This window comes from Rhodococcus sp. P4_F5 (genome assembly GCF_056401315.1).
On record NZ_JBFUJP010000008.1, the window covers coordinates 57,672 to 108,758 of the forward strand.

Sequence of the window (51,087 nt, forward strand, 5' to 3'; positions counted from 1 at the left end):
AGATCGGCCGGGCCATCGTCAACTTCGACGGTCCGATCGTGTTCGTGGTGATCTCGCGCTACCACGGCGGCGCATTCGTGGTGTTCTCCGGAGCCCTGAACGAGAACATGGAGGTGCTCGCGGTCGAGGGCTCGTTCGCCTCGGTGCTCGGCGGCGCGCCCGCCGCGGCCGTGGTGTTCACCCGCGACGTCAACGCCCGCACCGCCGCGGATCCCGGCATCCGCGACCTCGAGGCGCAGCTGGCCGCGGCCAACGAGGACGCCGAGCGCGCCCGCATCCGGGTAGCCCTCGGGGCCGAGCGGTCGGCCGTCCGGTCCGCGAAGCTGGGCGAGGTGGCCGCCGAGTTCGAGGCGATCCACAACATCGACCGCGCCCGCGAGGTCGGCTCGGTGCACGCGATCGTCCCGTCCGCGGACCTGCGGCCGCGCCTGGTCGACGCCGTCGAGCGTGGCATGGCACGGACGCTGGCGCAGTCCGCGGAGTGATCTGCAGGACGGACTGACCCGTTGGACCAACTGAGGCCCGGCACCTTCACAGGTGTCGGGCCTCAGTGCTTTTGAAACCCGAGCTTTCGGAACCCGAGCTTTCGGAACCCGATGATCGAGGACAGCACCTGTCCGCGATCGGTGGCAGGGTGAACCCATGCGCGAGACCTCGGCGAGACTGCTCCGACTGCTGTCACTGCTGCAGATGCGCCAGGAGTGGGCCGGCGCGGACCTCGCCGAGCGGCTGGCCGTCACCACCCGTACCGTCCGCCGCGACGTGGACAAGCTGCGTGACCTCGGCTACCCCGTCGACGCCCACGTCGGGGTCGGCGGCGGCTACCGACTGGGTGCGGGCGCGCAGATGCCGCCGCTGCTGCTCGACGACGAGGAGGCCGTGGCCGTCGCCTTCGCGTTGCAGTCCGGCGCGGTCGGGCCGGTGGAGGGCATCGGCGACGCCGCGCTGCAGGCGCTGACCAAGCTGCGGCAGGTGATGCCGTCGAGGCTCCGGCACCGCCTCGACGCCCTGCGGATCGAGGTGGTGCCGCACGGCCCGGCGCCCTCGGCCGTCGACGCGAAGGTGCTCACCGCCCTGGCCACCGCCTGCCACGCCCACGAACGGCTGCGCTTCGACTACCTCGCCCACGACGGCACGCCGACCCGACGGGAGGTCGAGCCGCACCGGCTGGTGCGCTCGGGCGCCCGCTGGTACCTCGTCGCGTGGGACCTGCGCCGCGCCGACTGGCGCTCGTTCCGGGTGGACCGGATGACGCCGAAGACGCCCACCGGCCCCCGCTTCACGCCCCGCGAACTGCCCGCCGGTGACGCCGCGGAGTTCGTCTCCCGCGGCATCGGCCGGGCGCTGGCCCAGGCCCGCGCCCGGGTGCTGCTGGACGCGCCGATCGAACAGATCGCGCCGATGGTCGACGAGTTCTGGGGTGCGGTCGAATCGGTCGACGGGCACAGCTGCGTGGTGGAACTTCGCGGCGAGTCACTGGCGGGYATCGCCGGCTGGCTCACCGCGTTCGGTGTCGGCTTCACCGTGCTCGGCCCGCCGGAGCTGCGCGAGCAGTGCCTCCGGCTGGCCGAGCGGCACGCCGCCTTCAGCGAGCAGTACCGCCGGGCCGCGGACGCACCCTCGCCTGCAATGCCGCCAGCGCGCACCCCGCGGCGCACCGCAGCACGGCCCTGAGCCTGGGGTCGTCCAGCCGCGCGGTCACCTTCGTGCGGGCCATCAGAGCGTCACCGACTCGGTCTCGGGCTCGGGGACCCGCGAGCCGCGCAGGGTGAGCGCAGCGAGCGCGGCCCCGACGAGCGCGATCACCGCGGCGACCACGAATGCCGCCGAGAAACCGTCGGTCAGCGCGCCCAGGTCCCCCAGCTCACCCGCGCCCGCTGCCGCCGCGACGGCCGTCGCCGCCGCCAGCCCGAGCGCCGACCCCAGCTGGTAGCTGGTGTTGACGATGCCCGACGCCAGTCCGCCCTCCTCCGGTCGCGCACTGGAGATCGCGGTCCCCAGTGAGGGGATGAAGGCCAGCGCCATGCCCAGCGCCGAGACCAGCGACGCGGGCAGCACGTCCACCCAGAAGTTGCCGTCCGGACGGACCAGCGACAGCCAGCCCAGCCCCGCCGCCAACAGCACCAGGCCGGCCACCACCATCGCCCTCGGCCCGAACCGCGCGATCAGCCGGGGCGCGAGCACGATCATGACGATCATGACCAGCGCGGTCATCGGGATGAGGGCGGCTCCGCTGGGGAACGCCGAGTAGCCGAGCACCTGCTGCAGGTAAAGGTTCAGGAAGAACCACATCGGGATCCAGGCGGCGCCGAGCAGGAACTGTGCGAGGTTGGCGGCGCCCAGGTTGGGAGTGCGGAAGATCGCGAGCCGGACCAACGGTTCGCGCCGCCGGGCCTGGATCACCACGAACCCGGCGAGCAGCACCGCGGAGGCGGCGAGGATCCCCCACGTCTGCGCCGCACCCCAGCCGACCTCGGGCGCGCGGACGATGCCGAAGACCGCCGCGCCGATGCCGACCGTGGCGGTGAGCGCGCCGAGCAGGTCGACGCCGCCCGTTGCCGTGCCGCGCCCGCCGGGCAGCAGCGCGGGCGCCGCAATCAGGGCGAGTATCGCGATCGGGATGTTGACGAAGAACACCCACGGCCACGACGCGTACTCGGTGAGTAGTCCGCCGAGGAACACCCCCGCCGTGCCACCCGCGGGGGCCGCGGCGCCGTAGACGGCGAGCGCCCTGGTCAGCTCCCGGGGACTCGACCCGAACAGCATCATCAACAGGGTGAGTGCGGCCGGCGCGATCAGTGCGGCACCGACACCCTGCACGGCGCGGCCGACCAGCTCCACCGGCACGTTTGCGGCGAACCCCGCGATCGCCGAGCCGACCAGCAGGATCAGCCAGCCCAGGCCGAACATCCGCCGGGCGCCGTAGAGGTCCGACAGCCGCCCGCCGAGCAACAGCATCCCGCCGAACACGACGACGTAAGCATTGAACACCCAGGTCAGGTTCTCCTGGGTGAAGCCGAGGTCCGCGCCCATCGCCGGCAACGCCACCCCGATGATCGAGGTGTCCATGATGACCATGAACTGGGCAAGCGCAATCAGACTGAGCGCCAACCACTTCCGCGTCGGTCTGGGGATCTGGTCCTGGTTCATTTCGATCACTCCTCCATGTGTACGAGCAACGGTCCCGGCGCAATCGCCGTGTTCGGTTTATACCCCCCAGGGGTATAAACACGCAAGATCATTCTCGAGGTTGCGCTAGATACCCCCCATGGGTATGTTCGTCTCTCGTAAGCCCTACCCCCCATCGGTATGGGATACTGAACCCGAGGAGATTGACATGGAGATCGCCAACTACACCGTCACCGGCATGACCTGCGGACACTGCGCCGGATCCGTGCGCGACGAGGTCGCCAAGCTCGACGGGGTCACCGACATCGCCGTCGACGTCCCCACCGGCCGCCTCACCGTCACCAGCTCCGCGCCCCTCGCGCCCGCCGCAGTACTCGGCGCGGTCGAAGAGGCCGGATACGCCGCCAGCCCCGCCTAGGAGCGGTCATGAAAACCTCCACCACACTCGCCGCCTACACCGGGGGCCTCGCCGTGATCTTCGCGGCGGCCCTCGGGGTGGGCGCCGCCACCGGGAGCCCGATCGACATGTCGAACGACCACACCGGCCACACCACCGTCGACGCCGGCCACGCCGGCCACGCCGACCATGCCGCCGGCCCGGCCACCCCCGCCGGCCTGCAGGCCTCGGAGCAGGGTTACACCCTCTCGGAGGTCGCCGCCCCGGCCGAGGCGAACCGCCCCGGCACCCTCGCCTTCCGGATCCTCGGTCCGGCCGGGGAGCCCGCCACCGCGTTCGACGACCAGCACGAGAAGAAGCTGCACCTGATCGTGGTCCGCACCGACACCAGCGGATTCCGGCACGTGCACCCGACGCTCGCCGCCGACGGCACCTGGTCCATCGACTGGGCCTGGGACCGCGCCGGCAGCTACCGGGTGTTCGCCGACTTCCAGCCGACCGGCGGACCGGCCCTCACCCTCGGCCGGGGCGTCGACGTCGCGGGCGAGTTCGCCCCCGAGTCCCTGCCGGCGCAGTCCCGGGTTGCCGAGGTCGACGGCTACCGGGTCACCCTCGACGGCGACGTGAGCACCGCCGGCGGTCCGCTGACGCTGAGCGTCACGCGCGACGGCGCACCGGTGACCGACCTGCAGCCCTACCTCGGCGCCTACGGGCACCTGGTAGCGCTGCGCGCCGGYGACCTCGCCTACCTGCACGTGCACCCTCAGGGCGAACCGGGCGACGGCGTCACCCCCGCGGGGCCCGACGTCACCTTCCACGCCCAGGCACCGAGCGCCGGAACCTACCGGCTGTTCCTCGACTTCCAGCACGAGAACGTGGTCCGCACAGCGGAATTCACGGTCGCCACCCACGAAGGCCACTGACATGAGCGCCGAGTACCTCGTCCCCACCGCACCCGCGGCCACCGACAGCATCGAACTCGCCATCGGCGGCATGACCTGCGCGTCCTGTGCCGCCCGCATCGAGAAGCGGCTCAACAAGCTCGACGGCGTCACCGCGACGGTGAACTACGCCACCGAGAAGGCCAAGGTCGTGCTCGACGACACTGCCGGCGCGCTGTCCCCCGCCGACCTCGTCGCCGAGGTCGAGAAGGCCGGGTACTCGGCGACCGTGCCCACCCCGCCCGCGCAGCAGTCGGACGCCTCGGCCGGCGAACCCGAGGACGAGTCGTCCCGGGCGCTGGCCGCGCTGCGCACCCGCCTGATCGTCTCCGTCGTGCTCTCGGTACCGGTGATCGCGATGGCGATGGTGCCTGCGCTGCAGTTCACCAACTGGCAGTGGCTCTCGCTGACCCTGGCCGCGCCGGTCATCGTGTGGGCGGGCCTGCCGTTCCACCGCGCCACCTGGACGAATCTGCGGCACGGCGCCGCCACCATGGACACCCTGATCACGGTCGGCACATCCGCCGCGTTCCTGTGGTCGCTGTATGCACTGTTCTTCGGCACCGCCGGCACCCCCGGCATGACCCACGCCTTCGAGCTGACCATCGGCCGCTCCGACGGCGCGGCCAACATCTACCTCGAGGTGGCCGCCGGCGTCATCACCTTCGTGCTGGCCGGACGCTACTTCGAGCAGCGGTCCAAGCGGCAGGCCGGAGCGGCACTGCGGGCGCTGCTGGAACTGGGCGCCAAGGAGGTCTCGGTCCTGCGCGACGGCCGTGAGACCCGCATCCCCGCAAGCGAACTCGCGGTCGGCGAGGAGTTCGTGGTCCGTCCGGGCGAGAAGATCGCCACCGACGGCGTCGTCACCTCGGGCCGTTCCGCCGTGGACCTGAGCATGCTCACCGGCGAGTCGGTGCCGGTCGAGGTCGAGGCCGGCGACGCCGTCGTCGGCGCCACCGTCAACGCCGGTGGCCGGCTGGTGGTCCGGGCGACCCGCGTCGGCTCCGACACCCAGCTCGCCCAGATGGCGGCGCTGGTCGAGGACGCGCAGAACGGCAAGGCCGACGTGCAGCGCCTGGCGGACAAGATCGCCGGTGTGTTCGTGCCGATCGCCATCGCGATCGCCGTTGCCGCACTGGGCTACTGGATCGGCACCGGGAACCCGCTCGAGATGGCCTTCACCGCCGCCGTCGCGGTGCTGATCATCGCCTGCCCCTGCGCCCTCGGGCTGGCGACGCCGACCGCGCTGCTGGTCGGCACCGGGCGCGGCGCGCAGCTCGGCATCCTGATCAAGGGACCCGAGGTGCTCGAATCGACCCGCCGGGTGGACACCGTCGTGCTGGACAAGACCGGCACCGTCACCACCGGCACGATGACGCTGGTCGACGTGGTCACGGCCGCGGGCACCGACCGAGCGGAGGCGCTGCGGCTGGCGGGCGCGCTCGAACACGCCTCCGAGCACCCCATCGCCCGGGCCATCGCCCAGGCCGCCACCGAGGCCGGGGAACTGCCGGCCGTCGAGGGTTTCGAGAACGTCGAGGGCCGCGGTGTCCAGGGCGTCGTCGACGGGCACGCCGTCGTCGCCGGCCGCGAGTCGCTGCTCGAGGACTGGTCCCTGCACCTGCCCGCTGACCTGCGGGCCGCCAAGTCGGAGGCCGAGAACGCCGGGCAGACCGTGATCGCGGTCGGCTGGGACGGCAGCGCGCGCGCCCTGATGGTGGTCGCCGACGCCGTCAAACCCACCAGCGCGCAGGCGATCTCGGAACTCAAGGCACTGGGGCTGACGCCGATCCTGCTGACCGGCGACAACGAGGACGTGGCCCGGACCGTCGCCCGGCAGGTGGGCATCGACGAGGTCGTCGCCGAGGTGATGCCTGCCGACAAGGTGGACGTGATCGCCCGCCTGCAGGCCGAGGGAAAGGTCGTCGCGATGGTCGGCGACGGTGTCAACGACGCGGCCGCCCTGGCCCAGGCCGACCTGGGACTGGCGATGGGCACCGGCACCGACGTGGCCATCGAGGCCAGCGACATCACCCTGGTCCGGGGCGACCTGCGCTCGGCCGCCGACGCCATCCGACTCTCCCGCCGGACGCTCGGCACCATCAAGGGCAACCTGTTCTGGGCCTTCGCCTACAACGCCGCGGCGATCCCGCTGGCCGCGGCCGGCCTCCTCAACCCGATGCTGGCCGGCGCCGCGATGGCGTTCTCGAGCGTGTTCGTGGTGAGCAACAGCCTGCGGTTGCGCCGGTTCAAGTAAAGGCAGCTTCGCTGCCCGTGCGCGCTGTGCACCCTGGTTGGGGTGCACAGCGCGCACAGTCGCGTGAGCATGCGGCGACCGCGCGCGTTGCACTTGACGACGGCGAAGTCGGGATCCAAAGGCAGTCGCCAATTCTCGCCGGCGAAGAAACCGTCAAGGCCGCCGCGCAGGGTACGCAGCAACCAGGCGGTGCTGATGCCCCACCGCGGCCCGGACGGATCGTCATCGAGGGTGTTGTAGTGAGCAACAGCCTGCAGCTTCGGCCGTTCCGGAAGTCGCAACTTCGCAGCCCGTGCGACGACTGGTTGCAGGCCTCACCAGATCGGTGCCTAGCGCATCACCCGAGCAGATTGCACGGACCCAATCCGTGCCACTTACTGGTTATTGCAGATTTCCCCCCATACCCCGACCGGGGTCTCCAAGCCCCAAAGCCACCATGACGTAGTACCAGATCAAGCCTTCGGCAGAACCCATGACAAAGCCCCCTTCAACAGTGGTACCCGACGATGCCTCCCACGGCACCTGCCAGGCGCGCCGACTCGGCGCTAGGCGGCAGCCTACACAGACCGCGCGGCCCGGTCCCTGATTCGAATTACCTGCAGCATTTGACTATTCGTCAAACACAAACGAACCGGCAGGAGTGGGCCGGACGTCACCAAACGCACAACGCGGCGACGCTTCTCACATACCTGCCAGCAACGTCGTCCGATGCTGCGCAGGATCATGGCGACGCCGAGTCGATCCGAATACTGTTGCTTCGCAGAGCTGATCGTCAGACAGGACGGGCGCCCGGGAGATCCCCGGACACCCGTCGTCGTGCGACTGCCGTCAGTCACCGAGGCCGGGTTCAGAGGAATGGACTCACCCCAAACAGTTGGCGCCTGTCCGTACGGGCATGCCCACTTGCCGAACGACTGATACTGCTGACCCCCACCAGCAAGGGCCAATCACTGGCACCAGCGCCATACGCGATAACTATTCGAATGCTGTTGCCACACTCGACAATTAGTTGAACGCTACCGGCCCCGGGCGGAACCTGAGCAGGATCACAGCGACGTCGAGAGCCTCGCCGAGAGTGGGCTCGGCAGCCACCCTCACTACCCCTGCGCCGGGCAGGGACCCTGGCACCCGGGGGGCATCATCCCGGTGGATTCCAGGATGATCCGCAAGGGAAGAAACGCAATTATGATCCCGTCCGCGATGATCGCTTGGGCGACATGGATCGGATCCGGGTCGACTAATACGGCGTCCACGACGAGCGAACCCGTTTCGGGGAACGACTCGGTGGATGCGGCGGCGGCAGCGCCAGCTCCAGCGGCAAAACCACCGACCAGCATCCCGGACGCGACAACGAGGGATGCGATACGACGCTTGTTGGGACCGAACATTCAAAGGCTCCAATCATCTGAAGAGTTCGCACATGCAGCGATGCTCCTGTGGACGCGCCGACACCATGCGGCTCACCCGGCGCCGCGCAAACATACATCGCAGGATTGAGACCAGTGCAGGATTTCGAATATGACTGCCATACTTGATAATTGGTCGAACACTACGCATCGCGAGCGGAAGCGGAGACAGCTCCCGTGGCGGCGAGCGACCCATGCCCGCCAGACCGTGCCGGCGAGCCGCGCAAAGGCCGCAACGTCGAGTGTCTCGCCGCGGCCCGACGGGCCGATGCCCGCCGTGACCAGCACCTCACCAAAGAAGCAGGCCTTGACGTTGGGAATCCCGCAGATCTTGGTGCCCGGGCGGCGGCGATCCCGCTGGCCGCGGCCGGCCTGCTCAACCCGATGCTGGCCGGCGCGGCGATGGCGTCCTCGAGCGTCTTCGTGGTGAGCAACAGCCTGCGGCTGCGCAGATTCAAGTAGCAGCGGCTGCTCGGGCTTGTGCGCGTTTTGTACCCCGACTGGGGTACAAAACGCGCACAAGCGCGTCAACGAATACCGGCGCCATCCCAAGGTTCATGACTTGCGGTTCCCAGCAAGATGATCGGAGCGGCGATCAAAATACCGAGAGATTGGATGGGATTCTCCATGAAATCCATTGATCCGGTGGCCATGAACAGCCTGGCCACCTCCATTGATCCGGTGGCGACGGACCCGGCCGGCAGGAGGGATCCGGCGGGTGCCGCGGACGCAACGCCTGACCCGGCGGCGAGGCCACCGCTCAGGACTGCCGATACAAGAATCGTGGCTGCGAGACGACGCATGTACAAACTCCATTCGGTGACGACGATTTGGTCGCGCGTATCGTCGGCGCCGAGAAGGCACCGTCGACCAGAACGCTTTGCGTCACCGGACAGATGAAGGATCCGCCCGGTGCAGAAATCTACATACTGTTGCTACACTGGATAATTCGTTAGACGGAACAGAATCCCGACCGTGATCGCGGTCGGCTGGGACGGCAGCGCACGGGCCCCTGATGGTGGTCCCTGACGCCGTCAAACCCATCCTCGACGAGGCTTCCAAGTCCAAGGGTCCGATGAGGAAGACCTCACCGGCCGGGACGGCGGCGGTGTGTTCCAGCTCCCTGATCGCGCGGTCCAGGATCACCTGACCCGACCGCGCGTGGACAACCTCCGCACCCACAGAAACCTTGTCCGCGTTGGACTCTCACGTCAAGGTGCGCGACCTCACCGGACCGGATCGACGTCTGCCGCGGCTGGGCACTGCTGACGCCCTCACCAGGCCGGACGTCACTACTGCCCTGGGCAGATACCCCTGCAGCCGTTGTCATATATCCCGGTGGATCCCAGGACGATCCACAAGGGAATATTGATCGCGTAGAAGATGACCGCTTTGGCGACATGGACCGGATTCGGGTCACTGAAGATGACCTCAACGGAGGATGCATTGTCCTCGGTGGATGCGGCAGCGATGCCAGATCCAGCGGTGAGGCCGCCGGCCAACACGGCCGACGCGACAACAAGTGATGCGATACGACGCCCCACGAATCTCGACATGACGAAGCCCCCTTCGAAATCGATGACCCGACCATCACAGCGTGCGTGGTCGGCAGCGCCGACCCGGGCGCCGTTCAGGAGCATAGACACAAATGCCCCAACGCGTACCGGCATTCGAGTATCCGTGCAGCCCTTGTCGATGCGTTTAATGCAACGAATCAACAAGGGCTGCTTCACATTCACGGGGCGGGAACCGCGAGGCCCGTAAATGCGACGATCTATCGGACGCACCGGACTACGCATCATTGACTACTGATTGCACTCGAAGTGGCCGCAGGGGCTGGCACTCCCGGTTGCCACCAGAAGCTTGTAACCCACAGTGCTCACAAGAAGGTCCAGGCGGGAAGCGATGTCCCCGCCATCCACGAATCCAGCGGGGCCGGCGGCGACGGATTCGGCCGACAGGAGCTGGTTTGCGGGTGCCGCAGACGCGGTGCCGGAACCGGCGGCGATGCCACCGGTCAGCGCCGCCGAGACGAGGACCGCAGCCGCAAGACGACGCATCGTGGGACGAGGCATGTACGAACTCCATTCCGAGACGACGATTGGATCGCGCATCGGCCGCGTCGAACTACGCCGGCGCCGAGCGCGCTTCGCGTCACCGTACAGAGGACGAGCAGGCCCGGTGCGGAAATTCGTATACTGTTGCCGCACTTGGCAATTCGTTAACGCAACTGAACGCCGGGGGTGCCCGTCCCCGGCGTCAGAGCTGGTCAACCGATTGGATCGGACGGCTCGACCGCGGCCAGGCGCACGAAGGCAGCCGCGTCGAGCGTCTCGCCGCGCGCGGACGGTGCGATGCCCGCCGCGACCAGCCGGCGCTCGGCCTCCACCGGCGAGCCGGCCCACCCGGCCAGCGCGGCGCGCAGGGTCTTGCGGCGCTGCGCGAAGGCCGCGTCCACGACCGCGAAGACCCGTTTGCGGTTCTCCTCGTCGATCGGCCACGGCGCGGTGGCGTAGCGGTCCACCCGGACCAGGCCGGAGTCCACCTTCGGCACCGGCCAGAACACATGCGGCCCGACGGACCCCGTGCGGCGCACCTCACCGAAGAAGCAGGCCTTGACACTGGGGATGCCGTAGATCTTGCTGCCCGGGGCGGCTGCGAGGCGGTCCGCGACCTCGGCCTGCACCATCACCAGCGCCGTGCGCAGGCTCGGGAACTCGCAGAACAGGTGCAGCAGCACCGGCACCGCGACGTTGTACGGCAGGTTCGCCACCAGCGCCGTCGGTGCGGCGGGCAGGTCCGCGGGCATCACCCTCATGGCGTCCGCGCCCACCACGGTGAGCCGGTCCGCGAGTTCCGGGGCCCGCTCGGCCGCCGTCTTCGGGAGCCGGGCGGCGAGCACCGGGTCGATCTCCACCGCGATCACCGAGTCGACCACGTCCATCAGCGCAAGTGTCAGCGAGCCCAGACCGGGGCCCACCTCGAGCACCACGTCGTCGCGGCCGACCCCGGCCGTGTTCACGATGCGGCGCACGGTGTTGGCGTCGTGCACGAAGTTCTGGCCTAGCTGTTTGGTGGGGCGTACCCCGAGCTCGGCGGCGAGCGCGCGCACCTCGACGGGTCCCAGCAGGCCGGCCTGACCACGCGGTGCGTTCACGTCGGGGGTTGTCACAGGGGGTTCACCTCGGCGTTTGTCACAGCAGTGAACCTATCGCCTCGCGTGAGCTGGCGGGAAATCCGGCGGTTCAGCGCACACCGAGTCGGGACGAGCAGGACGGCCAGGCGCCCCAGCCCTGGGTCCGCTGGGTCTTGGTGGCGATGGCGATCTGCTCCTCGCGGGTGGCCAGGTCGGCGCGGGGCGCGTACTTCAGTCCGCCCTGACGCTCCCAGGTGTTCTGGTCGAACTGCACGCCGCCGTAGTAGCCGTTGCCGGTGTTGATGGCCCAGTTGCCCGTCGCCTCGCACTTCGCCAGTGCATCCCAGGTGGACCCGTTGGTGACCTCGGGCACCTCGGTGCCCGGCTTGGCGCCGACCCGGACGACCTTGGCCTGGCCGGGGGTGGTGACAACCTTGCCGACCTCGGTGCGGGAGGTCTCGACGCCGTTGACCAGGGTCACCGCGAAGGTCACGTCGTGCACGCCCGGGGCGCCCGGGTTCTCCACGACGGTGCGGCTCATGTTCATCGTCGGGTCCTCGATCCGCTGCGGCTCCGGCTCGAACGGCAGCGTCTCGGTGCGGTTCTCGGTGCGGGTACGAGTGACCGTCACCTGCATGCCCTCGGTGACCGGGGCGTCGGCGGCGGGTTCGACGGTGTCGGCCGCCCCGAGCGGCGCGCCCTGCGCGTCGAGCAACTCGCCGACGGTGGGGGCCGCCAGCCTCACCTCGGCCGGGGCCGCGCCGCCGTCGACCAGGCGCACCAGCTTCGGGCTGACCACGTCGACGTTCGCGCCGTCGAGCGGCAGGCGCTGCGACCGCGACGCCGAGACGTGGACGTCGCCGCCCAGCCGCTCCTGCGAGAGCGCCTCGTCGACGGTCAACGCCGTGGTCCACACGGTCCGCGGCTGCCCGTCGACGTTCAGGGTCAGTTCGCGGGCCCGGCGCAGCACCACCGTCTGGCCGTCGGTCACCTTGGCGCCGATCGAGGGGGCCACCACGTCCTTGTCGCCGACCGAGTACCCGGCGTCCGCGAGCACCCCGGTCACGTCGCGGGACATGGTGCTCAGCGCGATGGTCTCGCCGTCCACGTCCAGGGTGACCGTCTTGTGCGAGAGCACCGCGAGCCCACCACCCGCCAGCAGCGTCAGCAGCAGTGCGCCGACGACGAGCCGAAGGGCCGGCGAGTTGGACTTGTTGATCCGATCGAGACGCGACACACGAATTCCTGAGGCTGTTCGGTAACTGGATGACAACATCCAGCCTTATTCGGTCACAGTACGGTAACGAGAGAACGACGGTCCGGCAACCAGTCGGCATCCTCGGGCCGCCCGATCATGGACACACGCGCCGTCGTGACCTGTACAAACCGGCCGTCAGGGTTAATCTCGAATCCCTCGTCACACCCCCGCGAACGGCACCTCGGAAAGCTGGTTCGGATGCACACACGTTCACGCCGGAGCCTCACGCGCCTGCCCGCCCTGCTGGGGGTCCTCGCGCTCCTGGCCCTGATGTTCGGCACCGGCGCCGCGGCCGCACAGACCGACTCCGACAAGACCTACGTCATCGCCACCGACGTCACGTTCGCGCCGTTCGAGTTCCAGAACGAGCAGGGCGACTTCGTCGGCATCGACATGGACCTGCTGAAGGCGATCGCCGCGGACCAGGGCTTCAAGTACACGGTCAAACCGCTGGGGTTCAACGCCGCCGTGCAGGCCCTGCAGTCACGCCAGGTCGACGGCGTCATCGCCGGCATGTCGATCACCGACGAGCGCAAGCTCGTCTTCGACTTCTCCGACCCCTACTTCGACTCCGGCGTGCAGATGGCGGTGGCGAAGTCGAACGACGACATCGAGTCCTACGAGGACCTGCGCGGCAAACGGGTCGCGGTCAAGACCGGCACCGAGGGCGCGATGTTCGCCGACTCCATCAAGGGCAAGTACGGCTTCACCACCGTCACCTTCGACGACTCCGCCAGCATGTACGACGACGTCAAGACCGGTAACTCCGTCGCCGTCTTCGACGACTACCCGGTACTGCTGTACGGCATCGCGCAGGGCAACGGGCTCAAGGCGGTGGGTGAGAAGGAGGCCGGCAACTCCTACGGGTTCGCGGTCTCGAAGGGCCAGAACGCCGAGCTGCTCGCCAAGTTCAACGCCGGGCTGGCGAACACGCGGGCCAGCGGGCAGTACGACGAGATCCTGGACACCTACCTCGGCGAGGGGGCGCAGCAGGCCCAGGGCGGCAACACCTTCTTCTCCCTGTTCAAGGACAGCTTCCCGCTGCTGATGGAGGGCCTGTGGCTGACGATCGTCCTCACGGTCGTGTCGTTGGCGATCGCGCTGGTGCTCGGCCTGGTCTTCGGCTTCTTCCGGGTCTCGACCAGCCGGATCCTGCGTGGCATCGGCGTCACCTACGTCGACATCTTCCGCGGTACCCCGCTGCTGGTGCAGGCCTTCTTCATCTACTTCGGCATCCCCGCCGCGCTGGACTTCCAGATGCCGGCGATGACCGCGGGCATCATCACGCTGAGCCTCAACGCCGGCGCCTACATCACCGAGATCATCCGCGGCGGCATCCAGTCCGTCGACAAGGGACAGATGGAGGCCGCGCGCAGCCTCGGCATGGGCTACCTGCCCGCGATGCGCAAGGTGGTGCTGCCGCAGGCGGTGCGCACGATGATGCCGTCGTTCGTCAACCAGGCGGTGATCACGCTCAAGGACACCTCGATCCTGTCGGTGATCGGCATCGCCGAGCTCACCCAGACCGGCAAGATCATCATCGCGAGGAACTTCGAGTCCTTCAACATGTGGCTGATCGTGGGCATCTTCTACTTCGTCATCATCATGGCCCTGACCAAGCTGTCCGACCGGCTCGAGAGAAGGATCAACGCGTGAGCGATTCCGTCACCACCGACATCAAGATCCGGGTCACCGACCTGCGCAAGTCCTTCGGCGACAACGAGGTGCTCAAGGGCATCGACGTCGACATCGAGAGCGGCGAGGTGGTCTGTGTGATCGGGCCGTCCGGCTCCGGCAAGAGCACCTTCCTGCGCTGCCTCAACAAGCTCGAGGACATCACCGGCGGCACGGTGGTAGTGGACGGCTACGACCTGACCGACCAGAAGGTCGACATCGACAAGGTCCGCCAGCACATCGGCATGGTGTTCCAGCACTTCAACCTGTTCCCGCACATGACCGCGCTGGAGAACGTGATGCTGGCGCCGGTGCAGACCAAGCGGGCCACCAAGGCGGAGGCCCGCGAGACCGGGCAGCGCCTGCTGGCGCAGGTGGGGCTGGCGGAGAAGGCGGACGCCAAGCCGGCGAACCTGTCCGGCGGCCAGAAGCAGCGGGTCGCGATCGCCCGGGCGCTGGCCATGAGCCCGGACATCATGCTCTTCGACGAGGCCACCAGCGCTCTGGACCCGGAGATGGTCGGCGAGGTGCTGCAGGTGCTGCGCGACCTCGCCGCGCAGGGCATGACCATGGTGGTGGTGACCCACGAGATGGGCTTCGCCCGCGAGGTCGCCGACCGGGTGATCTTCATGGCCGACGGCGTCATCGTCGAGCAGGGCCCGCCGGCCGACCTGTTCGGCAGCCCCCGGCACCCGCGCACCCAGGACTTCCTCGCGAAGGTGCTGTAGGCCGAGCGCGCGCCGCGTCAGCCCCGGACCGCCAGCTCCACCACCACACCGGTCTGCTTGCGGCAGTCCATGCCGGACACGAAGGTCCCACTGCCGCCGAACCAGCTGGGGCTCTTCGACACCGGGGACCGCACCGCGGTCCCCGGGAGAGGGCACCAAGCGCCGATCTCGTTCTCGCGATAGAGCTCGTCCAGCAGGTACACGCCCAGGACCGAGCCGGTGGTGCTGTCGAATCCATCCGGGACATCCGCGCCGTGCACCGTCCCCCACAGCCGCCCGCGTAGCCCGGTGGGGTGGTCGGACAGGTCGTCGGGCGCGTCTCGCCAGTAGGCGCTGACGCCCCCGACGCTGAGCTTGCGGCTGCTCCGATCCCAGCGAACCGGTCGGCGGAAGATCTCCGGCTCGGTGTCGTCTGCGGTGTACGCGAGCACCCACGTCGCCTCGCGGCCCACCTCGGGCGGTGGGGCACAGCATTCGATCTCCCACGCCGCGACGTACACGTCGATGGCGTCGACGCCGCGGTCGACGGGAGTCGAATTCGTGAACCCGTGCATCGTCGCTTACCTTTGCGGCCCAATTTACTCCCGGGCTAGATGCGGTAGACCCGCCGGGCCGTCGCCGTCGACGCGGCCGCCAGGTCGAACGGGTCCTGACCGCGGGTCTCCGCGAGCGAACGGACCGTGTACGGCAGGCAGTACGGCTCGTTCGGCGCGCCGCGGAACGGGTGTGGGGTGAGGTACGGCGCGTCGGTCTCGACCAGCAACTGGTCGTCCGGCACCAGCTTCGCGGCCTCGTGCAGCTCGCGGGCGTTGCGGAAGCTGACCGTGCCGGAGAAGCTCAGCACGTACCCGGCCTCCACGCAGGCCAGCGCCATCGTCGCGTCGGACGAGAAGCAGTGGAAGATCACGGTGTCCGGCGCGCCCTCGTCGAGCAGGACGGCCAGCAGGTCGTGGTCGGCCTCCCGGTTGTGGATCATCAGCGGCTTGCGCAGCCGCTTGGCCAGGTCGATGTGCCAGCGGAACCCCTCGACCTGTTCCTCCACCGTGGCGCAGCCGTCGAGCTTGCCGGGCCAGTAGTAGTCCAGGCCGGTCTCCCCCACCGCGACGGTCCGCGGGTCCGCCGCGAGCCGCTCGATCTCCGCCTTCGTCGCGTCGTCGAGCACGTTGGCCCGGGTGGGATGGATCGAGACCGCGGCGTACACGCGGGGGTCCCAGTGCGCGGCGTCCACCGCGAACCGGGCCGCCGCCAGGTCGTCGGCGACGGTGACGACCTGGCCGACGCCGACCTTCTCGGCCCGGTCCACGATCGCCGCGACGGACGCCGCGTCGACGGCGCCGCAGGCGTCGAGGTGGGTGTGCGAGTCGATCAACGGCGCGAGCGGGGTGGGCAGATCCGGCGCCGGACGGTCTTTGCTCATGCGGCCATTGTCGTACGGCGGTCCGGTTGCCACGACACCCAGGCAGATCGGTGCGCCGGGTGGCCGCGAAGACCTCCCTGACCGGGGCCGGGATCTGTCACGATGCAGAGGTCACTTCGTGACGACGGACAGCCGCACCGCGACGGGACCCGAGAGCGAGACCCACGTGAAGAAGAGAACACTCGTCGGACGAGTCATCGCAGTGACCGGCGGCGCCCGTGGCATCGGGCGCGAGATCGCCGCCCAACTCGCCGAGGCCGGCGCGAAGGTGGCCATCGGCGACAAGGACGGCGACGCCGCCCGCGCCACCGCGGGCGAGCTGACCGGCACCACACTCGGCCTCGACCTCGACGTCGCGGACCGTGGCTCGTTCGCCGCCTTCCTCACCGAGGTCGAGGAACGGTGGGGTCCGCTCGACGTACTGGTCAACAACGCCGGGGTGATGTGGGTCGGCCCGTTCGACGAGGAGCCCGAGACGGCCCGGCGCCGCCAGTTCGACGTCAACGTGCACGGCGTCGTCAACGGCGTCACGCTCGCCGCGCCCGGTATGCGCGCCCGCGGCGCCGGCCACATCGTCACCGTCGCGTCGGCGGCCTCGAAGCTGGCGCCGCCCGGCGAGTCCAGCTACGCGGCGACCAAGCACGCGGTGTTCGGGTACCTGAGCGGCGTCCGCGCGGAACTGTCCGGCGGCCGGGTCGAACTCTCGGTGGTGATGCCCACCGTGGTGAACACCGAACTCGCCGTCGGCACGGCCACCGGCGCCGCCGCGATGCTCCAGCCCGCCGACGTGGCCCGGGCGGTGGTCCAGGTGATCGAACGCCCGCGCTTCGAGGTGACGGTGCCCGGCTACCTCGGCCCCCTGGTCCGCGCGGTGAACGTGCTGCCTCGACCGGTCCGCGACCTGATCACCCGTTCGATGGTGCCGGACCAGGTGAGGGCCGTGCGGGGCTCGTCCACCCGGACCGGCTACGAACGGCGCGTCCTCGGCTCCGACCCGACACCCCGCAGCTGAGTGCGGACAGGTCTGCTCGTCACGTTTGCGCGCGACGCAGTTAGAGTAGGCCCACCATGACTTCGCCCGCCTCCGCTTCCCGGCCCCCGTTCTACGTCACCACCGCCATCGCGTACCCGAACGGTGTCCCGCACGTCGGTCACGCCTACGAGTACATCTCCTCCGATGCGATCGCGCGGTTCAAGCGACTCGACGGGTTCGACGTGTTCTTCATGACCGGCACCGACGAGCACGGCCTGAAGATGCAGCAGACGGCGGCGAAGGAAGGCATCGACGTCCGCGACCTTGCCGCGCGGAACTCCGACCAGTTCGAGGCGCTGGACAAGGTCCTCGAGGTCTCGTTCGACCGCTTCATCCGGACCACCGACGCCGATCACGAGGCCGCCTGCCAGGTGCTCTGGCAGAAGATGGTCGAGTCCGGCGACATCTACCTCGACACCTACTCGGGCTGGTACTCGGTGCGCGACGAGGCGTTCTACACCGAGGCCGAGACCACTGTCGAGGAGGACGGCACCCGCCTCGCGACCGAGACGCGGACCCCGGTGGAGTGGACCGAGGAGTCCACCTACTTCTTCCGGCTGTCGAACTACCAGGACCGGTTGCTGGACCTGTACGAGTCCCGGCCCGAGTTCCTCGAGCCCGCGACCCGGCGCAACGAGATCGTCAGCTTCGTCAAGGGCGGCCTCAAGGACCTGTCGATCTCGCGGACCACCTTCGACTGGGGCATCCCGGTCCCCGGCCACCCGGGCCACGTCATGTACGTCTGGGTGGACGCGCTGGCGAACTACCTGACCGGCGCCGGCTACCCGGACGTCGACTCGGAGTCCTTCCGCAAGTTCTGGCCCGCCGACCTGCACATCATCGGCAAGGACATCTCCCGCTTCCACACCGTCTACTGGCCGGCATTCCTGATGTCGGCCGGGCTGGAGCTGCCCAAGCGCGTCTTCGTGCACGGGTTCCTCTACAACAAGGGCGAGAAGATGTCGAAGTCGGTCGGCAACGTCGTCGACCCGCTCGAGATGGTCGAGCAGTACGGCCTCGACGCACTGCGGTTCTTCCTGCTGCGGGAGATCTCCTACGGCCAGGACGGCAGCTACAGCCACGAGGCGATCGTCACCCGGATGAACGCCGACCTGTCCAACGAGCTCGGCAACCTGGCGCAGCGCTCGCTGACCATGGTCGCGAAGAACTGCGACGCCCAGGTGCCCACCCCCGGCGAGCTGTCCGAGGACGACCGGGCGCTGCTCGCGAAGGCCGACGCGTTGCTCGAGACGGTGCGCGCCGACTTCGACAAGCAGGCGCTGCACCAGGCGCTCGAGGCGATCTGGCACGTGCTGGGCGAGACCAACCGGTACTTCTCGCAGCAGGAGCCGTGGGTGCTGCGCAAGACGGACCCGGCACGGATGGCCACCGTCCTGTACACGACCCTCGAGGTGGTGCGCATCGTCGGCATCCTGGTGCAGCCGGTGATGCCGGGTTCCGCCGCGAAGATCCTGGACCTGCTGGGGCAGGCGTCCGAGGCCCGCGACTTCGCGGCCATCGGCACCCGGATCGTGGCCGGGCACCCGCTGCCCGCGCCGTCGCCGGTGTTCCCGCGGTACGTGGAGCCCGACGCCGGCTGACGCTCGGCGTGACGTTGCGGGTGACGACGCTGTGAACGACGACGACGCACCGGGCGCCGAGGCACTGGCCCTCGTCGCGGCGGTGGCGGCGGCCTACGAACGCGGTTGGCAGCCCGCCGACCTGCTGCACGTGACCCGCCGCGGCGACGAGTCGCCGCCGGAACTCGCGGCCGCCGCCACGCTGTACGAGGCGCGGTGCTCCCGCGCCGCGGAGCGGGCCCCGTCGGACTGGACCGGTCAGCTCGACGCCGTCGCCGAGCAGTACCCGGCGCAGGCCCGGCTCGTCGGGCAACTGCCCGCCGACGACCCGACCGGCCGGCACCTCGCCACAGCCCTCACCGCAGGCCGGTCCGGCTTCTTCGGCTACCAGCTCGCCGAACTCGCCGCCGAGTGGAACCGGCTGCCGCCGTGGACGTTCCTCACCGACCCGCCGTCGCAGTGGCCGGCCGAAGGCTCGGCGCCGTCTGCTCAGTCACCGGGCGAAGACGCGGCCGCGCCGGCAGCCGCGGCCGACCCCAAGATGCTGAACCGGATCCGGGGTCTGCTCACCAAGGCCGAGCGCACCGAGTTCACGCAGGAGGCCGAGACCTTCACGGCCAAGGCGCAGGAGCTGATGACGCGGTACGCGATCGACGCCGCCCTGCTGCGCACTCGCGCCCACACCGGCCCGGCGAACGTCCGCAGCCGCCGCGTGCACCTCGACAATCCGTACGTCACGGAGAAGGTGCACCTGCTGACCGCGATCGGCGAGGCCAACCGGGTCCGCACCGTGTGGTTCGGCGACCTCTCCATCGCCGTCGCCGTCGGCACCCCGGCCGACCTGCAGCAGGTGGACCTGCTGTTCACCTCCCTGCTGGTGCAGGCCAACCGCACCCTGCAGTCGACCGCCGCGCAGGGTCGCAGCGGCGCGCGCACCACGGCGTTCCGCAAGGCGTTCCTGGCCGGGTTCGCCAGCCGGGTCGGGCAACGACTGCGTGAGGCCGACGCCCGGGCCACCGAGGCCGCGGCCGCCGACGAGTCCATGCCGGTGAGCGACCTGCTGCCGATCCTCGCGACCACGTCGGCGGCGGTGGAGGCGGAGTTCAACCGGCTCTTCCCCGGCACCCGGCGGTCCCGGGCCCGTTCGGTGGACGCGGGCGGATGGCACGCCGGCCGGGCCGCCGCGGACGACGCGTCCCTGACGCCGGGCGCCGGCCGGATCAATCGGAAGTAGCACTGCCGACCTGCGACGACCGGACTTGTCGGTGCCCTGGTGCACACTGCCGGCATGACGAATCATCGAACGGACATTCGAGACCCTTGGGGTAGCGCGTACCCGGCCGACGTCGAGGACGACTGGGGTCCGGACGACTGGAACGACGACGACCGGCCGGCCCGGGACGGCCACGCCACCCGTCGCGAGGGCCCGCCGACCGCGCTCGACGCGCCGGCCGCGCTGGCCGCGGCATACGAGCGTGGCTGGCAGCCCGCGGACGTCCTGCACGTCACGAAGCGGTCGCTCGAGGCGGCCTTCGGCGACCCGGCCGCCGCACTGATCCTGCGCGAGTCGCACTGCAGCGGCGCGTGGTCTCGCGCACCGCGGCAGTGGCTCGACCAGCTGCGTGCGATCGCGGACGCGCACCCCGGCGCGGACACCGATCCCACCGCCGACCGGGACCCCGGGATCGACCCGTCACACGGATGGCCACTGGCCCGGTTCTGGCAGACACTGGGCCCCTGGACCGCCCTGTGCCCGCCACCCTCGGCCTGGCCCCGGCAGCGCACGGACCCCGCCCCGGAACGGGACACCGACCCGGCGGTCGCGGACACCAAGGTGCTGAACAAGATTCGCGGGCTCCTCGCGAAGGCGGAGAGCACGGAGTTCACGGAGGAGGCCGAGACCCTCACCGCCAAGGCGCAGGAACTGATGACGCGGTACGCGATCGACTCGGCACTTCTCGAGGCGGCCGCACCCGGGTCGTCGATCACGGTGCACAGCAAGCGAATTCACCTCGACAACCCGTACGTCAAGCAGAAGGCGCTGCTGCTGACGGCGATCGGTGAGGCAAACCAGGTGCAGACCGTGTTCAACCTGCGGCTGGCCATCGCCACCACGATCGGGTCGCCGGTGGACCTGGCGCAGGTGGAGATGCTGTTCACCTCGCTGCTCGTCCAGGCCACCCGCGCGATGCACACCGCGGGCGAGAAGGGCTCTCGGTCCGTGTCTTTCCGCAAGGCGTTCCTCTTCGGTTTCGCCGTGCGGATCGGCCAACGACTGACGGAGGCCGGCAAGGCCGCCACCGCACAGGCCGTGTCCGAGTCGCAGGTGCGGTTCGCCGACCTGCTCCCGATCCTGGCCGATCGGGCCGATGCGGTGCACGCCGAGGTGACGCGCCTCTTCGGACCCGTGAAGACCATGCGGAACTCGGCGGTCGACCCGCGAGGGCTGCGTGCGGGACGGTCTGCCGCGGACGCGGCGAACCTCGGCGACGGCGGACGGGCGATCGCCGGTTGACGACCCACCCGCCCGGCCCGGGCCACGCCGATCGTGGACGGCGCCCTGCCTGCGCGATTCGGGCGGGCGGGCGCCCCCGTGACAGGCTGGACGGATGCGGATCGACAAGCTGGGCGAGGGCGGCAACCCGGCCGAGGTGCTACGCGCCCTCGCCGCCCTGGCCGCCGACCGCGGCACACCGCCGCCCGCCGCCCTGATCGGCGACTGGTTCGGCCGCCGGGCCGTGCTGGCGCCGAGCGTGGACGCGGTGCGGGTGGACCCGAGCCGGGCCTTCAAGGCCCCCGGGCACCGGGCGGACGCTACCGGTCGGACGCCCATCGGCGGCGGCTGGATCGGCTACCGCGCCTACCCGGACCTGCCGACCTCGGGAGCCGTACCGGCACTGCCCGAGTCGGCGGGCGGCTGGACGGACAGCGTCCTGTGCCAGGACACCGAGGGCTGCTGGTGGTACGAGTCCCTCACCGACAGTCCGTGCCCCGCGGAGTGGGCCGCGGCGGCGACCGCGCCGTGGGCGGCCCGCCGGCCGTGGCGGCTCGACTGGACCGCGCCCGACCGCGACGCCCACCGGTACGGCGTCGAGGAGTGCCTCGAGGCCATCCGCGCCGGCGAGGTCTACCAGGCCTGCGTGTGCACCCAGTTCCGCGGGCGCGCACACGGCGAGCCGCTGGACTTCTTCGCCGACGCCGTCGAGTCCACGCGGCCCGCCCGCGCCGCCTTCGTGCAGGGCGGTTGGGGCGCGATCGCGTCCCTCTCCCCCGAGTTGTACCTGGCCCGTCACGGCGACCGGGTCACCTCCAGCCCGATCAAGGGGACGTTGCCCATCGCGGCGGACCCCGACCGACTCCGCGCCTCCGTCAAGGACGTGGCCGAGAACGTGATGATCGTCGACCTGGTCCGCAACGACCTCGGCCACCTCGCCGTCCCCGGTTCGGTGACCGTGACCGACCTGCTCGGTGTGTATCCCGCACCGGGCGTGTGGCATCTGGTGTCCACGGTCGAGGCGACGGTGCCTCCCGACACCGGCACGGGCGAGCTCCTCGACGCCACCTTCCCGCCGGCCTCCGTCACCGGTTGTCCCAAACACCGCGCCCGGCAACTGCTCTCGCAGTGGGAGCCGGATGCGCGCGGAATCTACTGCGGCACTGTCGGGTTCGCGTCGCCCCTGGCCGGCGTCGAGCTGAACGTGGCCATCCGCACCGTCGAGTTCGATCCGCACGGCGGCGCCGTCCTCGGCGTCGGCGGCGGCATCACCATCGACTCCGACCCCGACGCCGAGTGGCAGGAGTGCCTGGACAAGGCGTCGAGCATTCTCGCCCTCGGCTAACTCTCCCCGCCCTCGGCCTCACAGGCCCCCCGCGTCGGCGCGGAAAGCTCGAAACTCGCCGCCCGGTCCGGCGACAGTTCCTCGGTCGCCGCGCAGATCCGGGCGATGATCGCCGCCGCGTCCAACCCCCAGGCACGCAGCACACCGTCCCCGCCCGCGGCGACGACGGTGTGGGCCCCCGGCAGGAATCCGACCTGCCATCGGCCGGTGCCGGTGGTGGCGATCGGGCCGCCCACCTCCCGGGCCCGTCCGGCGTCGGAGACGTCCCACAGTCGCACCGTGCCGTCGTCGCTCCCGCTCACCAGTCGCCGCCCGTCGGGACTGAACGACACCGAGTAGACGGTGCCGCTGTGCCCGAGCAGAGCCGGCTGGCGGGCCGAGAGCGATCCGTCCGCCGCCCGGTCCCACACCACCACCGCCTGATCGTCGTCACCGGTCGCCATCCTGGTGCCGTCCGGGCTGAACGAGAGCGCATTGATCCCGCCCTCCCCGGCATGGGACACGCCGTGCGACTCGGGACGCGCGGGGTCCCGCACGTCCCACGAGTGCACCCCGCCGTCGGCGTCGGTGGCCACCAGGGTGTTGCCGTCCGGGCTGAAGGCCGCGACCCGGACGAGATTGCTCGGGCCGTCCAAGGGCTCACCCCACGGCACCGGGTGCCCCGGGTCGGCCAGGTTCCACAGCCGCACGCTGAAGTCGTCGTCACCCAGCGCCAGTGTGGTGCCGTCCGGGCTGAACGCCATCTCCCAGGTGAATCGTGTCTGCGTCACGATCGGCGCGCCCAGCGCGGTCGGGTGCGCCGGATCGCGCACGTCCCACAACTGGACATGTCCGCCGGTGGTGGGCGTCGTCGCCATCATCTTTCCGTCGGGCGAGAGTGCCACCACGTGCGCGCCGCCGAGGGGCCGCGGCATCGGGGTCGCGCTCGCCGCGGCCAACCGCCCGTCGTTGCCGACCCGCCACAGCCGGATCACCGAGTCGTACCCGCCCGTGGCCATGAGCGAACCGTCCCGGCTCGTCGACGGCAGCGACAGCGCGGACTCGGAGACGGGCAGGTTGGTCCGCGGCAGGGCCCACACCCGCACCATCGAGTCCTGCCCACCGGTGACCACCGTCTCGCCGTCCGGCGAGAGGGCCATCGCGGGCACCCCGCCCCCGTTCCCGGTCAGCGCCGGCCGCAGCGGCCGCAGGGTCCGGCGTTCCGGGTCCACGGACCACCGCTTCACCGTGCCGTCCCAGGAGGCGCTGGTGAGGGTCGCACCGTCCGCCGCGAAGGCGATCGTCCAGATCCCGCCGGTGTGTGCCTGTACCGGCGCCCCGACCTCTCGGACCGCGGCCACCTCCGTGGCGTCGAAGACCCGGAGGAATCCGTCGTCGCTGCTCGCCGCGAGGGTCCGTCCGTCCGGCGCGAAGGCCACCGAGTGCACCACGTCGCCGAACCCGCTGAGCACCGACGGCAGCGGCACGGGCCGGGTCGGGACAGCGATGTCCCACAACCGGACGCTGCGGTCGTCGCTGGCCGTCGCCAGCACCGCCGAGTCGGGCCGGAACGAGACCGTCCGGACCGCGCCGCCGTGTGCCGCGAGCACCGTGGCCGGGAACTGGCCCGACCACGGATCCGAGGTGCCGAAAAGCGTCACGGTGCCGTTGTCGTTCGGCGCGGCCAACGTCCGCCCGTCCGGGCTGAACCGGACGTTGTGCACCGTTCGGGCACCCGTCGGGGCCGCCTCGAGCAGCGGCCTGGGCGCGCCCCGGTCGGTGACGTCCCAGATGAACACGGTGCCGTCGCCACTGCCGGCCGCCAGGATCCGGCCGTCCGGACTGAACGACACCGATGCCATGTACTGGTCGGAGCCGGTCAGTGGCTCGCCGACCGGCCTCGGATCGGACCGATCGCTCAGGTCCCACAGCCGGACCGTGCGGTCGTCGCTGGCCGACGCCATCGTCTTGCCGTCGGGCGAGAGGGCCACTCCGTAGACCGGGCCCCGGTGCCCGCTCAGCGGCCGGCCGATCGGGGTCGACTCGGACGCGATCAGGCTCGAGTACGCCGCGTCGCTGCTCGGGTCCATCTGCCACGCGGCCAGTGACAACTGGGCGGCGGTCGTGGGGTCGGACTCACGCAGCGAATCCGACAGCGCGACGACCTGGCGGAACTGCGCGGCGCTGCGCTCCGATTCCGCGCGACTCTTCGCCGTCCATGCCATCACGCCCGCCACCAGCGCGAGGACCGTGGACAGCGCCAGTGCCGCCATGACGCCCCGCTGGATCCAGGTGTTGCGCTGCACCTGCTGAGTCGACGCCGCCAGGAACTCCGCTGCCGTCGGGTCCAGCGGAGCGGCCACCGGACCCGACGGGTTCTGCTCGGCGACCATGTCCAGCCGGCCACGCTGGTAGAGCAGGCTGTGGTTGCGGTCCGCGTCGGCCCAGTGCGCGGCGTCCGCCTCGATCTGCTGGCGCAGCGCCGAGTAGGACCGGTCCTCCTGGATCCAGTTCTTCAGCCGCGGCCAGGCGTCGATCACCGCGTCGTGGATGAGTTCGACACTCTCGGTGTCGGCGACCAGTACCCGGGCCGCGATGAACTGGTCGACCACCCGCTGCGCGGCCTCGGTGTCCTCCCCGCCGAACGCCAGCAACTGTGGCAGGGTCCGCCGGATCTTCACGTCGGTGCCGGCGTCGGTGACGTACACCAGGTGCACCATCATCGACCGCGCCAGCACCTGCCCCCGCGGGTCCAGCGCCTCCCAGGTGCGTTCGGCGGTCGCCGCGACGGAACCGCGCACGCCACCGGTCGCCCGGTAGCTCGACATCGTGAGCGTGCCGCCACGCCTGCGCTCCCACATGGTGTCGAGCAGGTGCGAGAGCAGCGGCAGGACGGTGTTGCTGCCTTCCTCGGAGGTCAGCGCACCGAGATCGTGCAGGATCAACTCCACCAGCCCGGCCTCGAGCTTGAGCCCGATCAGCCGGGCGGGACCGGTGATCACGTCCACCATGTCCGAACGGGTCAGCGGCGCGACCGTCTTGCTGTGCCGTTCGAGGGCGTGGGCCAGCACCGGATAGGCGAGCGCCGGCTCGTAGAAGTCCGAGCGCATGGTCGCCACGACCGAGGGCGCCGAATCGGGGGTCTCGTCGTCGGACAGCGTCGAGGCCGCGTAGTCGAGGACCAGGAGGAATCGTGCCCGCTCGTCGGGATCGCCGCACTGGGTGAACAGCTCCTCGGTCTGGTCGACGACGACGAGCAACGTCGCGGCACCGAGCCGGCCGGCCGCGCCGCGCAGGGCACGTCGCACCGACTCCGGGTCGGGGCTGTCGACGACGCCCGTCAGCTCCGGGATCGCGTCGCACAGCGCCTGCAGCGGCGCCTGTCCCGGGGTGACCACGACCGGCACGCAGGCTGTGTCGCCCGCGCCCGGCGCCACCCGGGCCAGCTCCGGGACGAGTCCCGCCTGCACCAGTGACGACTTCCCGACGCCGGACGCGCCGGTGACGATCACCATGCCGTGCCCCTGCGCGGAGACCACCGCGTCGACCAGCCCCCGCAGGCTCTCCACCCGGCCGAAGAACAGTCGGGCGTCCTCTGCCCGGTACGGCTCGAGACCGCGGTACGGCCGCACCCCGGTGACCGGTACGGCAACGACCGGTGCCGTCGCCTCGCTGCGCGCCCGGGGGGCGCTCACGTCGCGGGCGTTCTTCCACCAGGCTTGCCACTGCTGGGTGGAGTAGAGGCCGGGCGCAGGCGGCTGTCCGTGCACCGCGGAGGCGGCCCGGATCAGGACGACGAGAACGGGTCGCACCGATTCGAAGGTGGCGGGCACCCGCTTGCCCGACCGCCAGTCGCTGATCCGCTGGACCGAGATCTGCTTGTCGACGCCGATCGCGCGGCCGACCACCGAGGCCTCGGACACCACCTTCTTCAGGGCGGGCCCACCCGCCGTCGCGAACAGCAGCCGCAGCTGGTCGGCGAAGAATCGACGGGCCTGCTCCGACTGGTCCTGCTCACCCTGGTCGTCCTGGGCGTGCGGATTCCGCTCATCAGTCGCGCGGTCGTCGTCAACCATCGTTCATCCCTCTCCACCACCGGGCGAAATTCCGCTGCGGAAAAGTTCCTCACCCGCTGCGAACTGGGACGATACCTGGAATCTCAGAGTCAACATTGCTCGGCTCCCCTCGACCGTCCAGTGTTGTCCTCGGCGCACGGGGGGCCCGGCGCCAACCACGTGGCACCGGCGGGGACTGACAATTTCGAGGGGTAGTTCCCGCCGGATCCGCGACCCGCGACGAGAAATGGGACACCGAGAACGATGACCAGAATCGCGACCCAGATCGCCTCTCGAGTTCCGCCTACGCTGTCCGCCTTCCTGGTGATCGCGGCAGCCGTCGGACTGATCCTCCTGATGTCCCCCGGGTTCTGATCCCACCGACCTGTACCCGGCGCGGCGGCCTCAGTCCTTGCGCGCGGCGAGCACCGTCTCGTAGAGCTCCCGCTTGGACACCCCCGCGGTGGCGACCATCGCGCACGCGTCCTTGAGCCGCTCGCCCGCGGCCACCAGCCGCTCCACCTCGTCGACGAGGTCCGCCGGCTCGGCGGCCACCGCCGTCGCTCCCTCGAGCACCACGGTGATCTCTCCGCGAACCCCGTCGGCCGCCCACTCGGCGAGCTCGGCCAGAGTGCCGCGTCGCACCTCCTCGTAGGTCTTCGTCAGCTCCCGGCACACCGCCGCGCGGCGCTCCCCACCCAACACCGCGGCCGCGTCGGCCAGGCAGTCCGCGATTCGGTGCGGCGCCTCGAAGAACACGCACGCACGCGGCTCGGTCCGCAGCGCCTCGAACCACGTCCGGCGCTGCCCCTGTTTGCGCGGCGGGAAGCCGTCGAAACAGAACCGCTCGACCGGCAGCCCCGACAACGCCAGCGCCGTGGTGACCGCGGACGGGCCCGGCAGGCAGGTGACGGGCAGGTCCCGCGCGACACACGCCGCAACCAGCCGGTACCCGGGGTCGCTCACCGACGGCATCCCGGCGTCGGTCACCAGCAGCACCGTCCGGCCCTCCGCGACGTCGGCGACCAGCGCGGGCAGTCGCGTGGTCTCGACCTGGTCGTAGAAGCTGACCACCTTGCCGGTGATGGTGACGCCGAGCGCGGACGCGAGGTGCTTGGTGCGCCGGGTGTCCTCCGCCGCGACCACATCCGCGGTCGCGAGCGCGACTTTCAGTCGTTCCGAGGCGTCGCGGACGTCCCCCATCGGCGTCGCGGCAAGGACCAGGGAACCATTCATGCACGACAGCCTACGATCGTCGGGTGACCCTGTTGACCGACGAGCGCCCGACGCCCCACGTCGACCCCCGCGGTCACCTCTCCCCGGCGCCCCTGGCGCCCGAACCCGAGACCGGCCCGACCGACCGCTTCCGCGGCTGGGTGGTCACCGTGTTCCTCACCCTCGTCGCCGCCATCACCCGGTTCACCATGCTCGGCTACCCCACCGACGCGGGCACCCCGGTGTTCGACGAGAAGCACTACGCGCCGCAGGGCTGGCAGGTGCTCACCAACGGCTGGATCGAGAACAACCCGGGTTACGGACTCGTCGTGCACCCGCCGGTCGGCAAGCAACTGATCGCCGTCGGCGAGGCGCTGTTCGGGTACAACGGCTGGGGTTGGCGCTTCTCCGCCGCCGTCGCGGGCACCCTGCTGGTGCTGCTGGTGATCCGGATCGTGCGGCGGATGGCGCGGTCGACACTGGTCGGAGCGATCGCGGGGCTGCTGCTGATCGCGGACGGGGTCACCTTCGTCTCGTCCCGGATCGGGATGCTCGACATCTTCATGGCCCTGTTCGTGGTCGCCGCGTTCGGCTGCCTGATCGTCGACCGCGACGAGGTTCGGGCCCGGATGGCTCGCGTCTACGCAGAGGGCCGGATCGGGGTCACTGACTACGGCCCCCGGCTGGGGGTGCGCTGGTGGCGGTTCGGCGCCGGCGTGATGCTGGGCCTCGCCTGCGGGACCAAGTGGTCGGGCCTGTACTTCATCGCGTTCTTCGGCCTGATGAGCGTGGCCTTCGACGTCGCCGCCCGCCGCCGCTACGGGGTGCGCCGGCCGTGGCTCGGCGCGGGCCTGCGCGACGTCGGACCCGCGCTGTACGCGCTGGTGGTCGTCCCCGTCCTGGTCTACCTGGCCACCTACTGGGCGTGGTTCGCCTCGGAGACCGGCGTCGACCGGCACGCCGTCGGAAACCAGCTCGGCTTCGACGGCAGCTTCTCGTTCGTCCCCGCCGCGCTGCGCTCGCTCTGGTACTACAGCGGAAACGTGCTCGAGTTCCACGGCGGTCTGACCAACTCCGCGGGCAACCACCATCCGTGGGAGTCCAAGCCGTGGACGTGGCCGATGGGTCTGCGGCCGATGCTCTACTACTTCGCCGAGGGCGACGAGGTGTCCGGCTGCGGCGCCGCGAGCTGCGTCAAGGCCGTGATGCTGATCGGCACCCCGGCGATGTGGTGGCTGGCGCTGCCGATGCTCGGCTGGGCGTTGTGGCGCACCGTCGTGGGCCGCGACTGGCGCTACGCCGCGGTGCTCACCGGGTACGCCGCCGGGCTGCTGCCCTGGTTCGTCACCATGGACCGGCAGATGTACTTCTTCTACGCCGTCGCGCTTGCACCGTTCCTGGCCATGGGCCTGGCCCTGGTGTGCGGGGAGGTGATCGGCCGCGCCCGGGCGAGCTACGAGCGCCGCCGCACCGGCCTGCTCGCGGTCGCGTTGTACCTGGGCCTGGTAATCGCGAACTTCGCCTGGCTGTGGCCGATCCTGACGGCCGTCCCGATCACCCCGGAGATGTGGCAGCAGCAGCTGTGGCTGCCGAGCTGGCGGTGACAGCCACCCCTCGTCGACCGTCACCGAGCCCTGCCGCACCTGAATTCGTTTCCTGATCCGGAAGCCGCTTCCAGCACATCACCCGCCGGCACGCGCGGCCTCGTGCAAACAGATGAGATCGGCCATAATCGGACGGAACCCGCTGGACGCCGTATGCCAACCGATGCCGGGGTGGTCGATGATCTCAGTCGACGATTTTTCCCGCCTCGTGTCCGCTATCTACGCATCGGCCGTCACGCCTGAGCAATGGGATCCGACCCTTGTCGAGCTTGTCCGCGCCTTTGACGGCGTCGGCGCCGGATTGCAGACTTCGGCACCGGCGACCCGACAATCCGACGCCATGGTGCGTCAGGTCGGCGCCGACCCGTCCGCAAGAACGACCTACAACGAGTACTACGGCCGGCTCGACTGTGTGGCGACAACCGTGGAGAACGCTCCGGTCGGCCGAATTCACACCGGGACCGAACTGATCCTCCCCAACGTGCACACCGAGTTCTACGCGGACTGGTGCCGCCCCAACCACTTCCAGGACGGACTGTTCGTCCGACTGACCGGCGGCACCACGAGCGCATGGCTGGGGGTCGCCGCGCCTCGTGGCCCGGAACCCTTCGGAACCACCGACCGGCTGACGTTGATGAGGCAGCTGGTCCCGCACCTGAAGCAGGCAATCCACACGCGGGTGGAACTCGCGACCCTCGCGCGGCGCGAAAATGACCTGGCCAGAGCAATCGACCAGTTCCAGCACGGCATCGTGGTCATCGGGCCGGACTGCCGAATCCTGCACCTCAACACAGCGGCCGAGACGATCCTGGGATCCGGCGACGGCCTCCAACTCCGCCCCCCTGGATCCATCGCGGCGACCCTCTCTCGGGCAGATCGAGAACTCCGCCGCCTCGTGTGCCTCGCGCTGGACACCCAAGAGGACCGTGTCCCCGAGGGCGGCTCATTTGTCTGCCCCCGCCCGTCCGGGCGACGCGGATACGCGGTCCACGTGGTTCCGCTCAGCCCAGGCACCGACGGACTGAGCCATTCGACGGTGACCGCCCTCGTCCTGATCGTCGACCCAGACCGTGAACCTGAACCGGACACCGACGTCCTGCGCCGCCTGTACTCCCTCACCGACACCGAGGCGGAGGTCGCCGTGCGGGTGGCTCGCGGCGAAGGACTGAAACCGGTCGCCGACGAACTCTCCGTGTCGATGACGACGATTCGAACTCACCTCCAGCACGTCTTCGACAAGACCGAGACGCACCGTCAGGCCGAACTCGTCCGCGTCCTGCTGGCGATCGGTCCATCGTTTCACGAGGCCGCCCAAGACTGAGGCTGCCGATCACCTCGAGAACCTGCTAGTGACCGACTCGCTTGGCCCGCGTGCGGGGCCGCGGCAGTCGTCGCCGCTCCCGCTTCGCCTCGAGGATCATCGGGTCGCGGCACAGGTCCCGGTAGAGCGAGACACACAGCCCGATCATCACCAGCACGAACGGCGCGGCCACGATGATGGTCATCGTCTGCAGCCCGTTCAACGCGTCCTCGCCGCCGGTCCACAGCAGCAGCGCCGCGACGCCACCGGTCAGCATTCCCCAGAACACCACCACCCACCGACTCGGCTGCAGCGTGCCGCGCTGGGAGAGCGAGCCCATCACCATCGACGCCGCGTCCGCGCCGGAGACGAAGAAGATGGCGACCAGGATCATCACCAGGACCGACGTGACACCTGCCAACGGCAGGTTGTCCAACATCCCGAACAGTTGGGACTCGGAACTGCCCCGCTCCGCGAGCGGGATGCCGGCGCGCTGTTCACCGATGGCGGCACCACCGAACACCGAGAACCACAGGAGGCTGACCACGCTGGGCACCAGGATCACGCCGACCACGAACTCACGGATGGTGCGGCCCCGGCTGATGCGGGCCAGGAACATCCCGACGAACGGGGTCCAGGAGATCCACCAGGCCCAGTAGAAGATGGTCCACGAGGACAGCCACTCGGCGGTCTCCGGGTTGCTGGATGCCGCAGTGCGCGCGGACATCTCGGCGATCTGTCCGGCGTAGGCGCCGAGGGTGTTCGGGATGAGGTTGAGGATCAGGACGGTCGGCCCCAGCACGAAGACGAACACCGCCAGCACCAGCGCCAGCACCATGTTGATGTTGGAGAGCCACTGGATGCCCTTGGACACCCCGGAGACCGCCGAGGCGACGAAGGCCAGCGTGAGCACCGCGACGATCGAGACGAGCAACAGCGTGCCCGCCTCCTCGAGCCAACCGGTGACCTCGAAGCCGGACCCGATCTGCAGGGCGCCCAACCCGAGGGAGGCCGCGGTGCCGAACATCGTCGCGAAGATGGCGAGGATGTCGATGACCTTGCCGATCGGCCCCTCCGCGCGGCGGCCGAGCAGGGCGATGAAGGCGGAGCTGAACAGCTGCTTGCGGCCGCGACGGTAGGTGCCGTAGGCCAACGCCAGGCCCACCACCGCGTACGTCGACCACGGGTGCAGGCTCCAGTGGAACATGGTGGTCGCCATCGCGGCGCCGACCCCACCGTCGGTGCCCGGCGGCGGGGTGACGAAGTGCGCCAGCGGTTCTGCCACGCCGAAGAACATGAGGCCGATGCCCATGCCGGCACTGAACATCATCGCGATCCAGCTGACGGTCTTGAACTCCGGCTTCTCGCCGTCCTTGCCGAGCGGAATCCGGCCGAACGGGCTGACCGCCAACCAGAGCGCGAACAGGACGAAGCCGGTCGCGGCGAGGATGAACAGCCAGCCGAGGTTGGTGACGAGCCAGTCGAGCGTCGAACTGGTGACCCGGTCCAGGCTGTCGGGACCGACGATGCCCCAGATCAGGATGGTCGCGACGATGACCGCGGTGACCCCGAACACCACGAAATCGGTGCGGACGGCGCCACCGGCAGACCCCGCTCCACCGGTACCGGCGGCTTCCGCGCGTTCGGTGGGGTCGGAATCTTGATCGGACAAATCGGTATTCGCCGCCATGCAGACTCACGTTGCTTGTCCGCACAGGCAATTGCAAGCCGACGCGGCCGGGGAATTGCCGGCCGGCCGCGCCGGTTTACGGCGTTACACTGCGGATTTGGAGCCGAATCGACCGCCCAAGAGCGCATCGATGCTGAGCCGGCCCGCACCGATCGCGGCGATCAGCAACGAGGCGACACCGAGCGCCAGGACGAGTTCGTACCCGCCCTCGGAGACGAAGATGCCCTTGTCGATGTGCACGATGAAGAAGGCCCCGACCATGTCGAGGAACAGCAGGATCCCGGCGATGGGAGTGGCGATCCCGGCGATCAGCGCGAAACCGCCGACCAGTTCTACCGTCGCCGCGACGATCGCGGACACGTCCGGCAGCGGCGCACCCATGGCGTCGAATCCGGCCTGGGTCTTCGCAATTCCGTTGGTGAAGAACTTCTGCCAGCCGTGGGCGACGAAGATGACGCCGATGCCGACGCGGGCGATGAGCAGGGCGAGGTCCTTGAAAGCGCTGGATTTCATCTACAGGTCCTTTGCTGTGCGCACGGAAGGTCGGGAACGAGACCACCCTGACACAGGATGGTTGAAGCGTCAACCTTCCCGCGGGCGTGTCGGAAGCCGCCCTCACCGAGCGAGAACGCGCACCGGACGCCGCCGGAAGTACCCGATCCAGGACGCCAGCACCACCGCCACCACCAGGAGCCGGACCAGGGTCACGGCGTCCACCGGGTAGAGCACCCCGGTGAGGTAGTGCGAGATGAACCCCGTCGACGGCAACTGCGGCTGGCCCGACATCCGCCGGGCCCAGTTCTCCAGGTCGGTCAGCGGGCATTCGTAACCCACCAGCACCGACCCCACACCCCACGCCACCACCGCGACATGGAGGGCGATCGTCCGACGCCAGCGCCAGGCCAGGAACCCGCCGACCACCAGGTATCCGATGAAGGCGAGGTGGGCCGCGACGGTCGCCGCCTCGACCACCCGGTAGACCATCGCCACCCCTTCGCCCAGCCCCCACCGTCGAGCGTAGTCCGGCGGCGCTTACGCGCCACGGATCGCGGCGGCCACCAGCTCCCCGGCGACGTCGTCGCCCAGGCCCAGGTCGCGGATGGCGGCGACGTACGCGGTGGCCGCCCGCTGGGCCGCGGTCAGCGTCGGGTCGCCCGAGGACGCAACGAAGGAACCGGCTCGACCGCGGGTCTCGATCGCGCCGACCGCCTCGAGCTCCTTGTAGGACTTGGCGACGGTGTTCGGCGCCAGCCCCAACTCCTCTGCCAACGCACGCACCGTCGGCAGCTTGGTGCCGGCGATCAGTTCACCTCGGCGGATCAGAGCGAGCACCCTCAGCTTCACCTGCTCGTAGGGCGGCGTCGCGGAGTCCGGGTCGATGACGATGCGCATGCGGCGAGGCTAGCCGGGCAAGCCCCGATCCAGCTCGCCGAACGCCGAGATTCACTCGGCGAAGGCCTGCTCGAGCCCGTCGAACCAGGCGGCGTCCTCGACCAGGGCCCGGCTTCTCCAACCGTCCGGTGCGCGAACCAACTCGTGGTTGTACCAACCGCCGCAGAAGAACTGCCTGCCCGGCTTGACGACCATCGGGTTGAAGAACATCGCCCGCACCCGGGCGCCGTCGGCGGTGAACTCGACGTCGATGTTCGAGACGAAGTGCTGGGTCCGGGTGAACAGGTCGAGCATGGTCGTCAACTGCGCCACCACCTCCTCCACGCCGCCGCTCGGACCGCCGGTCTCGGAGTAGTCGATGGCCGCGTCCGGGGTGAACACCGTCCGGTAGAGCGCCCAGTCCTTGGTGTCGACGGCGTGCGCGTAGCGGGTGAGCAGGTCCGCGATCTCGATCCGGTCGGAGAGGGTCTGCAAGTCCATGYAGGCAATGAAAGCGCACCACCCTCCCCGACCGCCGGAAAACCGCGAGGAACTACGACGTGCTGGTCACCGGACGTTCGCCGACCGACGGGATGCCACCGTCCTCGGATGTGCTGCGCGGCACGGTGAATGTCGCGATCACGCAGAGTACTGCGACGGCGAAACACGCCAGCGTGTACCAGAGGTTGCCGATCGGATCGCCGCTGTCGGTGACACCGTCGACCGCACCGAAGAAGTCCGGCAGCGCGGTCGCCCACAGCAGGCCCATCACCGCGAGGTACACGACGGCGTACACCCGGACGAAGTCGTTCGAGTACGGCGGGACGTCCGCGGCGGAGCGCCGCAACCGCGACCACTGGCGGGCCAGGAGCGGGATCGCGACGACCGTGATGGCGACCAGTTCGGCCGCGTACAGGAACCCGCGGACGGTGTCGCTGCCCATTCCGAAGACGGTCGCCGGGAGCGGGAGCACGAACACCCCGACCGAGGCGGTGAGACCGATCACCACGGTGCGCCACACCAGTCCGAGCCCGGAGAAGCGCCGGCCCGCATCGACGTGCCGGCCGACGAAGAACTGGACGCACAGAGCCAACGACATCGGCCACAGCGCCGCGAACACCACGACGCTCGGCAGCGGAACCGAATCGAAGAAGGGCAGATTGACCTTGTTGTCGAGCGTCCACTCCCACCAGCGCAGCTGCGGCCCGAGCTGGTCGAAGATCTCGTAGAACGCGTGGTGGACGAAGCCGACGCACACCGCGCCGAGGAACACCCCGTAGCGCCGGAAGACGCCGAGCATGCGGACGATCTCGAACGCCAGCGTCGCCATCAGCGGGTAGATCGCGATGATGTACAGCGGGAGGCGGCCCCACAGGAAGTCCACGGTGAACACGTTGTGCGCGAACATCGTGCCCAGGTATTCCTCGGTGCCGAACGTGGCCGGGAAGTAGATCGGCGGCTCGATGACGAACAGGAACGCGGTGGCGCCGAACCAGAGCACCAGGTTCGTGGGATCACCGTGGCGGCGCAGCCGCAGGATCGCGTACACGAGCGCGAGCACCGACCCGAGCACGATCATCCACTCGAGCACCGGCAGCGTCCAGTTCTCCAGCGCGGCCGGATTGCGCACCTCGAAGAGCCCGCCGGCCTCCTCGCACGAGAAGCCCAGGCGGGTCGCGAGATCCGAGAAGGTGGGCGAACAGTGGTCCGACATCAGTTCGCCCCCGCGGAGACCGGCTCGGCCTCAGGCTTCTGCGAGTCCGCGGTGTACCAGCGGGTGCAGTCGTAGCCGGCGTCGTAACGGGTGAACCACTCGTCGGCGAGGACGGGCAGCTTCTCGTGTGCGGGCTTGTGCCCGGGCATCTGGCTGCGGATGGCGCCGGACAGGGCGGTGAGCTGCTCACCGATCGGCAGGCCGTCGAACGCCCGCGGCATCGGCCCCTTGGTCAGGTACGGGGCGAAGGCGGTGAGCACCTTTTGCTTGGCCCGGTGCCGGGCGAACATCGACATCGCGTCGACCTTCCGCTCGGACAGCGGAACGTGCTGGTTGAAACCGGCACACGCAATCCGGATCGACTTCATCACGTGCGCGAAGATCGACGCAGCCATCCGCATCCGGTAGAGCTCGTTGCCGACGACGGAGTTGTAGATGATCAGCGCCGAACTGCGGTGCTCGACCTCCTCGACGAAGTGCCAGAGGAACAGGGACGCGACCCGGTCGTCGCCGGGCCGGAACAAGGTGGCCTCGTTGTCGAGCATCAGCTTGAACACCGGAGTGAACGTGGCCTCCAGGTCGGCGGTGTACGCCAGCCTGTAGTTGATCGAGGTCCGCTCGGTGAGCAGGTCGAACTCACCGGTCACGGCGTCGAGGGTGTTCTGCAGGCCGGGGTACCGCCGGATCAGCGCGTTCACGTGCTGGCGGTGGGCGGTGGAGTGGTGGCCCTCCTGACGCATGAACGCGACTGCCTCCGCCGCGACCTCCGGATCGGTGATCAGCGGCTTCGCCTGCAGGATCAGCTTGACGATCATCTTCTCGAAGCCGATCGCCAGGAACGAGACCGCGTTGGACATGCTCGACCACGCCGGGTTCTCCGGGTTCCACAGGAAGGGGACGTCCTCGGCCTCGAACCCGAAGTCCATCTTCCGGGGTTTCAGTTCCGTCATGCGCGATTCCTCGATTCGTCGATGTGTGCGAGCCCCGCCAGGGCAGGTGAAGGCCACGTTCGACGCGATCATACAAATACGCGCTCCTGCGTATGATGACTTTCGCCGAATCCACCGCACCTCACGCCGCCCGCCGTCGCAGCCCTGGTACCGTCCGCCCGTGGCGCGCAGACGTGGATGGGGTGGGCGACCGCCGGTCGATGACGACGAGGCCTCGCAACGCATCGTCGACGCCGCAGTCGATCTGATCGGCCGAACCGGCTCGGCGATCAGCATTGCCGACGTCGCGGAGTCGCTGGGTGTCATCCGTCAGACGGTGTACCGGTACTTCCCCAGCGCGGACGCACTGATGAGGGCCGCGGCGATCGCCTCGGTCGCCGGATTCCTCGATCGGCTCACGCGGCAGGTACGCGGCATCGCGGATCCCGTCGACGCGATGACCGAGGGCGTGGTGTTCACTCTCGCCGAGGTGCGTCGCACGCCGCATCTGGGCATCCTGCTCACCGGCACTGACGTCCACCCCGACGGCATCACGTCCGACGAGGCACGTGCCTTCGGCATGACGATGATCAGACGCTTCGACGTCGACTGGGAGCGCCACGGGTACGACGACGAGTCCCTCGGCGAGCTCGTCGAATACCTGCTGCGAACGATGCAGTCGTTCTTCATCTCTCCGGGCAATCCGCCACGGAGCGACGACGATCTGCGCCGGTATCTGCGCCGCTGGATGGGAACGGCAATCATGGCCCAATCGGGCAGATCGGAAACCGACTAGGCCGGTGGCGTTTCCGCGCCGGCACAGCGCCGGGCCGCGAGCGCCGCGGTGACCCGGACCAGGTCCCGGGGCGAGCTCACCTCCAGCCCCGTCAGCATCGCGAGTTTGCGCAGCCGGTAGACGACCGTGTTCGGGTGCACGTGCAACGCCGCCGCGGCGGCGCCGCGGTCGTAGCCGGCGTCGACGTAGGCCTCGAGCGTCCGGAGCACCGACTCGTGGGTGTCCAACGGGGACAACAGTTCCGCCAGCACCGCATGCGCGGCGCTCGGCCGCGCCAGCTGATACTCGACCGCTACGTCGCACAACCGGAACAACCCGGTCCGGTGTCCGTGCCGGCGCGCCACCTCCAGCACCTCCCTCGCCTCGACGAGCGCGCCGGGCACCGCGTCGGGCGCGGCGGCGGACACCGCGGTCACGACGGCGGCGCCGATCGCGCGTTCGAGGTCCAACAGGTTGCCGCGCAACACGGCGTACTGCGGGCTCGACTCCCAACTTCCCTCTGCCGGTTCGGAATCGACGATCGGGATGAGCACCGTTCCGCCGCTGCCGGTCACCGCGCTCAACGCCCTGTCGCGGCCGACGCTGTCGAGCTCGCGTTGCAGCCGTCGGACCTTGCGCCGCTCGGCGACCGCGGTGTCCACCCCCGCGGCCGCCTCGTCCGGGTGCGGGTCGACGTACAGCGCGACCACCCAGTAGAGCCGAGCGAGTGTGAGACCCACCCGGTCGGCGGCCCCCGCCGGGTCTGCGCCCGAGGACAACGCCATCAGGAGGGCCCGGCGGGCGCCGTCGTCCTCACTCGGCAGTGCATGGTCCGACCCGTACCCCGCCACCACCGCAGACGTCGCGGCGAGCAGGTAGGTGTGCAGCAACTGCCCCGCTCGCGCGAGTGCCGGACCGTCGCCGCCACCGGCCAGCCCCGCGATCGACGCCCACCACTGCTGGACGCCGAGGTGGTACGCGTGCAGGATCTCGGCCAGGGGCACCAACTCCTCCGCCCGGTGCCCGGCCGAGACCCGCAGGTCCGCCACTTCCGAGGGCGTCGGCTCCCGCGCCGTCCGGAGCATGGCGATGAACAGCTCGAGGTTCCGCCGGACGATCGCGGTGCCGTCGTTGCGGATCGCCTCCTCCGGCAGTGACCGGTAGAAGGGGACGTCGGTCCGGACCACTCTGACGGTCTCGGCGACCAGCGAGTGAGTCCGCTGCGCCAACTGGTCCGCCAGCGACCGACCGCCGATCGAAATGGGACCCTCTCGGTCCGCTTTGCTCTCAGACACAAAAACCCCCCGAATGTTGGTCGCAATCTACAACTACCACCTGCAGTTTCCCGATCAGGATGTAATCCACGCCACTCTCGGCTGCACAAACGGTGCACCCGAAACGGAGCGGCTCACGAGAGAAGGAGCCTCGGTGACTCAGATGACCAGCCGTGCCACCAGGTCGGGGGCAACTGCCGCCGCCACCCTGTGCCTGCTGGCGGCCGCGGCCGCGGGCAACGCCGGCGCCGCCCCCCTCGATGCCGGCCGGATCGACTACGTGGCGATCGGCGATTCCGCCGCGGCCGGCCCGCTGCTTCCCGACCAGGACATGAGCGCGCCCGGATGCCTGCGGTCGCACCTGAACTACCCCGCCGTGGTGGCCGCGGAGCTGGGCGCCACGCTCACCGACGTCAGTTGCTCGTCGGCGAGGACCGCCAACATCACGAACACCCCGCAGCGCACCTTCTCCGGCACCGCGACACCGCAACTCGACGCATTGAGCCGGGACACCGACCTCGTCACCGTCACCATCGGCGCCAACGACTTCAACCTCTTCACCACCGCCCTCAGCTGCGCCAACCCGCTGCCACAACCGAACGGGTCGTCATGCCGCGACAAGTTCAACGCCGGCGGACGCAACCAGCAGCGGGACCAGATCGCGGGTTGGGCACCGACCTGGGGGGCGATGCTCGACCAGGTCCGCGAGCGGGCGCCGTACGCGGAGATCGCGGTGGTGGGTTACGGCACCTACCTGCGACCGGGCGGATGCCCCGCACAGCAACCGATCTGGTCGCAGGACGCCGACTACCTGCAGAGCGTGATGACCGACGCCAACGCCGCGATGGAAGCGGAGGCCACCCGACGTGGCATCCGCTTCGTCGACATCACCCAGGCCACCTCGGGCCACGACATCTGCGCAGCCCCCGGGCAGGCGGCCTACACCGGCCTCGTCCCGACCGAACCTGCCGTGCCGCTGCACCCGACGGTGTTCGGCATGCAGGCGATCGGTGCACAGGTAGCCGAGCAACTGCGCTGACGCGCCACTCCTGAACCAAAGCCTGTTCTCGCACGGCAATGCCTGCGACAGAACAGGTTTCCGACCCGTTCCCACCGAATCTGCGAGGCCCCATGTCCGTGCACGAATCCGCCGCGCCCCCGTCTGCGCTGCCCACGTCACCACCGTCGACAACCACGACCAATGTCGTCAGCGGAGCGCTGGTCGCGCTCTTCCTGGCCAACCTGGTGAACTTCTTCGACCGCTCGATCCCCTCCGTGGTCGCCGAACCCATCAAGGCCGAGTTCTCCCTCAGCGATCTGCAACTCGGCCTCGTCATGTCGGCCTTCACCCTGGTCTACGCGATCGCGGGCCTACCGCTCGGCCGACTCGCGGACACCGGCAACAGGCCGAAGATCATCGGCGTGGGCCTACTGATGTGGAGCGGGTTGACCGCGGCGACCGGCGCGGCGGGCAGTTACCTACTCTTCATCCTGGCCCGGCTCGGCGTGGGCATCGGCGAGGCGAGCTTCACCCCGGCCGCGAACTCGATGATCGGCGACATGTACCCGGCGGAGCGGCGATCTCGCGCACTCGGCATCTTCATGCTCGGGCTGCCGCTCGGTCTCATGCTGGCGTTCTTCACCGTCGGCAAGATCACCGAGGCCTTCGGCTCCTGGCGGGCGCCGTTCTTCGTCGCGGCCGTGCCCGGAGTGGTGCTCGCCGTCGTCCTGTACCGGATGCGGGACCCCGAGCGCGGGGGCGCCGAACACATCTCCGCCACCGGCGCGGCTCCCACCGGCGCCGCCCCGGTCACGCGACCGATCCGCCGGCTGCTGTCGATCCCGACGCTCCGCTGGCTGATCCTCGCGGGGCTGACCTTCAACTTCGCCGCGTACGCCGTGAACTCGTTCGTGGTGCCGCTGCTCATGCGCCAGTACGAGCTGAAGTTGACGCCCGCCGCCGCGGTCACCGGAATCATCGTCGGGCTGACCGGCCTCGTCGGACTGGTGGCGGGCGCCAGACTGGCGGACCGCGCGTCGACCAGGTCGCCGAATGCCCGTCTCAGGATCGGGGTCTTCAGTTGCGCCGCGGCGGCTCCGTTGACCGCCCTCGCCCTGATGCAGAACGGGGGGAGCGTCGTCGCCTTCACCGCCTTCTTCGCCGCCGGCTGGTTGTTGGCGTACGCCTTCTACATCAGCGTCTATCCCACGATCCACGACGTGGTGGTCCCGCCGCTGCGTGCCACCGCGACCGCCTTGTTCTTTGCGGCGATGTACCTGCTCGGCGGCTTCTCGGGACCGGTCGTGGTGGGCGCCATCTCCGACTGGTTCGCCGAGCGCGCGCTCGACTCGGCGGGTACCGGAACGCTGGCCCAGTACGCGGGTGAGGGACTGAACTCGGCCATGTACCTGGTGCCGATCATGTTGGCGCTCACCGCCGTCTTCATCTTCCTGGCCACCCGGACGGTCGCAGCGGACGCGACCCGCATGCGCCGGATGCTGGAGGGCCGCTGAGGTCGCCGACAGCCGGTCGAGCGGGCCGGGGGCACAATGGCTGACATGGCGACATCCGACACGAACCCGCACGCGACGATCTACCACAACCAGCGGTGCAGCACCTCGCGCACGGTGCTCAAGCTGATCGAGGACGCGGGCATCGAACCGACCATCGTGAAGTATCTCGACACGCCACCCTCGCGCGACGGCCTGCGCAAGCTGCTCGACGACGCCGGGCTCAAGCCCAGCGAGGCGATCCGACGCAAGGAGTCCGTCTACACCGAGCTCGGGTTGGCGCAGGCGAGCGAGGACGAGCTGCTCGATGCCATGGTCGAGAACCCGATCCTGATCGAGCGCCCGATCGTGGTCACCGACAAGGGCACGGTGCTCGCCCGGCCGGCCGACAAGGTGTCCACCATCCTGTAGTCACCTCGATCGTCAAGGCACGGCCCCGTCGACCCAGTCGTCGGGGCCGTGCCTCGTTCAGATCAGGACTCGGACGATCCCGCCGAACCGGAATCACCCGAACCGGACTCCCCCGAAGCGGAGCCCACGGAACCCAGATCGACCGAGCCAATGTCGACCGAGCCCGACGCGGCCTCTTCCCCGGTTTCGACCTCCGGCTCGGCCGGGACCCCGGACACGATCGGGGCCTCGGACTCGACGGGGGTCACGGACTGCGGCGTCCACACGCCACAGTCGAAGGTGGCGAAGGTGCTGTCGGTGCCCTTTGCGCATAACTTCCCCTCCACACATCATCCCAGTCGGACGATTGTCCAAAGGTGGAGATATGCAGATTCGATATGTCCACACGCCATATCTGGCACTGGTGACCGGAGTCACAGCATCATGGCCGTAGCGGCGGGCCCGCCTGCCGCCGAAGGTGTCTGACGCTCAGAGCAGGTCGCGTGAGACCGGGCACGACATGCAGCGGGGTCCGCCGCGACCGGAGCCGAGTTCGGACCCCGAGATCCGCAGGACCTCGATGCCCGACGCCTCGAGCCKGGTGTTGGTCTCGACGTTGCGCTCGTAGGCGACCACCACTCCGGGCGAGAGCGCGAGGGTGTTGTTCCCGTCGTCCCACTGCTCGCGTTCGGCGGTCACGTGGTCGAGCCCGGTGTCTATCACCCGCAGCTTGCCGATGCCCATCGCCTCGGCCGCCGCTTCCAGGAAGGATTCGGCGCCGCGGATGCTCACGCCGCCGTCCTCGCGTCGGATGGTGAAGGCGGTCAGGGTGTGCTGGATCGCGGGGTACATCACCACCGCATCGACGTCGACCATCGTGCACACGGTGTCCAGGTGCATCGACGCCCTGCGTTGCTCGATCGGCACCACCAGCACCGTGTGCGCGAGTCCGTCCTCGAACACGCTGCGCGCCAACGCCTCCGCTCCCGCCGGGGTGGTTCTCTCGCCCACCCCGACGGCGATCACCCCCGGCGAGAGCAGCAGCACGTCGCCTCCCTCGACCGGCGCGGTGTGCGACTCGTAGGCCCGCCGCACCCCGAGGAAGCGTGGATGGTGCGCGTAGATCAGGTCGGTGAGCGAGGCCTCCCGGGCGCGTGCCGGCAGAGCGAGAGCCGTGATCGCCACCCGGTTGCCGATCCAGAACGACGAGTCCCGGGTGAAGAGCAGGTTCGGCAGCGGTTCGATCACGAAGTCGCCACCGTGGTGCATCCGCCGCACCAGGGACGACCCGGCCGGCCCGATCGGCAGTTCGTCGAATGTCATCCCCGCGGTCAGGAGGTTGGCCAGAGCGGCGGGCGCGACGGTGCGCAGGTACGACGCCAGCTCCTGAGCGAGCGAGTGCCCGAGCCGACGGGGGTCGACCGCGGCCGAGATGCCCTGCATGCGGGCCGCACCGCTCGCGGTCAACGCCTCGGTCAGCAGGTCCGAGAGCAGCAGCACCTCGACGCCCCGCGAACGCAGCAACGCGGCGAAGGCATCGTGCTCGTCCTGGGCCCGGTCCACCCACGGCAGTCCGTCGAAGAGCAGCTGGTCGTTGTTGCGCGGGGTCAACCGCTTGAGCTCGTCGCCGGGACGGTGCAGCAGCACCGTCCGCAGGGTGCCCACCTCGGAGTTGGCCCCCAACACCGTGCCGCGCTCGCTGGTCATGGCTCGACGGTAGTGCGCCTCGGCCGCCGCCGCGAGGGTTACGTCGGCCGGATCCGTCGCGCGCTAGACGATCAGCCCGCGCTCCCGGGCGGCCGCCACGGCTGCGGTCCGGCTGTCCACCCCGAGCTTCGAGAACGCGTGCACGAGGTGTGATTTCACGGTGGCCTCCGTGACGAAGAGTTCCTTGGCGATGGCCCGGTTCGACAGGCCCTGCGCCACCAGCTGCACGATCTGACTCTCCCGAGCACTCAGGTCCACTCGCGGTGACCGAATCTGCCGGTACAGCCGTTGCGCCACATCGGGATTGAGCACCGTCTCACCTCGGGACGCCGCCCACACCGCGTCCACCAGCACCTGCGGGTCGCTGTCCTTGAGCAGGTAGCCGGCGGCGCCGGCCTCCACCGCCCGCAGAATGTCACTGTCGGTGTCGTAGGTGGTCAGCACCACCACCCGCGGCGGGGAGGGGCGGGCTGCGATCGCCTCGGTGGCCTGTGCGCCGTCCATGCCTGCGCCGAGCCTCAGGTCCATCAGCACCACATCGGGACGCTCGGTGGCGACCAGTTCGAGCGCCTCCTCCCCCGACGACGCCTCGGCGACCACGTCCAGCCCGTCGTGCGAGGCGAGCAGCGCCCGCAGCCCCGCCCGGACCACCGGATGGTCGTCGACCAGCAGGATCCGCAAACTGTCCGTCACTACTCAGCACCTGCCATCGGAAGCGTTGCGGCCAAGGCCGTTCCGTCGCCGGGCGCCGCCTCGACCACGAGCGAGCCTCCGAACGAGGCGAGCCGCTCGCGCATCGACCGCAGGCCGAACGACGCCGCCGCGAACTCGCCGTCGGAGTCGAAACCGATGCCGTCGTCGACCACGTCCAGGCGCACCTCGTCCGGCGTGAAGCTCAGCGTGAGCCGCACCTGCCGGGCCCGCGAGTGCAATCGCACGTTGGCCAGCGCGCTCTGCGCGACCCGAAGCAGTGCGACGTCGTAGTCCATCGGGAGCGGGACCGCCTCACCGTCCACCACCAGTTCGCCCACGATCCCGGTGTGCTCGCACAACTGGGCGAGCAGGCGCCGCAGCGCCGACTCGAGCGAGGCCTCCTCGAGCACCGACGGGGTGAGCGCCGCGACCACGCGGCGCGCCTCGCCGAGGTTCTCCTGCGCCGTCTCCGCGATCTGCGCGAGGATCGGCGCCGGCTCGGCGCTGCGTGCACCGGCCCTGGCCAACAACACGATGGACGAGAATCCCTGTGCGAGTGTGTCGTGGATGTCGCGGGCCAGCCGGGCCCGCTCGTCGACGGCACCGGCCTCCCGTTGCAGTGCGGCGAGTTCGTCCTGGGCGTCGAGCAGCTCGGTGTGCGAGCGGGCGAGCTCGTCGAAGAGTCTGCGACGCTGCCGGACGTCGCGGAGCAACTGCTGGTAGATGACCGCCATCCCGGCGGCCGCGGTCGCGCCGAAAATCGGCCCCAGGAACGTCGCGACGACGTTGGTGCCGCCGTGCCAGAGCGACCCGCCGATCGCGACCGCGGTGATCGCCACCGTCGCGGCCACCGCGACCCGCGTCGAGAGGACGTGGAAGCACAGGAAGTACAGCGGGAACGCCACCCACACGAAGTTGACGCTCAGCGCCGCGAGACCGAGCCACCCCAGCACCAGCACGCCGAACCAGAACGGGCCGTACCAGTCGACGCCGGTGGCGGACGCGGACCGCCGGGCGAACCAGACTCCCAGCAGGTACCAGCCGAGCACGACGGCGGAGAGCAGCACCGTCGGCACCGGTCGGGTGTCGTCGATGAGGCACCGCACTGCGCCGACCCCGAGCAGCACCACGAACAGCGTGTGTGCCCCGAGCGACATGACACGCAGGACGGGTGCGGGGCCACTGTCAGGCTGGAGGTCCGAATGCTGCATTGCATCCACGCTAACACCGCCCCAGCACCCCGACCGGCCCTGACCGGCCACGACGGCCGATCTCCAACTTTCGATTGACTCGCTCACCCCACCCTTTGCGCGATGCCCCCGAAGGGGGTGCCGCGGCACGCTGGAAGCATGTTCCTGAGTATTCGTGACCTCGTGTTCGCCAAGGGCCGGTTCGCGCTGATGAGCGTGGTGCTGTTCCTGATTTCACTGATGGTGGTGATGCTCTCCGGACTCACCGCGGGCCTGGGCAACCAGTCGATCGCGGCGATCAAGAACCTCGGCGCGAACCAGTTCGCCTTCGGCGCGCCCGCGGAGGGGCAGGCGCTCTCCTTCAGCGACTCCCAGGTCACCGAGCGGCAGCAGCAGGAACTCGCCGCCACGCCGGGCGTGGACTCCGCCGCCCTGATCGGAATCGCGCCCACCCGGATCACCGTCGACGGCCGCGACGTCAGCGCCAGCGCGTTCGGCGTGGACGGCAGCTCGTTCGCCGCGCCCGTCCCGCTGTCGGCCGGCCACATCGCCGTCGACCGCACCCTCGCCGAGGAAAACGACTGGAGCGAGGGGCGCACGGTCGAGATGGGCGGTCGCCAGTTCACCGTCACGGCCCTCGTCGACGACTCGCTCTACAGCCACCAGCCGGTGGTGTGGGTCGAGCGGTCCGACTGGCTGGCGTTGCCCACCGCCGGCGGCAGCGAGGGCACCGTCGTCGCGATGCGCACGAGCAGCGGATTCGACGCCGCCTCCGCAGCGACCGCGACCGACACGTCGATCACCGATCAGTCGGGCGCCCTCAACGCGATCGGCTCCTACACCTCCGAGCGCAGTTCGCTGCTGTTGATGCAGGTCATGCTGCTGATCGTCAGCGCCCTCGTGGTCGGCGCCTTCTTCACCATCTGGACGATCCAACGCGGCCAGGACCTGGCGGTGCTCAAGGCCGTCGGCGCGTCCACCGGCTACCTGCTCCGAGACGCCCTCGGCCAGTCGCTGATCGTTCTCACGCTCGGCGCCGGGCTCGGTTCGCTGGCCGCGGTGGGCCTCGGCTCGATCGCGTCGCAGGCAGTCCCGTTCACGCTCACCGTGTCCGGCACCCTGCTGCCGTTCTTCGCGCTGATCGGCCTCGGCATGCTCGGCGCCGCCGCCGCGCTGACCCGGATCGTCTCCGTCGACCCGCTGACCGCGCTGAACTCCGCCCGGTAATCGCCGCCCACTACGAGAATTGAAGGAACAACGATGAGCATCACCCTCACCGACGCCCTCCTCACCTATCCCGACGGCGACACCCGGCTGTGCGCGCTCGACCACGTGAACTTCGCCGTGGACCGCAGCAAGCTCGTCGCGGTCACCGGGCCGTCGGGATCCGGCAAGTCCAGCCTGCTCGCAGTCGCCGGCCTGCTGATCACTCCCGAGTCCGGCACCGTCCACATCGGCGGCGTCGACGTCACCGGCCTGAGCCGATCCGAGCGGACGACGGTGCGGCGCGAACAGCTCGGTTTCGTCTTCCAGCAGTCCAACCTGCTCGCGTCGCTGACCGCGACCGAACAGCTGCAGCTGATCACGCACCTCGGCGGGGGCCGGGTTCGCAGCGTGCGAAGCCGGGCCCGGGACCTGCTGGCCTCGCTCGGACTGGAGAAGGAGCTCGACCGTCGGCCGCACCAGCTCTCCGGCGGCCAGCGCCAGCGAGTCGCGATCGCCCGGAGCCTGATGAACGACCCGTCGGTGCTGTTGGTGGACGAACCGACGTCCGCGCTCGACGAGGATCGCAGCCGCGAGATCGTCGCCCTGCTGGCGAACCTGAGCCGCGAACGCGACGTCGCGGTGGTGATGGTCACCCACGACCTCGGCCAGCTGGATCTCGTCGATGACGTCTACGAGATGCACAGCGGGAGGCTGACCCGGGCACAAGTCACCGCCTGACAGCACGACGACGGCGCCCCGCCCCGGTACTTGGACCGGGACGGGGCGCCGTTTGTCTGGTGAACTCTTACGAGGAGCCGAACAGCCCGCCGAGCGAGCCTCCGCCGCCACCGGGGACCGGGTCGGCGGTGACGCTGATCGTCCCGGTCACATCCGAACCGAGGTAGCCCGGCGCACCGGTGTACACCGCGTGAATCTCCCGGGTGCCCTCCTCGAGGAAGGTGTAGGTCTGGGTGGCGCGGCCGTCGGCGAGGCCGATCGCGTTGCCGAGCGGCTCGACGCCACTGAAGAACCGCACCGTGCCGCCGACCGGCTTCGGGGACACGTCCGCGGACAGGAAGACCACCCGCCCCTTCTGCGCGATCGCCGGCACCGCCAGCGTCAGCGTGGTGGCGACGTCCGTGGCGCCCGGCTCGGTCATCCGCATCACCTGGGGTGCCGAGGTCGACGCAAGGTATCCGGGGGCACCGGAGAACACCGCGGTCACCGACTTGTCGCCGGGCACCGTGAAGGTCTGGATCAGGCTGGCCTTGCCGTCGGCACCGACCGGGACGGTCCCCAGCTCAGTGGTACCGACCTTGAACGTGACGGTTCCGGCGCCCGGGAACGGCGAGACCTGCGCGTCGAAGATCACCTCGGAGCCGGTCTGCGCCGCTGCCGGCACACTCACCGTCGTGACCGTGCTCTGGTTGCCCGGCTCGATCGTGACGGTCTGCGCGGCCGAGGACGACTCGGCCGCGAACGGGGTCGCGGGGAAGGTCGCGGTGATCTGATGCTCGCCCGCCTGCGTGGCGGCCGGGGTCCAGTTGTAGGAGGCCTTGCCCGCCGCGTCGAGCGCGGCAGAGCCGATCTCGGTGGTGGCCGAGTAGAACTTGACGAGGTCGCCTTCGCGGGCGCCGAGCACCTGGACGTTCATCTTGGTCGCGATACCGGCCCTACCCGGGGCAACGGGGCTGAGCACGGTGGTGGTGACGTTCTTGGGCACGTTGATCGACGGGCCCGCCTTGTCCAAGGAACCGGTGGCGGTACCGGATCCGTACTTGATCCCGGTGGTCTGCACCGCCTCACGCGGGCAGTTGGCACCGACCAGGTACTGGAAGGAGAAGGTCGGCGACGTGGCCGCGTCCCAGCTGCCGGCCACCCGGGTCAGCCCGGGGCCGATGCTTGCGACCGGAACCGGCAACCCGGCGACCCTCACGGAGTCGGTCTTGTAGGTCATGCAGGTCGGGCGGTAGTCCTCGAGCCAGTCGACGATGCCGGTGCCGGTGACCGTGGTCGTCACGGTCACCGTCTCGCCCTCGAGCGGCGCGGTGTTGCTCACCGTCCGGGCGAACCCGAAGCCGCCGTCCGAAAGGTTGATCGTTTCCGGCGCCGCACCCGCCAGGCCCGTCCCCCCTGTCACCACGAACCCCGCGGCGACGGCGAACGCGCCTACCGTCGCCATCCCGCGACGCACATTCTTGCCCGACATGAACTTCCTCCCCGTAATGGAGGGCACCCCACAACAGACGGGAGGCCCAACGTTGTCGTCGAATCCCGACGCACGCTCGCACGGCGCGGCCGAGTGCACTCCGCAGCCGAAGGATCCGCAACTGAGGCGACCCGCAACTGCCTGGAAGTGCATCGAATCGAGCAGTAGTAGACCACGGTGATCCCCGACACGACCGGGATTTCGACGAACTAGATGGACGCTTGTGTTACAGCACAAAAGGAGGGCCGGACGCGCCGTGGCCCCGTCGCAGGCAATGACCTAGTCGAGGAATTTGCTGAACTGGTCGTTGGCCTTCTGCATCACGAACTCGTAGGGCGGGGCGAATTTGCGGGCCCACCAGTAACCGAAGCGGACGTCGTTGGACGTGTAGACAAGATAGCGGCGCTTCTTGATACCCCGCACAATGCAGTCCGCCACCCTCTCCGGCGAAACGGCGCGCTTCTCGAACCGGTGCGCGAACTTTCGCACCCGCGGATCGTCGCGGTCCACGCCGGCGATCTGCACGGTGCCGACCAACGGTGTCTTCACCCCGCCCGGGACGACCAGGCTGACGCCGATGTGGTGCCGCTTGAGGTCGAAGCGCAGCACCTCCGAGACCCCGCGCAGCCCGAACTTGCTGGCACTGTAGGCGGCGTGCCAGGGCAGGGCGAGCAGGCCCGCAGCGGACGAGACGTTCACCAGGTGACCGCCCCTGCCGGCCCGGACCATCGGCGGCACGAAGGTCTCGATGACGTGGATCGGCCCCATCAGGTTGACGTCGACCATCGACTTCCAGTGCCGATGTTCGAGGTTCTCCACGGTGCCCCAGGCCGAGATGCCGGCCACGTTCATCACCACGTCCATGCTGCCGTGGGCGGCGTGGACGTCCTCGCCCCAGGCGGCGACCGCTTCGTAGTCGGACACGTCGAGATCCCGCGACTCGACAACCCGCCCACCCGCTCGGGTGACCAGCGCGACGGTCTCCGCGAGTCCCTCGGCGTTGATGTCGGTGAGGTACAGGTCGGCGCCCTCGCGCGCCGAGGCCAGCGCGGTGGCACGGCCGATCCCGCTGCCCGCACCGGTGATCAGGCACTTCTTGCCCTGCATGTCCTTCACCCTTGAATCCCCTGCCCGTCGCGCTGATCGGTCAAGCGGAGTCTACGCACGCGGGCAGGGGTGGTCCTCGATTCACACGACCGGGGTTCGCGGCACCTCGAGACGAGGGCCGGTCCACCGAATCAACCCGGATCGGCTTGGGCACACCGGCTTACAGCCGGGTCGACATCTCGTCCTGGTACTCGTGGATCGTCTTCTCGATGGTCTTGGCCGCCTCGGCATCGTCGCGGCTGCGGGCATCGTCGGCACGTGCGCGCAACTTGCGAATCGCCGTGCGCAATTCGGTGTCACTCATCCTGTGCTCCATATCACACAGTGTGCCCGACTTCCCAGCTCGAGGCCAGGGATCGACACACCGCAGCGCCCCGCCCCGGTCGCGAGACCGGGACGGGGCGCTGCAGAAATCGTGCCGAGCTGCTGGTCCCGATCAGCTAGGAGGAACCGAACAGCCCGCCGAGGGAGCCCATGCCCCCACCGGCGCCCGGGTCCACGGGGGTTTCGCCGGTCACGGTGACGGTCACGACGTCGGAGCTGGAGCCAACGTAACCGTTCGTGCCGCCGTACACGGCCTTGAGGGTGCTGGTGCCCGCCACTGCGAAGGTGTGCGTGAGCGACACCTTGCCGTCTGCGCCGACGGTCACGGCGTCGCCGACGGCGGTGTCACCGTCGAAGAACTGCACGGTGCCGCCGGTCGGAGCCGGCGCGACCTTCGCCTCGTACGTCACTGCGACGCCCGTCGACGCCGTGACCGGACCGGTGAGGGTGGTCGCGGTCTGGACGTCCGACGGCGCCGGGGCGGTCACCGTCACGGTGTGTGCCGCCGAGGTGGACGCGATGAATCCGGTTGCGCCGGAGAACACCGCGGTGATCTCGTGCGCGCCGGCAGTCGCGAACGACGCGGTGGTCGATGCCTTGCCGTCGGCACCGACCGCCACCGGGCTACCGATGTCGGTGGCGCCGTCCTTGAACTGCACCGTGCCACCGGCCGGCGTCGGGGAAACAGTGGCGGACAGCGCAACCGGGGTCTCGGTCTGGGCAGTTGCCGCACCGGAGACGGTCGTGGTGGTGGCGAGGTCGGCCGGGGCCGCCGGGGACACCGTCACGGAGTGAGCGCCGGAGGTGGAGGTCAGGAACTCACCGGCACCTGAGAAGACGGCGGTGATGCTGTGGTCGCCCACAGCCAGTGCCTGGCTGATGCCGGCCTTGCCGTCCACGCCCACAGCCACCGGACCACCGAGGTTGTCAGCGCCGTCCTTGAACTGCACCGTGCCACCCGACGGAGCCGGGGAGACCTGCACGTTCAACGTCACGTCCGTGCCCTCGACCGCCGTTGCCGGACCGGTCACCGAGGTCGTCGTGACGAC

Annotated in this window: 48 protein-coding genes (1 of these 48 cut by a window edge); 21 read left to right on the top strand and 27 right to left on the bottom strand. The window is 69.7% G+C overall.

The window, feature by feature from the left end:
• Nucleotides 1-485: the end of an ATP-binding protein gene (locus AC1DU4_RS06280; RefSeq protein ID WP_477838188.1), read on the top strand. It extends 5,005 nt beyond the left edge of the window; only the last 485 of its 5,490 coding nucleotides appear in the window; the start codon falls outside the window, past its left edge; the stop codon is at nucleotides 483-485.
• Between the two features lie 157 nt (nucleotides 486-642).
• The gene (locus AC1DU4_RS06285) at nucleotides 643-1,674 is read left to right on the top strand and encodes a helix-turn-helix transcriptional regulator (protein ID WP_477838189.1); all 1,032 of its coding nucleotides are present in this window, start codon (nucleotides 643-645) and stop codon (nucleotides 1,672-1,674) included.
• 42 nt (nucleotides 1,675-1,716) lie between these two features.
• Here the strand turns inward: AC1DU4_RS06285 and AC1DU4_RS06290 are convergent, their stop codons facing one another.
• Entirely contained in the window at nucleotides 1,717-3,150 is a 1,434-nt protein-coding gene (locus AC1DU4_RS06290) for an MFS transporter (protein ID WP_477838190.1), read from the bottom strand.
• A 187-nt stretch (nucleotides 3,151-3,337) separates the two neighbouring features.
• Here AC1DU4_RS06290 and AC1DU4_RS06295 point away from each other — a divergent pair, with 187 nt between their 5' ends.
• Genes AC1DU4_RS06295 through AC1DU4_RS06305 form a run of 3 tightly spaced genes read left to right on the top strand, consistent with a single transcriptional unit; the run spans nucleotide 3,338 to nucleotide 6,724 of the window.
• A complete protein-coding gene (locus tag AC1DU4_RS06295; protein ID WP_477838191.1) occupies nucleotides 3,338-3,547 on the top strand; it encodes a heavy-metal-associated domain-containing protein in 210 nt (69 codons plus the stop codon).
• Nucleotides 3,548-3,555: 8 nt separating this feature from the next.
• A complete protein-coding gene (locus AC1DU4_RS06300) occupies nucleotides 3,556-4,449 on the top strand; it encodes a hypothetical protein (RefSeq protein ID WP_477838192.1) in 894 nt (297 codons plus the stop codon).
• A 1-nt stretch (nucleotide 4,450) separates the two neighbouring features.
• Complete coding sequence (locus AC1DU4_RS06305; protein ID WP_477838193.1) at nucleotides 4,451-6,724, top strand: heavy metal translocating P-type ATPase; 2,274 nt, start codon at nucleotides 4,451-4,453, stop codon at nucleotides 6,722-6,724.
• A 1,097-nt stretch (nucleotides 6,725-7,821) separates the two neighbouring features.
• Here AC1DU4_RS06305 and AC1DU4_RS06310 read toward each other — a convergent pair.
• Entirely contained in the window at nucleotides 7,822-8,112 is a 291-nt protein-coding gene (locus tag AC1DU4_RS06310) for a hypothetical protein (protein ID WP_477838194.1), read from the bottom strand.
• A gap of 195 nt (nucleotides 8,113-8,307) precedes the next feature.
• Between AC1DU4_RS06310 and AC1DU4_RS06315 the strand changes: the two genes are divergently transcribed.
• The gene (locus AC1DU4_RS06315) at nucleotides 8,308-8,592 is read left to right on the top strand and encodes a hypothetical protein (RefSeq protein WP_477838230.1); all 285 of its coding nucleotides are present in this window, start codon (nucleotides 8,308-8,310) and stop codon (nucleotides 8,590-8,592) included.
• A gap of 65 nt (nucleotides 8,593-8,657) precedes the next feature.
• Here the strand turns inward: AC1DU4_RS06315 and AC1DU4_RS06320 are convergent, their stop codons facing one another.
• From AC1DU4_RS06320 to AC1DU4_RS06340, 5 genes are all read right to left on the bottom strand, one after another.
• Nucleotides 8,658-8,933 (bottom strand): hypothetical protein, encoded by a 276-nt coding sequence (locus tag AC1DU4_RS06320; protein ID WP_477838195.1) that lies wholly within the window; start codon nucleotides 8,931-8,933, stop codon nucleotides 8,658-8,660.
• A 489-nt stretch (nucleotides 8,934-9,422) separates the two neighbouring features.
• Entirely contained in the window at nucleotides 9,423-9,869 is a 447-nt protein-coding gene (locus AC1DU4_RS06325) for a hypothetical protein (protein ID WP_477838196.1), read from the bottom strand.
• A 66-nt stretch (nucleotides 9,870-9,935) separates the two neighbouring features.
• Nucleotides 9,936-10,205 carry a hypothetical protein gene (locus AC1DU4_RS06330; RefSeq protein ID WP_477838197.1) on the bottom strand — a complete coding sequence of 90 codons (270 nt, stop codon included), beginning with the start codon at nucleotides 10,203-10,205 and terminating at the stop codon, nucleotides 9,936-9,938.
• 194 nt (nucleotides 10,206-10,399) lie between these two features.
• The gene (gene rsmA / locus AC1DU4_RS06335) at nucleotides 10,400-11,302 is read right to left on the bottom strand and encodes a 16S rRNA (adenine(1518)-N(6)/adenine(1519)-N(6))-dimethyltransferase RsmA (protein ID WP_477838198.1); all 903 of its coding nucleotides are present in this window, start codon (nucleotides 11,300-11,302) and stop codon (nucleotides 10,400-10,402) included.
• A gap of 73 nt (nucleotides 11,303-11,375) precedes the next feature.
• Complete coding sequence (locus tag AC1DU4_RS06340) at nucleotides 11,376-12,503, bottom strand: transglycosylase family protein (RefSeq protein WP_477838199.1); 1,128 nt, start codon at nucleotides 12,501-12,503, stop codon at nucleotides 11,376-11,378.
• Between the two features lie 219 nt (nucleotides 12,504-12,722).
• Here AC1DU4_RS06340 and AC1DU4_RS06345 point away from each other — a divergent pair, with 219 nt between their 5' ends.
• Nucleotides 12,723-14,180, top strand: coding sequence for an amino acid ABC transporter substrate-binding protein/permease (locus AC1DU4_RS06345; RefSeq protein ID WP_477838200.1), 1,458 nt, complete (start codon nucleotides 12,723-12,725; stop codon nucleotides 14,178-14,180).
• On the top strand, nucleotides 14,177-14,926 hold the full coding sequence (locus AC1DU4_RS06350) for an amino acid ABC transporter ATP-binding protein (protein WP_477838201.1): 750 nt from the start codon (nucleotides 14,177-14,179) through the stop codon (nucleotides 14,924-14,926). Before AC1DU4_RS06345 ends, AC1DU4_RS06350 begins: the two co-directional genes overlap by 4 nt.
• A gap of 17 nt (nucleotides 14,927-14,943) precedes the next feature.
• Here the strand turns inward: AC1DU4_RS06350 and AC1DU4_RS06355 are convergent, their stop codons facing one another.
• A complete protein-coding gene (locus tag AC1DU4_RS06355; protein ID WP_477838202.1) occupies nucleotides 14,944-15,480 on the bottom strand; it encodes a DUF6578 domain-containing protein in 537 nt (178 codons plus the stop codon).
• A 35-nt stretch (nucleotides 15,481-15,515) separates the two neighbouring features.
• On the bottom strand, nucleotides 15,516-16,343 hold the full coding sequence (locus tag AC1DU4_RS06360; RefSeq protein ID WP_072847033.1) for a TatD family hydrolase: 828 nt from the start codon (nucleotides 16,341-16,343) through the stop codon (nucleotides 15,516-15,518).
• A 166-nt stretch (nucleotides 16,344-16,509) separates the two neighbouring features.
• On the opposite strand from AC1DU4_RS06360, the gene AC1DU4_RS06365 reads away from it, so the two are divergent.
• The 5 genes from AC1DU4_RS06365 (at nucleotide 16,510) to AC1DU4_RS06385 (ending at nucleotide 22,795) form a co-directional block, all read left to right on the top strand.
• Nucleotides 16,510-17,355: an SDR family oxidoreductase gene (locus AC1DU4_RS06365; protein ID WP_477838226.1), complete on the top strand. Its 846-nt coding sequence runs from the start codon at nucleotides 16,510-16,512 to the stop codon at nucleotides 17,353-17,355.
• Between the two features lie 56 nt (nucleotides 17,356-17,411).
• Nucleotides 17,412-18,977, top strand: coding sequence for a methionine--tRNA ligase (gene metG / locus AC1DU4_RS06370; protein ID WP_477838203.1), 1,566 nt, complete (start codon nucleotides 17,412-17,414; stop codon nucleotides 18,975-18,977).
• Between the two features lie 31 nt (nucleotides 18,978-19,008).
• A complete protein-coding gene (locus tag AC1DU4_RS06375; protein ID WP_477838204.1) occupies nucleotides 19,009-20,190 on the top strand; it encodes a DUF2786 domain-containing protein in 1,182 nt (393 codons plus the stop codon).
• A gap of 54 nt (nucleotides 20,191-20,244) precedes the next feature.
• On the top strand, nucleotides 20,245-21,471 hold the full coding sequence (locus tag AC1DU4_RS06380; protein WP_477838205.1) for a DUF2786 domain-containing protein: 1,227 nt from the start codon (nucleotides 20,245-20,247) through the stop codon (nucleotides 21,469-21,471).
• Nucleotides 21,472-21,565: 94 nt separating this feature from the next.
• Nucleotides 21,566-22,795 carry an aminodeoxychorismate synthase component I gene (locus AC1DU4_RS06385; RefSeq protein WP_477838206.1) on the top strand — a complete coding sequence of 410 codons (1,230 nt, stop codon included), beginning with the start codon at nucleotides 21,566-21,568 and terminating at the stop codon, nucleotides 22,793-22,795.
• On the opposite strand, the gene AC1DU4_RS06390 is transcribed toward AC1DU4_RS06385, so the two are convergent.
• Nucleotides 22,792-26,850, bottom strand: a complete 4,059-nt coding sequence (locus AC1DU4_RS06390; RefSeq protein WP_477838207.1) for an nSTAND1 domain-containing NTPase — start codon at nucleotides 26,848-26,850, stop codon at nucleotides 22,792-22,794. The genes AC1DU4_RS06385 and AC1DU4_RS06390 overlap by 4 nt on opposite strands.
• A gap of 384 nt (nucleotides 26,851-27,234) precedes the next feature.
• Complete coding sequence (gene rsmI, locus AC1DU4_RS06395; protein ID WP_072847037.1) at nucleotides 27,235-28,065, bottom strand: 16S rRNA (cytidine(1402)-2'-O)-methyltransferase; 831 nt, start codon at nucleotides 28,063-28,065, stop codon at nucleotides 27,235-27,237.
• Nucleotides 28,066-28,088: 23 nt separating this feature from the next.
• On the opposite strand from rsmI, the gene AC1DU4_RS06400 reads away from it, so the two are divergent.
• A complete protein-coding gene (locus AC1DU4_RS06400; RefSeq protein WP_477838208.1) occupies nucleotides 28,089-29,648 on the top strand; it encodes a dolichyl-phosphate-mannose--protein mannosyltransferase in 1,560 nt (519 codons plus the stop codon).
• A 340-nt stretch (nucleotides 29,649-29,988) separates the two neighbouring features.
• Nucleotides 29,989-30,969 (top strand): helix-turn-helix transcriptional regulator, encoded by a 981-nt coding sequence (locus AC1DU4_RS06405; RefSeq protein WP_477838209.1) that lies wholly within the window; start codon nucleotides 29,989-29,991, stop codon nucleotides 30,967-30,969.
• 25 nt (nucleotides 30,970-30,994) lie between these two features.
• Here AC1DU4_RS06405 and AC1DU4_RS06410 read toward each other — a convergent pair whose 3' ends face one another.
• The 7 genes from AC1DU4_RS06410 to AC1DU4_RS06440 form a co-directional block, all read right to left on the bottom strand.
• On the bottom strand, nucleotides 30,995-32,638 hold the full coding sequence (locus AC1DU4_RS06410; RefSeq protein WP_477838210.1) for a BCCT family transporter: 1,644 nt from the start codon (nucleotides 32,636-32,638) through the stop codon (nucleotides 30,995-30,997).
• An 84-nt stretch (nucleotides 32,639-32,722) separates the two neighbouring features.
• On the bottom strand, nucleotides 32,723-33,151 hold the full coding sequence (locus AC1DU4_RS06415) for a DoxX family protein (RefSeq protein WP_477838211.1): 429 nt from the start codon (nucleotides 33,149-33,151) through the stop codon (nucleotides 32,723-32,725).
• A gap of 102 nt (nucleotides 33,152-33,253) precedes the next feature.
• Entirely contained in the window at nucleotides 33,254-33,622 is a 369-nt protein-coding gene (locus AC1DU4_RS06420) for a DUF2784 domain-containing protein (protein ID WP_477838212.1), read from the bottom strand.
• Between the two features lie 48 nt (nucleotides 33,623-33,670).
• Complete coding sequence (locus tag AC1DU4_RS06425) at nucleotides 33,671-34,030, bottom strand: GntR family transcriptional regulator (RefSeq protein ID WP_072847041.1); 360 nt, start codon at nucleotides 34,028-34,030, stop codon at nucleotides 33,671-33,673.
• Nucleotides 34,031-34,081: 51 nt separating this feature from the next.
• Nucleotides 34,082-34,510 (bottom strand): nuclear transport factor 2 family protein, encoded by a 429-nt coding sequence (locus tag AC1DU4_RS06430; RefSeq protein WP_477838213.1) that lies wholly within the window; start codon nucleotides 34,508-34,510, stop codon nucleotides 34,082-34,084.
• 52 nt (nucleotides 34,511-34,562) lie between these two features.
• Nucleotides 34,563-35,723, bottom strand: coding sequence for a hypothetical protein (locus AC1DU4_RS06435; protein ID WP_477838214.1), 1,161 nt, complete (start codon nucleotides 35,721-35,723; stop codon nucleotides 34,563-34,565).
• Nucleotides 35,723-36,673, bottom strand: coding sequence for a metal-dependent hydrolase (locus tag AC1DU4_RS06440; protein WP_477838215.1), 951 nt, complete (start codon nucleotides 36,671-36,673; stop codon nucleotides 35,723-35,725). The genes AC1DU4_RS06435 and AC1DU4_RS06440 overlap by 1 nt, the downstream gene beginning before the upstream one ends.
• Nucleotides 36,674-36,833: 160 nt before the next feature.
• Between AC1DU4_RS06440 and AC1DU4_RS06445 the strand changes: the two genes are divergently transcribed.
• Nucleotides 36,834-37,448: a TetR/AcrR family transcriptional regulator gene (locus AC1DU4_RS06445; protein ID WP_477838227.1), complete on the top strand. Its 615-nt coding sequence runs from the start codon at nucleotides 36,834-36,836 to the stop codon at nucleotides 37,446-37,448.
• On the opposite strand, the gene AC1DU4_RS06450 is transcribed toward AC1DU4_RS06445, so the two are convergent.
• Nucleotides 37,445-38,722: a PucR family transcriptional regulator gene (locus AC1DU4_RS06450; protein WP_477838216.1), complete on the bottom strand. Its 1,278-nt coding sequence runs from the start codon at nucleotides 38,720-38,722 to the stop codon at nucleotides 37,445-37,447. The genes AC1DU4_RS06445 and AC1DU4_RS06450 overlap by 4 nt on opposite strands.
• A gap of 142 nt (nucleotides 38,723-38,864) precedes the next feature.
• On the opposite strand from AC1DU4_RS06450, the gene AC1DU4_RS06455 reads away from it, so the two are divergent.
• From AC1DU4_RS06455 to arsC, 3 genes are all read left to right on the top strand, one after another.
• Nucleotides 38,865-39,740: an SGNH/GDSL hydrolase family protein gene (locus AC1DU4_RS06455; protein ID WP_477838228.1), complete on the top strand. Its 876-nt coding sequence runs from the start codon at nucleotides 38,865-38,867 to the stop codon at nucleotides 39,738-39,740.
• Between the two features lie 92 nt (nucleotides 39,741-39,832).
• On the top strand, nucleotides 39,833-41,215 hold the full coding sequence (locus tag AC1DU4_RS06460) for a spinster family MFS transporter (protein WP_477838217.1): 1,383 nt from the start codon (nucleotides 39,833-39,835) through the stop codon (nucleotides 41,213-41,215).
• Nucleotides 41,216-41,251: 36 nt separating this feature from the next.
• A complete protein-coding gene (arsC, locus tag AC1DU4_RS06465; RefSeq protein ID WP_477838218.1) occupies nucleotides 41,252-41,623 on the top strand; it encodes an arsenate reductase (glutaredoxin) in 372 nt (123 codons plus the stop codon).
• 62 nt (nucleotides 41,624-41,685) lie between these two features.
• Here the strand turns inward: arsC and AC1DU4_RS06470 are convergent, their stop codons facing one another.
• The 4 genes from AC1DU4_RS06470 to AC1DU4_RS06485 form a co-directional block, all read right to left on the bottom strand.
• The gene (locus AC1DU4_RS06470; RefSeq protein WP_477838219.1) at nucleotides 41,686-41,949 is read right to left on the bottom strand and encodes a hypothetical protein; all 264 of its coding nucleotides are present in this window, start codon (nucleotides 41,947-41,949) and stop codon (nucleotides 41,686-41,688) included.
• A 142-nt stretch (nucleotides 41,950-42,091) separates the two neighbouring features.
• The gene (gene arcA / locus AC1DU4_RS06475) at nucleotides 42,092-43,309 is read right to left on the bottom strand and encodes an arginine deiminase (RefSeq protein WP_477838220.1); all 1,218 of its coding nucleotides are present in this window, start codon (nucleotides 43,307-43,309) and stop codon (nucleotides 42,092-42,094) included.
• A 63-nt stretch (nucleotides 43,310-43,372) separates the two neighbouring features.
• On the bottom strand, nucleotides 43,373-44,002 hold the full coding sequence (locus AC1DU4_RS06480) for a response regulator (RefSeq protein WP_281244454.1): 630 nt from the start codon (nucleotides 44,000-44,002) through the stop codon (nucleotides 43,373-43,375).
• Complete coding sequence (locus AC1DU4_RS06485) at nucleotides 44,002-45,213, bottom strand: sensor histidine kinase (RefSeq protein ID WP_072847051.1); 1,212 nt, start codon at nucleotides 45,211-45,213, stop codon at nucleotides 44,002-44,004. Before AC1DU4_RS06485 ends, AC1DU4_RS06480 begins: the two co-directional genes overlap by 1 nt.
• Nucleotides 45,214-45,351: 138 nt before the next feature.
• Between AC1DU4_RS06485 and AC1DU4_RS06490 the strand changes: the two genes are divergently transcribed.
• Together AC1DU4_RS06490 and AC1DU4_RS06495 are read left to right on the top strand one after the other, a co-directional pair.
• Nucleotides 45,352-46,419: an ABC transporter permease gene (locus AC1DU4_RS06490; protein ID WP_477838221.1), complete on the top strand. Its 1,068-nt coding sequence runs from the start codon at nucleotides 45,352-45,354 to the stop codon at nucleotides 46,417-46,419.
• Between the two features lie 33 nt (nucleotides 46,420-46,452).
• Nucleotides 46,453-47,136, top strand: coding sequence for an ABC transporter ATP-binding protein (locus AC1DU4_RS06495; RefSeq protein WP_072847053.1), 684 nt, complete (start codon nucleotides 46,453-46,455; stop codon nucleotides 47,134-47,136).
• Between the two features lie 67 nt (nucleotides 47,137-47,203).
• On the opposite strand, the gene AC1DU4_RS06500 is transcribed toward AC1DU4_RS06495, so the two are convergent.
• The 4 genes from AC1DU4_RS06500 to AC1DU4_RS06515 all read right to left on the bottom strand — a co-directional run.
• Nucleotides 47,204-48,607, bottom strand: a complete 1,404-nt coding sequence (locus AC1DU4_RS06500; RefSeq protein WP_477838222.1) for an Ig-like domain-containing protein — start codon at nucleotides 48,605-48,607, stop codon at nucleotides 47,204-47,206.
• A gap of 279 nt (nucleotides 48,608-48,886) precedes the next feature.
• Entirely contained in the window at nucleotides 48,887-49,714 is an 828-nt protein-coding gene (locus tag AC1DU4_RS06505; protein WP_477838229.1) for an SDR family oxidoreductase, read from the bottom strand.
• A gap of 160 nt (nucleotides 49,715-49,874) precedes the next feature.
• A complete protein-coding gene (locus AC1DU4_RS06510) occupies nucleotides 49,875-50,018 on the bottom strand; it encodes a hypothetical protein (RefSeq protein WP_169888497.1) in 144 nt (47 codons plus the stop codon).
• Between the two features lie 136 nt (nucleotides 50,019-50,154).
• Nucleotides 50,155-51,087 (bottom strand): Ig-like domain-containing protein (locus AC1DU4_RS06515; protein WP_477838223.1); only part of this gene is annotated, 933 nt, incomplete at its 5' end.

Bases quoted from the DNA above. Each gene is read 5' to 3' on its own strand.
- AC1DU4_RS06305 (WP_477838193.1), top strand. From the start codon at position 4,451: ATGAGCGCCGAGTACCTCGTCCCCACCGCACCCGCGGCCACCGACAGC.
- AC1DU4_RS06290 (WP_477838190.1), bottom strand. From the start codon at position 3,150: ATGAACCAGGACCAGATCCCCAGACCGACGCGGAAGTGGTTGGCGCTC.
- AC1DU4_RS06410 (WP_477838210.1), bottom strand. From the start codon at position 32,638: ATGGCGGCGAATACCGATTTGTCCGATCAAGATTCCGACCCCACCGAA.
- AC1DU4_RS06385 (WP_477838206.1), top strand. From the start codon at position 21,566: ATGCGGATCGACAAGCTGGGCGAGGGCGGCAACCCGGCCGAGGTGCTA.
- AC1DU4_RS06485 (WP_072847051.1), bottom strand. From the start codon at position 45,213: ATGCAGCATTCGGACCTCCAGCCTGACAGTGGCCCCGCACCCGTCCTG.
- rsmI (WP_072847037.1), bottom strand. From the start codon at position 28,065: ATGAATGGTTCCCTGGTCCTTGCCGCGACGCCGATGGGGGACGTCCGC.
- AC1DU4_RS06295 (WP_477838191.1), top strand. From the start codon at position 3,338: ATGGAGATCGCCAACTACACCGTCACCGGCATGACCTGCGGACACTGC.
- AC1DU4_RS06345 (WP_477838200.1), top strand. From the start codon at position 12,723: ATGCACACACGTTCACGCCGGAGCCTCACGCGCCTGCCCGCCCTGCTG.
- AC1DU4_RS06330 (WP_477838197.1), bottom strand. From the start codon at position 10,205: ATGCCTCGTCCCACGATGCGTCGTCTTGCGGCTGCGGTCCTCGTCTCG.
- metG (WP_477838203.1), top strand. From the start codon at position 17,412: ATGACTTCGCCCGCCTCCGCTTCCCGGCCCCCGTTCTACGTCACCACC.
- AC1DU4_RS06440 (WP_477838215.1), bottom strand. From the start codon at position 36,673: ATGACGGAACTGAAACCCCGGAAGATGGACTTCGGGTTCGAGGCCGAG.
- AC1DU4_RS06490 (WP_477838221.1), top strand. From the start codon at position 45,352: ATGTTCCTGAGTATTCGTGACCTCGTGTTCGCCAAGGGCCGGTTCGCG.
- AC1DU4_RS06495 (WP_072847053.1), top strand. From the start codon at position 46,453: ATGAGCATCACCCTCACCGACGCCCTCCTCACCTATCCCGACGGCGAC.
- AC1DU4_RS06360 (WP_072847033.1), bottom strand. From the start codon at position 16,343: ATGAGCAAAGACCGTCCGGCGCCGGATCTGCCCACCCCGCTCGCGCCG.
- AC1DU4_RS06430 (WP_477838213.1), bottom strand. From the start codon at position 34,510: ATGGACTTGCAGACCCTCTCCGACCGGATCGAGATCGCGGACCTGCTC.
- AC1DU4_RS06425 (WP_072847041.1), bottom strand. From the start codon at position 34,030: ATGCGCATCGTCATCGACCCGGACTCCGCGACGCCGCCCTACGAGCAG.
- AC1DU4_RS06420 (WP_477838212.1), bottom strand. From the start codon at position 33,622: ATGGTCTACCGGGTGGTCGAGGCGGCGACCGTCGCGGCCCACCTCGCC.
- AC1DU4_RS06460 (WP_477838217.1), top strand. From the start codon at position 39,833: ATGTCCGTGCACGAATCCGCCGCGCCCCCGTCTGCGCTGCCCACGTCA.
- AC1DU4_RS06320 (WP_477838195.1), bottom strand. From the start codon at position 8,933: ATGCGTCGTCTCGCAGCCACGATTCTTGTATCGGCAGTCCTGAGCGGT.
- AC1DU4_RS06390 (WP_477838207.1), bottom strand. From the start codon at position 26,850: ATGGTTGACGACGACCGCGCGACTGATGAGCGGAATCCGCACGCCCAG.
- AC1DU4_RS06435 (WP_477838214.1), bottom strand. From the start codon at position 35,723: ATGTCGGACCACTGTTCGCCCACCTTCTCGGATCTCGCGACCCGCCTG.
- AC1DU4_RS06505 (WP_477838229.1), bottom strand. From the start codon at position 49,714: ATGCAGGGCAAGAAGTGCCTGATCACCGGTGCGGGCAGCGGGATCGGC.
- AC1DU4_RS06500 (WP_477838222.1), bottom strand. From the start codon at position 48,607: ATGTCGGGCAAGAATGTGCGTCGCGGGATGGCGACGGTAGGCGCGTTC.
- AC1DU4_RS06405 (WP_477838209.1), top strand. From the start codon at position 29,989: ATGGTGCGTCAGGTCGGCGCCGACCCGTCCGCAAGAACGACCTACAAC.
- arsC (WP_477838218.1), top strand. From the start codon at position 41,252: ATGGCTGACATGGCGACATCCGACACGAACCCGCACGCGACGATCTAC.
- AC1DU4_RS06510 (WP_169888497.1), bottom strand. From the start codon at position 50,018: ATGAGTGACACCGAATTGCGCACGGCGATTCGCAAGTTGCGCGCACGT.
- AC1DU4_RS06310 (WP_477838194.1), bottom strand. From the start codon at position 8,112: ATGTTCGGTCCCAACAAGCGTCGTATCGCATCCCTCGTTGTCGCGTCC.
- AC1DU4_RS06415 (WP_477838211.1), bottom strand. From the start codon at position 33,151: ATGAAATCCAGCGCTTTCAAGGACCTCGCCCTGCTCATCGCCCGCGTC.
- AC1DU4_RS06355 (WP_477838202.1), bottom strand. From the start codon at position 15,480: ATGCACGGGTTCACGAATTCGACTCCCGTCGACCGCGGCGTCGACGCC.
- AC1DU4_RS06380 (WP_477838205.1), top strand. From the start codon at position 20,245: ATGACGAATCATCGAACGGACATTCGAGACCCTTGGGGTAGCGCGTAC.
- AC1DU4_RS06455 (WP_477838228.1), top strand. From the start codon at position 38,865: ATGACCAGCCGTGCCACCAGGTCGGGGGCAACTGCCGCCGCCACCCTG.